The sequence below is a fragment of the Pandoraea sp. genome (genome assembly GCF_004297875.1).
Lineage (GTDB): Bacteria > Pseudomonadota > Gammaproteobacteria > Burkholderiales > Burkholderiaceae > Pandoraea.
Genome location: NZ_SCSK01000031.1, coordinates 1 through 57,671, shown reverse-complemented (window position 1 = coordinate 57,671; position 57,671 = coordinate 1). Strand labels below are relative to the sequence as shown.

Here is a 57,671-nt window from a genome sequence, read left to right as displayed (position 1 = left end):
GCGACTGGGTCTCGCTGACCCCCATCTCGGTCGACAGGTAGGTCGGCATATAGCTGAGCACCAGGTAAAACGCCACGGCATTCAGGCAGGTGACGGCAAAAGCGATGATGAGCTTGCCGCGGTGGTTTTCGAAGAGATGCCGCAGGGGAGTGCGATCGACATGGTGCGCCGCTTCGAGCGCCTTGAAGCGCGGCGTTTCCTCGAGCTTGATCCGGATGTAGCGCCCGATCAGGCCGAACGGCGCAGCCAGCAGGAACGGCAGCCGCCAGCCATAGGCATGCAGGCTCTCGGTGCTCATGAAAGCATGCATGAGCGCCACCAGTACCGAGCCGAACAGCAGGCCGGCCGCGGTGCTCGCTGGCACGATGCTGGTCAGGTAGCCGCGTTTGCCGGGCGGCGCGTATTCGGCGAGGAATGCCGAGGCGCCGGCGTATTCGCCGGACGCCGAGAAGCCTTGCACCAGGCGAATGACCAGCAGCAGGATCGGCGCGAGCACGCCGACTTGTTGATAGGTCGGCAGCAGGGCGATCAGAAAGGTCGAGGCCGACATGATCAAAATGGACAGCGACAGGGCGGCGCGCCGCCCGAACTTATCGCCCACATGGCCCCAGACGATGCCGCCGACCGGCCGAATGATGAACGAGATGGCGAAGATCGCATAGGCCGACAACAGGCCGGTGGTTTTGTCGCTGGCCGGGAAAAAAACGACCGCGATGATGGTGGCCAGGTAGCCATAGGCGGCGTAGTCGAACCATTCGACGAAGTTGCCGATGAAACTGGCGACCGCGGCGCGCCGCAGGATGGCCGGGTCGGCCACGCGGCCGGCCGCGGCCTGCGACCCGCCGCCGAAATTGCCCAATTGCGTGGGCGTGCGCAGAATTTCCTTACTGTTCATTGTCTCCACTCATCCATATCTTGGTAATGCCAGTGTTCGACCCGCACGCGCCGGCGTCCGGGGTTCGGGCCGTGCAACGGCCTCTTGTTCGATCTGCCCCGGCGTATTGGCGCGGGGCAGGGGGCTGCGGCTTATTGCAATGCGCGCTTAGCCGTGAATGATATTTTTCTCCGGCCCGTACGGAAAGCCGGTGATGTCCTCGGCACCGTCTTTGGTGACCACCAGGATGTCGTGCTCGCGATAGCCGCCGGCACCCGGCATGCCCTCGGGCAGCATGATCATCGGTTCGATCGACACGACCATGTTCGGCTCCAGCACCGTTTCGATATCCTCGCGCAGTTCCAGACCGGCTTCGCGGCCATAGTAATGCGACAATACACCGAACGAGTGCCCATAGCCGAAGGTGCGATACTCCAGCAGCCCATGCGCTTCGTAGATCTTGTTGAGCTCGTGCGCGATGTCGCAGCAGCGCACACCCGGCTTGACCATCGCCAGGCCAGCCTCATGGACCTCGACGTTGACCTTCCACAGCTTGAGGTGATCGTCTGAGCAGTGATCGAAGAACAGCGTCCGTTCGAGCGCCGTGTAGTAGCCCGAGATCATCGAAAAGCAATTCAGGCTCAGAATGTCGCCGCGCTGCACTCGGCGCGTGGTCACCGGGTTGTGGGCGCCATCCGTATTGATGCCGGATTGGAACCACGTCCAGGTGTCCATCAGTTCGGAGTCGGGGTAGCGCCTGGCGATTTCGCGCACCATCGCCTGCGTCGAAGCCAGCGCCACTTCATGTTCCGGCACGCCCTCCTTGATCGCCGCGACTAGCGCCGCGCCGCCGACGTCGCACACCTGGGCGCCTTGCTTGATCAGCGCGATCTCCTCGTCGGACTTGAGCATGCGCATGCGCATGGTCGCCACGCCGATGTCGACGAATTCGGCCTCGGGCAGGGCAGCCTTGAGCTTGCTGAGCATTTCGACGGCGAGATGGTCGAATTCCACCCCGATGCGCCGCTTGCCGTGCAGTTCTTCCTTGACTGCGCGATAGTAGTTGTCGCGCTGCCAGTCGGTGTAGACGACGTTGTAATCGCCCACCGTGCGTCGCCACGGCTGGCCGCCGTCGATGTTGGCGGAAATGGATACGACCTTCTCCTGCGTGATGGCCAGACCGTACTTGCGGCCAAACGAGCAATACAGAAAATCCGCGTAGTAGTTGATGTTGTGATAGGACGTGAACAGCACGCCGTCTATCTCGTTATCCGACATATACTTTCGCAGCTTGCGCTGACGGCCGAAGTATTCTTCGCGCGAAAAAGTATTGCGAACCTTCTCGCCATTTTCGATGCGAATCAGGCTGGGTAGTGTCATCTTTTTGCTCCTTTACGAGGTCGTTATCAATGTCCCGGTAAAGGAAATACTAAAAGTTCGACAGAAAAAAACATCTTCGAGGGCGAATATTGCTTATCGAAATACGACATCCCTGGCGAAGCGGGAGCGCGGTCACGCCCGACACACTGGTAAACCCTTATGAAAAAAGGAGGCCGGAGTGCGCCGGACGAGGGAAGCGATGTCGCAAGAAAATAGCTTTCTCCAAAAACGCCAATGGCGCGCCGTCGGGCGCGCCATTGGGTTTATTGTTGCCGGTAGGAGGTAATCGCCGGCCTGCTAGGCCTCCTGGATGCCGCGTAGCCGGACGCTGCGCTGACGCAGTTTTTCAAGGGTGAGCAGCATCAATACCGAGATGGTGATGAGCATCACCGCGACGGCGAGAATGGTGGGACTCAACTGCTCGCGCAATCCGACCCACATCTGTCGCGGGATGGTGCGCTGCTCCACGCCGCCCAGGAACAGCACGATAACCACTTCGTCGAACGACGTCGCAAACGCGAACAATGCGCCCGAGAGAATGCCGGGCCAGATGACCGGCAGGGTCACGCGCCAGAAAGCGCTCAGCGGCGAGGCGCCCAGATTGCGGGCGGCCCGTACCAGCGACTGGTCGAAGCCGACCATGGTGGCGGTCACGGTAATCACCACGAACGGCGTGCCCAGCGCTGCATGGGCCAGCATGATGCCGAGCAGCGTGTTGGCCAGCCCCAGGGTCGAGTAGAAAAAGTACATGCCGACCGCGGCAATGACCACTGGCACGATCATCGGCGAGACCAGCAAGGCCATGATCAGCGCCCGGCCGGGCAGGTTCGGGCGACTCAACCCCACGGCCGCCAGCGTGCCCAGGCTGGTCGAGATCAGCGTCGCGGCGGTACCGACCACGATGCTGTTGCGCAGCGATATTTGCCAAATCTGGTCATGGAAGAATGCCCAGAACCATTTCAGACTGACGGCATGGATCGGATAGGTGAAGAACGGATCCTTGTTGAATGCCAGCGGAATGACGGCCAGGATCGGTGCGATCAGATAGAACAGCACCGCCGCGCAGAATCCGACGAATACGTAATGCCACGCTTTTTGCGCCGCCGTGGTGTAGAGCGGAAATCTGGCGGCTTTACCCGAGTTTGACATTGGCGATCCCCACGAAGCGTTCGTACACGGAATACAGCAACAGCACGCTGGCCAGCAGGATGCCGCCGAGCGCGGCAGCCAGGCCCCAGTTCAGCGAGCGGCTCAGATTGTCGGCGATGAAGTAGCTGATCATCTGGTCGGCGGGACCGCCCACCAGCGCCGGCGTAATGTAATAGCCGATCGACAGAATGAACACCAGCAGCACGCCCGCGCTGATGCCAGGCATGCTTTGCGGGAAATACACTTGCCAGAAGGCTCGCCACGGCCCCGCGCCGAGCGAGCGCGCCGCGCGCGCGTACGACGGCGGTATGGCTTTCATCACGCTGAACAGCGGCAGCACCATGAACGGCAGCAGAATATGCGTCATGGTGACGACCACGCCGATGCGGTTGTAGACCAGGTTGAGCGGATGCTGGATGAGTCCGAGCCAGAGCAGGAATTTATTGATCACGCCGTCGGACTGCAGCAGGACGATCCAGGCCGTGGTGCGCACCAGCAGCGATGTCCAGAACGGCAGCAATACCATGATCATCAACAGATTGCCCTTCTTCGGGCTCAGGTTGGCCAGCAAGTAGGCGAGCGGGTAGCCCAGCAGCAGGCAGGCGCCGGTGACCAGCAGGCCGACCCACGCGGTGCGGCCGAAGACGCCGACGTACAGGCGTGACGACGACGGCTGCCGCTCCAGGCTGCCATTGACCTTGTATTTGAGATCGAGGGCTTGCGCGTAGTAGCCGGCGGTATAGACATGGCCAAGACGCTTGATGATGGCCCATGGCCGCGGTGTTGCCCAAGCCGGATCGAGCGCCATGAAGCGCTGCTTCCAGTCATGCGAGGCAGGCGCGGCCGCCGCCTCCTTCTTGACCATGCGCGCGGTGCGCATGAACAGCGACAGCATCCCGCCGGATTCGAAATTCAGGCGCGAGGCGATTTTCGGAATCGCATCATGATGCGCGGCGGCGACCATATCGGCAGCCAGCGCGTCGAACGCCGCGGCGTCGGGCACGGCCTGGCGGGTTGGATCCCAGCCGCGCAGCTGCGCGACCGTCTCGGGCAGGTGCCGGCTGATCACCGGGTCATACACGCTCTTGTAGAGCATCATGCCGATCGGCACGAGAAAGGTGACGGCGATAAATACAAAGAGCGGTGCGATCATCAGATAGGAACGCAAATGGTTCATTCTCTCGGCGCGCCGGAGTTTATTTTTCAGCTGACTGACTTCCTGCTGCGATGTCTTCACATCGAACTTCCAAATAGCCGCATCCATGGTCGGGTCCATTGAGTCTCCTCCGCGGCGCCATGCCCTCGACCCGCTGGTGCGAGGCATGGCGCCCTTGATTACTTTAAGCGGTCGTGCTCACTGCGCCAGCCACGTGGCGAAGCGCTGGTTGATCTGGTCGGCATGGTCGGCCCACCAGGCGGCGTCCGTCGTCATATGGCGGCCCGGGTGATCGTCGGTCGGCAGCCAGGGCAAGACTTTCTGATCGACGAACTTCATCGAGGATTTTCTCGCCGGTGCGTAGGGAATGTATTGGGTCTGACTCGCCAGCGGGCGCGAGCCCGTCGCGTAGCGAATGAAATCCATCGCTTCCTTGACATGCTTCGAGCCTTTGACCACGACGAAGAAATCAGGCACCTGAACCTGGCCGTCCCATACAATCTGGAAGTTCTTCCCGTCCTTGGTGTCGGCATCGTAGATGCGGCCGTGATACACGGTGGTCATCGCCACTTCCCCGCTGGCCAGTAGCTGCGCCGGCTGAGCGCCAGCCTGCCACCACACGATGTCTTTCTTGATGGTGTCGAGCTTCTTGAACGCGCGATCCAGCCCCGCCGGCGTGCTCAGCACCTTATAGACGTCTTCCGGCTTGACGCCATCGGCCATCAGCGCCATTTCCAGATTGACGTTCGGCTCCTTCTTCAGACCGCGCTTGCCAGGGAATTTCTTCAGATTGAAAAAGTCCTCCAGCGTTTGCGGGCCACCGCTCGGATATTTGGCTTTGTCATAGGCATAAACGTTCGCGTATGACACATTGCCCACCGCACAGTCGGTAACCCGGCCGGGCAGAAAATCCTTGTCGGCCGGCACGCCGTCGCTGCCCGGCGGCAACGACTTGGCATCGATGTGCTCGAACAGGCCGTCGTCGCAGCCGCGCAGCGCCTCGGCATACTCGACGTCGACCACATCCCATTTGACGTTGCCGGTTTGTACCTGAGCGCGAATTTCAGCCAGCCCGCCGTTGTAGTCTTCCTGCAGCACCTGATTGCCGGTGGCTTTTTCGTAAGGCTTGATCATCGCCTCGAGTTGGCTCTTCGAGTATGCGCCGCCCCATGACGTGAGCGTCATCGTCTCCGCGTGAAGCGGAAGCGAGAGACCCAGCAGCAACGACACCACGCCGCATGAAAATAATGCGCTCTTGTTTTGTTTCATGTGATCCTCCTGGTTCCAATGGATTTGCCCTGCGCGATTTATTAATAGTGATTCGGCGGCGTTGCGGTTACTGAACGTAATCGAGCGCCCGGCAATCGGCCGCCTGCCAGCCGACGCGGATCACTTGTTGCTCGCGTAATTGCGGATAGCCGCTGGCCGTGTTCGGCAGTTTGATGATGAAGCTATCGGTGCCGCAGGCCGTCGTTCTGACCCGCAAGTGGTCGCCCAGATAGACCAGCTCTTCTATGCGGGCCTCGACCACGTTGTCGTGGGTGGTTTGGGGCGGGTCGAGCACGACCCGCTCGGGACGCAGCGACAGCGTGGTGCGATTGCCTGAGCGCTGCACGTTGACGGGCAGGGCACGGATGATTTCACCGCCGCATTCGACCACACACTCGTTACTGCCCAGCGACTTCACGTCGCCCACGAGACGATTGTTTTCGCCGATGAAACGCGCGACGAACGCGTTGCCCGGGCGCTCATAAAGATCGACCGGCGTATCGAGCTGGATGATGCGGCCGTCCTGGAAGACCGCGACGCGGTCCGACATCGTCAAGGCTTCCGATTGGTCGTGCGTGACGTACACGACGGTGATGCCAAGTTCGCGGTGCAGTCGCTTGATCTCGAATTTCATCTGCTCGCGCAGTTGCTTGTCGAGTGCCGAGAGTGGTTCGTCCATCAACACCAGCTTGGGCTCGAACACCAGGGCGCGGGCCACCGCCACCCGCTGTTGCTGTCCACCCGACAGCTGGTTGGGGCGTCTCTGGCCAAACCCCTTGAGGCCGACCGTGTCCAGCGCATGTGCGACTTTTTGCTTGATTTCCTCGGCCGGCCTGCGGCGCACTTTCAGCGAGAATGCGATATTTTCCTCGACCGTCATGTGAGGAAAAAGCGCGTAGCTCTGGAACACCATGCCGATATTGCGCTTTTCCGGCGCGAGACGATTGATCGGTTGCCCGTCGAGATAGATTTCGCCGTGCGTGGCGGTCTCGAATCCGGCGAGCATCATCAGGGTCGTCGTCTTGCCCGAGCCGGATGGGCCAAGCAGCGTGAGAAACTCGCCTTGTTCAATATCGAGATTCAGGTCCTTGACGACCAGACTCTCGCCGTCATACGTCTTCTGGACCTGCGCAAAGCGAACAAATGGTTGAGGCATCTTTGTCTCCTGAGTACGGCAATTTCACGTGAGTGTCCTGCGCGTCACCATGGTCCTCGGCATCCCCGATCCTCTTGTGCACGGCGCGGCTGACCAAACCATCGGGTTGCCGCGGCGGTCGCCGGGGTGTTGCTGAAGACGTGTCTCCGGCAGTGTCGGCGTGGGTGACCGGCCTGCCATGTCAATTTTTTTACTATCCGATTTCGCCACACTCGCGCCTGGCCCGGCCGTGACCGGGAAATGCCTCGCGCGACGACTTCCGTTTTGCCTCGCGGGTGCTGCCAAATGCCGTCCTATAAGGGATTTCACCGATATATCCACCGGCGTTCGAGTTTCACCCTGCTGTTTGCATAGTACAAATTCGGTGTAAAAAAGACTTTTCTTTTCCGTCGTTTGATTATCGAAAAACGACATTTGCGTCGCAAAAATATTAAGCGTTTACTGCATTCGAACGTCTCCGTCGTATGTGGTCCGGTTGCGGATCGGTGCGACCGTGTTGCGAGGCGCTCGGGTTGGCCGGTCGCGTCGGATCCCAGCAATGGCGGAGCGGGTTTCCTGCGATGAAGGCAACCACCGCCCGATATCGGGCGCTCATTCGGCATTGACGATTTCCCGCCACGAGCTGGTCGGGCGAAATCCCAGCACCTCGCGAGCGAGGCTGCCGTCGAAAACAGAAGCATACGGATTGGCGGCGTAGCGCTCTGGGTCCCGGATTTCCGGGGAATTCCCCGAGTACATCGAAGCCTCCGGGATCTGCTTGCTCAAGCGGTGGCGGTTAACCGGATACTGCCGATGCGCTGCGCCGATCGGGTGATGCGCGGTGCGACAATCTCCGGGACGCAATCAGCAACACGCTGTTGCAGCGCCCCGCGGCTGTGTCATCATGACGGCATGTTGCTGCCGCCATCCATTCCGCTGTTTCCGTTGAGCAATGCGCTGTTTCCATCCGGCGTATTGCATTTGCGCATTTTCGAAGTGCGCTATCTCGATATGATCCGCCGATGCCTGGCTGAGGGAACGGAATTCGGCGTCGTGATTTTGCTCGAGGGCAGCGAGGTGCGCCAGGCGGGCAAGACGGAGCTGCTCGGGTCGGTCGGCACGATGGCGCGGATCGAGTCCTGCGAGGCGCCGATGCCGACACTCCTGGAGTTGACGTGCGTGGGCACGACGCGCTTCCGGCTGGCATCGTCCGAGCCTGGCAAATATGGCCTATGGCACGGGCAAGGCACTGCGCTGGCCGACGACGCGATAGTGCCGATTCCCCCGACACTGCAGGGCGGCGCCGATGCGCTGGGGCGGCTCATTGCGCGACTGCAGAAGCAGGGGGTGCCAGGTGAGCAGATGCCGATGGCTGCACCGTTTCGGCTCGACGAGTGTGGCTGGGTTGCCAATCGCTGGGCCGAGCTGCTGGCGCTGCCGCCGCACCTCAAACAGGCGCTGCTCGGCCAGGACGACCCGATGCTGCGCCTCGCGCAGGTGCAAGCCTTGCTGGCCGAGCGGGGCTTGCTCGATTGATCAGGGGCCGTGGCGATCGCAGCTGGTGTTCTAACGGCGCACGAGCGCCACGACATAAACGCAGGCGGCAGGACCGGGATTGAAGAAAGCGCAATCCGCCGGCGAGCCCAGTTGCAGGCAGTCGCCGGCCTCCAGGCGGTGGGTCTGCGACCCTTCCTCGAAAACCAGCGTGCCTTGGCGCACCCAGATCTGCTGGTGCTGAAACGCGAACGCCGTAGCGGGATAGGGAATCCTCACCTTTGCCGGCAAGACAACTTCCAGCAGTTCGAGCATGCCGCCGGTGGGCGGCGAGACGGCGCGGCGCGTGTAGCCGGTTTCCGGATCGTGCCAGACCGGCTGCTGCGCATGACGGCTGATTCGTTCGCCGCTTTGCTCGGCCAGCACCAGCAGCATCGACAGCGACAGGCCGAACGCCCCGGAGAGCCGGCCGAGCACCGTGGCCGTGGGGCTGGCCTCGCCGCGCTCGATTTTGCTGATCATCGCTTTGGACACGCCGGAGCGTTCGGCCAGATCGGCCAGCGACCAGCCGCGCGCCTCGCGCTCGATTTTGATGCGCGAGGCAATCGCGTGGGTCGGGTCGGAAGGCGAGCGATTTTGCATAGGCGCATCTTAGCTTAACCGCCGGGGCGGGCGGCACGCCGCCGTCGCGCGGCGTTTGACGACATAAATTATGTCTTTCATAGTGCCTAATTGTCCACTATAGTAAACGGCGTGCGTCAAGTATCCGATCATTTGTATTGTCCGAAACCGTTCGTTCCGAGGATTCGTCATGCCACGTGAAATTCACCTGAATGCTTTCGATATGAACTGCGTCGGCCATATCCAGCAGGGGCTGTGGACGCATCCGCGTGACCGCTCCAGCCGCTTTGGAGACCTGCAATATTGGGTCGACTTCGCACGGCAGCTGGAGGCCGGATTGTTCGACGGCATATTCTTCGCGGACGTGCTGGGCGTCTACGACGTCTATGCTGCAAGCGCCGACGCGGCGCTGCGCAACGCGGTGCAGGTGCCGGTCAACGATCCCACTCTGCTGATCCCGGCGATGGCGGCCGCGACACGCCACCTCGGGTTCGGCGTGACCTGCAATTTGATCTACGAGCAACCCTTTCTGTTTGCGCGACGCATGTCCACGCTGGACCATCTCACGGGCGGACGGGTGGGCTGGAATGTCGTCACCGGCTATCTCGACAGCGCGGCGCGGGCGATCGGCATGACCGGCCAAATGGCCCATGACGATCGATACGACCTGGCCGACGAATACATGTCGCTGGTCTACAAGCTTTGGGAAGGCAGCTGGGAGGACGATGCCGTGTTGCACGATCGGGAGCGCGGCATTTACGCCGACCCGGCCAAGGTGCATGCCGTGCATCACAGCGGTCCGCAATACAAGGTCGACGCGATGCACCTGTGCGCGCCGTCGCCGATCAGGCAGGCGCCTCGACGCGCGGCCGCCAGTTCGCCGCCACCCACGCCGAATGCATATTCGTCAACGGGCAGAGCAAGGCCGGCGTGAAAAGCATTGTCGATGATGTGCGTGCCAGGGCGCTAAGCCTGGGACGCGCGGCAGACGACGTCAAGGTGTTCCTGGGGGCGACGATCGTGACGGGGCGTACCGATCAGCAGGCACAGGAGAAGTACGCCGAATATCGTCGTTACGTCAGCTCCGAAGGCGCGCTGGTACATGCGGCTGCCTCGCTGGGGATCGATTTTTCGCGCTACGACCTCGACGAGCCCATCGAGACGGCACAGAGCCAGGCGATCGTCTCCAACGTCGAAGCCATGAACCGTACGGCCGGCCCGCAATGGACCAAGCGCAAGTTGCTCGAGCAGATGGTGCTGGGCAGCCGCCAGGCACCGCTGGTCGGCTCGGCGCAGCACGTCGCCGATACGCTGGTCGCCTGGAGCGAGGAGGCCGGCGTCGACGGCTTCAATCTCTCGCGCACCGTCACCCCGGAATGTTTCGAGGACTTCATCGGCCTGGTCGTGCCGATCCTGCAGGAGCGCGGCGTCTACAAGACGAGCTATCGCGAAGGCACGTACCGCGAGAAATTATTCGGGCACGCGCATTTGCCGGCGACGCACACCGCCGCGCAGTATCGCGTGCCGAGCGCCACGACGCCGGCGCGCTAGGCGTCGGGTCCGGTCCAGTTGCAGAGGATGCGCATGGTTGACAAGACGGCTTTTCGCGACGCAATGGCGGGCTTGGGCGCCGCCGTCAACATCATCACGACCGACGGGCCGGCGGGGCGTGCCGGCTGTACCGCTTCGGCGGTGTGCGGGGTGACCGACGAGCCGCCCATGCTGCTCGTATGCATTCACCGGGCCAGCCGCAACAACGCAGCGTTTCGCGCCAATGGCCGCCTGTGCGTGAATGTGTTGAGCGCCGAGCAGCGCGACGTGGCGGTGCGCTTTGCCACCAAAGGCATGTCGATCGATGCGCGTTTTGCCGGCCAGTCGTGGGACACGCTGGCCACCGGCGCCCCCGCGCTGCACGGCGCGGTGACGTCGCTCGATTGCGAGGTGGCGTCGGTGACCGAAGTCGGCACGCACACGGTGTTTTTCTGCACGATCCAGGCGGTGCGCACGCAGCGCGAGCGCGACGGACTGATCTATTTCGGGCGCGATTTCCATCGTGTTGGCCCGGCAACGCTGGCCGCGGCGCAATGATCCGATGAGCGACGATACGCTTTCCGAAAGCACGGCGCCGGCCGGGAGCGTTGCCCGCCAGGGGCCAGGCAAGGCGATCTCGCTGGCCATTTTGCTGCTGTGCGAAGTCGCCGCGATGAGCGTGTGGTTTTCCTCGGCGTCGGTGGTCGCGCTGATCCGTCACAGCGTTCCCGCCGCGCCGCGGCAAATTGCCTTGCTGACCAGCGCGGTGCAGGCCGGGTTCGTTGCCGGCACCGTGCTCAGCGCGCTGCTTTCCCTGGCCGATCGTTATGACCCGCGCCGTCTGTTCATGGCCTCGGCGCTGGTCGCCGGCGCGGCAACCGGGCTGTTGGCGTGCCTGCCGCCGGTGGGCATTGTGGTCGTATGCCTGCGTTTGCTGACCGGCATGTGCATGGCGGGAGTCTACCCGGTTGGCATGCGGCTCGCGGCGACCTGGGCCAAGGGCGATTTGGGTTTGCTCATCGGCTTGCTGGTGGGCGCGCTGACCTTGGGCTCGGCCAGCCCGCACTTGCTGGCGGCCGCCCAGGGACTCGATTGGCGGTTGATTTACGGCGTTGCGGCGTTATGTGCCGCAGCCTCGGGCGCACTGATTCTTTGCGCCGGCGTCGGGCCGAACCTGGTGCGGGCGCCGCGTATCGACTACGGCAAGGCGGCGCAGGCATGGCGACAGCCCGCGTTGCGACTCGTCAATCTCGGCTACCTGGGCCACATGTGGGAGCTCTACGCCATGTGGGCCTGGCTGGCGGTGTTTCTGCGGCAGAGCTTCGCGGCAACCGGCCTGCCCAATGCGCGCACCGCCGCCGAGGAGCTGACGTTTTGCGCGATCGCGGCGGGGGCGCTCGGGGCCTGGCTGGGTGGCTGGCTGGCGGACCGCCTCGGCCGCACGACGGTAACCACCGGGGCGATGGCAACCAGTGCCTGCTGCGCGGCCGCCATGGGGTGGCTGTTCGCAGCCCCTGTGCCGGTGCTCGTCGTGGTGGCGCTGCTCTGGGGGATCTCGGTGATCGCCGATTCCGCACAATTCTCGGCGAGCGTGGCCGAGCTGGCCGAGCCCGCATCGATCGGCACGCTGCTGACCGTGCAAACCTGCGCCGGCTTTTTGCTGACCACGGTAAGCATTCAACTCATGCCCGCAGTGGTGGGCAAGCTCGGCTGGCAAGGCGGCTTCGGCATGCTAGCCCTGGGGCCGGCGCTGGGGTGCATCGCGATGCAGCGCCTGCGCCGGCAACCACAGGCCATCAGACTCGCCGGCGGCAAGCGATAGCGTGCTGAAAGCTTGCGTGTCCCGTGGCGCGCTTCAATTGCCTTGCCCGACTCGCGCGGCGAGTCGGCATCGACCGGGTCTTCTGACTGAACCGAACCCCCGGTTGTTGCATCGTGCGTCAGTGCGCCGCCGGTGACGCCACAAACCTCGGCGTATCGGCTTCGCCCTGGCTGGCCGACTCGGTCATCTGCATTTGCGTGCCGCGCCGCTCGGGGCCGAACATGATCAGCACGCTGATGACTACCGCGACGATGCCCGCGACCAACGCCATCGCATAACCGTAGTCGCCGCCGTGATTGGCCGCGATGCCGGCCTGCAGCGTTGCGTTGGCGCACGCGAGGAAGTTGCCGAGCTGGTAAATGAGGCCCGGGAAAGTCGCGCGCACTTCGCCGGGCGAGAGTTCGTTCAGATGAGCCGGAATCACGCCCCAGGCGCCTTGCACCGAAATCTGCATCAGGAATGCGCCGATGCCGAGCGCCAGGCTGCCGGTCGAGAACGCCCACAGAGGCAGCACCGGCAGCGCGAGCAGGGCGGCGATCGCAATTGCCTTGCGCCGGCCGATGCGCTCCGAGAGCGCGCCGAACACGATGCCGCCGATGATCGCACCGATTGCCGAGGTCGCTGCCAGCAGCCCGACCATGTGCGCCGGCAACTTGTGCTGGACCGTCAGGAAAGTCGGGTACATGTCCTGCGTGCCGTGGCTGAAGAAATTGAAGGCGGTCATCAGCACAATGCCATACAGCGCCAGCTTCCATTCGCGTGCGAACACCGCGACGATGCTTGGACGGGGTTTGCCGGCGCCGCGCTGCCAGGTCGGCGACTCGGGCACGTTGCGGCGAATGAACAGCACTACCAGCGCGGGCGCGATGCCGATCATGAACATGCCGCGCCAGCCAATCGTGTCGTGCAGCAGGCCGAACACGCCCGAGGCCAGCAGATAGCCGGCCGGATAGCCGGCTTGCAGGATGCCCGACATGATGCCGCGCGATTTTGCCGGAATCGACTCCATGGTGAGCGCCGATCCCACGCCCCATTCGCCGCCCATGGCCACACCGAACAGGCAGCGCAGCACGAGCAGCATAGTGAGGCTCGTGGCGAAGCCGGAGGCCAGGTCGAGCACGGAAAAAAGCAGAATATTGGCCATCAGCACCGGGCGCCGGCCAAAGCGGTCGGCGAGCCGGCCGAAGATCAGCGCGCCGAGCGGGCGCAGCGCGAGGGTGAGCATGATCGCGATCGTCACGCTCGTGATCTCGACGTTGAACGCCTTGGCAATGTCCTTCAGTACGAAAACCATCAGAAAGAAGTCGAACGCATCGAGCGTCCAACCGAGAAAACTGGCGAGCGCAACGCTCTTTTGCTGCTTGGTCCAGGCCATGACGATTGTCTCCTTTGTAACTTCGGTGGCAGGTTTGAATGTCGCCGTTGAAGTTAGCAAGAGTCGGGCCAGCAGCGCGGCGGCGCGCAAGCCACGTTGGCTGGGCCTATCCACTGATGGGCATGGATCGCTTGTGCGAAAAATCGCACAAGCGCAGCCGCGCATGGCCGGAGAACGTCACAGGCCGCACCCTGCGTCGCCGCAAGCGGCGGCGCGAGCGCGTCGACGAACCGCTTCGCCGCGGGTAGCCCCGCGGCGACTGGTGTTCACACCCGCCCGAACCGGTCCTCGAACCTGACGATGTCGTCCTCGCCGAGATAGGCGCCGGATTGGACTTCGATGATTTCAAGCGGCGTCTTGCCCGGGTTTTCCAGTCGATGCGTGGTACCCAACGGGATGAAGGTCGACTGGTTCTCGGTCAACAGAAACGATTTCTCGCCGCACGTGACCTTGGCCGTGCCGCGCACCACCACCCAGTGTTCGGCGCGGTGGTAGTGCATCTGCAGCGACAGGCTCGCGCCCGGGTTGACGATAATCCGCTTGACCTGAAAGCGCTCGCCGTTATCGACCGAGTCATAGCAGCCCCACGGCCGGTGCACCTTGCGGTGGTCGCTGACCTCCGCGCCATGCTCCGACTTGAGCCGGCCGACCACGGCCTTGACCTGCTGCGCATATTGCTTGTCGGCCACCAGGACCGCATCGGCTGTCTCGATGACCACCACGCCGCGCAGTCCGATACAGGCGATCAAACGGCCCTCCGAGTGGGCCAGGCTATCGGTGCTCTGTTCGAACACGACCCTGCCGCGTGCGACGTTGCCCTCGTCGTCCTTTGGCATGATTTCCCAGATGGCGTCCCACGAGCCGATGTCCGACCAGCCGGCATCGAGCGGCACGACGACACCGGGAAAGCGCGCGTCCTCGTTGAGTCGCTCCATCACCGCATAGTCTATCGAGTCGGCCGGACACCGGTCGAACGCCGTCGCGTCGAGCCGAAAGAACGGCGCATCGCTCGTGCCGCCACGGTATGCGTCGGCACAAGCCTCGAAAATATCGGGCCGCAACGCCTTGATCGCGCCGAGCCACACGGAGGCGCGCATCACGAAAATGCCGCTGTTCCACCAGTACTCCTCGGAGCGCACGTACTGCTCGGCGAGTTCCCGATGCGGCTTTTCGACGAAGCGGTCGAGCACGTAGCCACCCTCGCGGCCGAGCGCCACGCCGACGCGAATGTAGCCGTAGCCGGTTTCCGCGCGATGCGGTATCACACCGAGCGCCACGATGGCGCCGTCCGAGGCATACGCGGCAGCCTTCGACAAGGCAAGCTGGAACGCCTCGTTATCGGTGACCGCATGATCGGCCGGCATGACCGCCAGGATCGGGTCCTGCTCGCCTTCGGTCGCGGCCAGCGCCGCGATGGTGAGCGCCGGAGCGGTATTGCGCGGATCCGGTTCGAGCACGATACGTGCTGCCCGGCCGCCGCGCTGCACCAGCTCCGCGCTCATGAAGCGATGGTTCTCGCCGCACACCAGAATCCATTCGTCGGCGATGGCAAATGCACCCGAAAAGCCGTCCAACCGTTGCACGGTCGATTCGAGGAGCGAATCATTAGTTAGCAATCCGACCATTTGCTTTGGATAGTGCTCGCGGGACAGCGGCCACAGGCGGGTGCCGGAGCCGCCGGCCAGTACCACAGGCTGGATGTGCCTGGCCAAAGCCGGTCGTTTTCCGGGCACGGCGGCCTGCTGTTCGGCGGATGGTGCCCGCGTGGCATGCGCAGTATTCATGACAGAGCTCCCAAAATGACGGCCACCTGCTCGGGCAGCTCACCCGCGCTCGAGACGGCCCGTTGTTGAAGCGACCCGCCGGTGATGGCGCGACGCCGCCGGCCGGTTGGGGTCGGCCGCCAGGTCATGGTCAGGAACGGCATGCCATAGTCGAGAAAGGGGCCGACCGCTTTTTTGAAACCGAACCGCTCGTACAGAGTTGCCTGATCCGCCGGGACATTGAGGTAAATCGGCTGCTCCGGCCACCTGGTGCGAGCGGCCACCAGCGCGTGCGCGACCAGATGGTCGCGCGTATCGTCATCGCGCCGATGCGATGCCGTGAGCAGGCGGTCGATGGTGATTTCCGGGTCTTGCTCGTCGCCCGGCTGCAGGCGTGCGTAGGCCGCTACCTGCGGCATGTCAGGCGTGGACTCGAGCGCGACGACGTGCAGCGCGCTCGCGTCCCTGTGGTCGATATCGAGATGAATGTGTGCGTATTCGACGACGAAAACTGCGTTGCGCACGCTCAGTATCGCGTACAGCTCGGGCGTGCTCAGTTGTGTGAACTCAGCGTATTTCCAATCCATGTTGATTCTCGCATCGTCAAATTTGATGTTCGTCTCCAGCGATCGCGCGCAAAAGAAATTGCCGATGCGTGCGCGCGGAAACGGGCGTCGAGGCGCTTCGAAGTTACGCCCTTAGCTGCAAAAGCTGTGTGCGCTAGCGCACGGTTGGCGTTTTGGACGCGACATACGATGCAAAAACCGAGTGGTTCGGCGGCGCTGGCGAAACCCGCTACCAGCTACCGCCGATGCGGCCGATGGATGCAGCGCGGGGCCGCGATCCTTCTATCTTCTGCGAGTGCGCCATGTGGAAAAAAGCCAATATCAATCAGACGATACGAAGCATTTTGTCAGAGCGCGTGCATCTGGAAATGCCTGTCGATCGCATGCGTGACGACGATGATCTCTACGCTGCCGGCCTGTCGTCGCTGGTGACCGTTCATATCCTGTTGGCCGTCGAGGACGAGTTCGGTATTGAGATCCCCGACGAGATGCTCACGCGGCAACTGTTCCAGAGCATCGGCAATCTGAGCCGAACCATCGCCGAGTTGGTACCGGCCGAAGCGATGGAGGGCGCCTCGGGTGTTGCGTGAGCGAAAGGAAAATTGTGTCGAGATGTTACATGCTCGATTTTCGAATCATATTAATGAAAGAGAACCGCGCATATCTACTATGTTGACGAGCGATCGCGCCGTGCCTTGTTTCAATCTGAAACAATTCTCCGTGCGTCGATACAACGGGTAGCGATTTCCCGATTGGCCGGATCAAAAGCCGGTCATAGAATCGCAGGTAACCTCCAGAGTGACGCGTCCTCGATGAAACATTGACGCGGTTCCCGGCCGATATGAGGCTTGCGCGATCGCTGAGGCTTGTCCTCAGCCGAGCACTTTCCTTTTGTGTCGCTTCAGGCCGGTTTGGAGCGTGTAGCAATAAAGATGGGACGGAAATAATTTTTATAAATAATCCGTTGTCCGGGGGATTCTTATCTCAATGAACCCAAGAGGTAGATCATGCCGGATGCAAGAGGTGATCCGCAGTCGATTCATCAAAACGGCCTGCTAAGCGCGCTGCCATTGGACGAGTGGCTCGCACTGGAGCCCAACCTGCGATTGGTGCGGCTCAAGGTGGGCCGCCTGCTCTCCGACGTCGGCGAGACATTCGATTCAGTGTATTTCCCTACCACGGCAATCGTTTCAATTCTTTATTTGCAGGAAGACGGCTTGACCATGGAAGTCGCCTCGGTCGGATCCGAAGGCATGGTGGGCGTGTCGGTGGTCGCCGGCGAGGGCGCAACGCTCGATCGGGCGGAAGTACGTCACGCAGGTTATAGCTATGTGCTCAACGCACGCCTGTTCAAGCGCGAATTCGAGCGTGGCGGCTATCTCCAGCATCTCATGTTGCTTTATCTCCAGGCTCGCATGGCGCAGGTCGCGCAAAGTGCGTTATGCAACAGACGGCACTCGATAAAAGAGCGACTCTGCAGCTGGCTTTTGCTGACGCAGGATCGTCTGGCGTCGCCGGAAATCGATACGACGCAGGACATGATCGCCAACATGCTTGGCGTGCGTCGCGAGGGCGTGACCGCGGCTGTGAAAGTGCTGCAGGATGCCGGCCTGATCCAGGGGCGGCGCGGGCACATATCGATACTCGATCGGCCGGGGCTGGAGCGACAGGCCTGCGAGTGCTACGGCATCATCAAGAGGGAGTTCGCGCGATTGTTGCCCGACAGCCCGCCCCCTCAGGTGATGCAATCCGGTCAACTGCTGCAGCTGGTGCCGTCGCGTTAAGCGCGCCTGTTGGGCGGGCCGAACGCCGAAGCCCGGCTCCAGGCAGGATCTCAGGAGATACACGATGTCGATTTGGGGCATGACCGCACGTCTGACAGACATTTGTCTGGTCGTGCTGGGTGCGACGCTCGCGCACATGTTGCGCTTTCACGGCGCGTTCGATCTGGGCGATTTCGAGAAATCGATAACGGCCGTGCAGTGCGCGCTGCTGCTGGTGGTGTTCGCCAATGCCGGGGTGTATCGGTCATGGCGTGGCCAGCGGCTTGCGCGACTGGCCTGGCGCGTGCTCAGCGCCTGGCTCCTGGTGACGTTGGTGGGTGTCGTGTTTCTGTTCACGCTGCATCGCGCCGAGAGCATTTCACGCCTGTGGCTGGGCCTGGCAACGCTGATCTCGGCGTGCCTGCTGGTAGCGTCCCGGATTCTCGCGCACCTCGCGCTGCAGCGGCTCAGGCGTGTCGGTATCAATCACAAGGCCGTGGCAATCGTCGGACCGGAGAGTCACAGCCGCAGCATCATCGAGCACATGGGCACGGCCGGCGAGGCAGGCTTCACGCCGCTGTGCGTGTTCGACGAAAATGCCGTCCATGGCGCCAGCGTGGCCGGCGTTGCGGTGATGACGCGCTTCGACGATCTGGCCAGGCTGGTGCGTCAAAGAAGGATCGCGGAAATCTGGCTGGCGCTGCCGTTGTCGGAGGAGCACACCATCCAGCGGTTCATTCGGGAATTCCGGCACGACTTCGTCGATCTGCGCTTCCTGCCCGACGTACGCAGCGTTTCTCTTTTCAATCATGCCCTGACCGATCTCCTGGGCATGCCCGCCATCAACGTCGCCGCCAGTCCGATTCCGGAATTCCGGCTATGGCCGAAGCTCGTGTTCGATCGCTTGTTCGCGGCGCTCGTGCTGGTGCCCATGCTGCCGCTGTTTTGCGTGATCGCGATCCTGGTCAAGCTCTCGTCACCGGGGCCCGTGCTCTTCCGGCAAAAGCGCAAGGGTGTCGACGGTCAGCTTTTCGACATCCTGAAGTTCCGCACCATGAAAATCCACGGCGACTCCCCCGGGCGCGTCACGCAGGCAAGCCGCAACGATCCGCGCGTCACGCCCCTGGGCGCGTTTTTGCGTCGCACGAGCCTGGACGAGTTGCCGCAATTCATCAACGTGCTGATGGGACAGATGTCGGTGGTCGGGCCGCGCCCGCATGCCGTCGAGCATGACGACCTGTACAAGGACCTGGTCGACGGCTACATGTATCGCTACCGGATCAAGCCCGGCATTACCGGGTGGGCGCAAGTCAATGGCTATCGTGGCGAAACCAGGACCGTCGGAAAAATGGAAGCACGGGTGAAGTTCGACCTGTTCTATTTGCAGAACTGGTCGTTCTGGTTCGATATCAAGATCATCGTACTGACGATGATGAAGGGCTTTGTCGGGAAAAACGCCTTTTGATGCGACGCCCGCCCACTGGTTCGATTTCGATGAGCGCCTCGCGCCGCCGTCAACGGAGACGATGATGACGATCAAAACAACGCTGTTTTCACTAGGCCTGGTCGCCGCGCTGTCAGGGTGCTCGCTGGCGCCCGGCCCGCACCTGGATGCCTCGCGCATGCAGGACAATCTGAACGAGCCTACGGGCCACACCAGATACAAGGTGCACCTGATTACGCCGGCGGTCATCCTGGCCCAGGCCAAGGCCGCGGCGGCGGACACGCAAGCTGCCCCGAAAGCGGCCGGCGAGTCGCACCCCGGGTTGCAGGAGTACCGCATCGGCCCGATGGATATCGTCGGCGTGACGATCTGGGGCCATCCGGAACTCAGCGCAAGCGATGGCGCCTTGCCGCCCCAGCAGGCCACGACCAATGCCGCCACGGGCGATCAGACCAACGGTTCCGTATCCGGCCTGTCGGGCTCCGGCGGCAATGGCAACGGCGCCGGTATGGTGCGCGAGCGGGTCGCCGCCGACGGCACGATATTCTTTCCCACGCTCGGCCGGGTAGCCGTTGGCGGCAAGACGCCGGCCGACGCGGCGCGACTGCTGGCAAGCATGCTGAGCGATCACCTGAAGAATCCGCAGGTCGACGTCTCGATACTGCAGTATCGGAGCCAGCGCGTCGAAATCACCGGCGACATCAAGCGTCCCGGCACGTTGCCCATCACCGACAGCCCGCTGAGCCTGGTCGACGCGATCGCCCGCACCGGCGGCGCGCTGCCCGATGCCGACCTGCAGCGCGTGCGCGTCACGCGCGGCAACAAGGTATTCGTGCTCGACGTCAATGCCGTCATGCGCCACGGCGACGCATCGCAAAACATGATGTTGCGCAGCGGCGATATCGTCGATGTCCCCAATCACAACGACAGCCGCGTATTCGTGATCGGCGAAATCAACAAGCCGTCGGTGCTGTTCATGAACAATGGGCACATGGCGCTGGCCGATGCACTGGCCAGCGCCGGCAGTATCAATCCGACATCCGCGCAACCCCGGCAGGTCCTGGTGATTCGGCGTACCCCGAAAGACCCGACTCAACCGGAAATCTTCCGGCTCGACATGACGCAGGTCGACGCACTGCTGCTGTCCACCGAGTTCTCGCTCAAGCCGCTGGATGTCGTCTACGTCGGCACGGCCCCGCTGGTCTCGCTCAACCGTTTGCTCAATCAGGTACTGCCGTCGGTCGAGTCGCTGTACTTGATCAGCACCGTGCGCCCCTGACAGGATGAAAGGAATACCAATATGAGTGTGCGAAATATCGAATGGGGCGCGGTCCCGCTGCGCCGCGGCAGCGGTGCGGTCACGCCGCGCGAAGCGCTGCGGCTCGTCATGGACAAGGCGCGGGTGGTACTGCTGATTACCGCCATCCTGGTTGCCTTCAGCGCGCTCTACGCGTTTCTGGCGCAACCGATCTACTCGGCCAACGCGCTATTGCGGGTCAGCCCGCCAAACACCAACGAGTTGGGCATCGGCAATCGGCAAAAGCAAATGACGCTGCCGGAAAATCCCGATACCGCGACGGAAATCCAGCTTGTCACGAGCCGCGAGATACTGCTGCCGGCGATCAAGCAATTTCATCTGGATATCCATGTTGCGGCACAGCGCCTGCCGGTGATCGGCAGGATCGCCGAGAAATTCGCCAAGCCCGGCCAACCGGCTGCCCCGTGGTTCGGCCTGGACAATTACGCCTGGGGTGGCGAAGCGGTGAGCATCGGACAACTCCACGTGCCGCCCGAGCTGCAAAACAAGCCGTTGCAAATGCGCGTGCTGCCCGGGCAGCGGTTCAGCCTCTATGATCCGGCCGGCACCCTGCTGGTCACGGGGGAGGCAGGCGCGCCGGCCCAGGGAGCTGGCGTGAGCGTGCTGGTGAATCGTCTGACTGCGCGCGCCGGCACGCAATTCACCGTGACACGCTATGACGACATCACGGCGGTCAATCTCATGCTGCGCCACCTGCAGGTCGTCGAGCAGGGAAAAAACACCGGCGTAGTCAAGGTGTCATATGAGAACAGCGATCCCACGCTGGCCATGCAAGTGACCAACGCGGTGGTGCGCGGCTTCCTCGCCGCGAATGCCGCGAGCCATCAGGAAGAAGCCAACAAGATGCTCACCTTCGTGCAGGGCGAGCTGCCTCGCCTGCGCACCGAGCTCGACGACGCCGAGCGCAAGCTCAGCCAGTATCGAACGCACGCGGGGACCATGGAGCCGGATCGGGAAAGCCAATCCTATTTGCGCGGCGGTATCGATTTCGATCGGCAAATCGCCGCGCTCAAGCTGCAGCGCACACAGTTGCTTTCGCGTTTCACCACCAACAGTCCCGAGGTGCGCAACATCGACCAGCAGCTGGCCGAGCTCGAGGGTTACAAGCATTCTTTCACCGCGCGCTTCGATAATCTGCCGGCCTCGCAGCGGCGACTTGCCGAATTGACCCGCAACGAAAAGGTCGCCTCCGAAATCTACGTGGCGATGGTCAACCGGGCGCAGGAACTGTCGGTCACGCGCGCGAGCAATTTCGGCAACGTGCGTATTGTCGACACGGCCTTGGTGCCGCAAAAGCCGGTTCGGCCGCGGCGCGCCTTGATCGTGGCGGTCGCGACCCTGCTCGGCCTGCTGTTGGGCGCGCTGTATGTATTGCTGCGGCGGCAGCTTTCGTCACGCGTCGATGACCCGCTGCTGGTCGAGCAACGTCTGCGCTTGCCGGTGTTCGGCACGATCGCTTTCAGCCATCAGCAGAATCGGCTCGCCGGCGCCGCGCAGGGGCAACTGCTCGCCGCGCACGACGAGCGGCCGGGCGACCTCGAGCCGCGTTTGCGTCCCGCACTCGCGTTCACGCCTGCCGCGCAGGCATCGGCGCGCTCTCGCGCGCTCGAGCCCGCCGACCTCGGCGGCGGCGAGGAAATCCGCGCCCCGCGCGGCGTCATGGCGGTCAATCGTCCTCACGACGTGACGGTCGAGGCGCTGCGCGGCGTGCGTACCGCCCTGCAGTCGGGAGCCGCCAGCGCAACCAATAACATCCTGGTGGTGAGCGCGCCGACGCCCGAAACCGGCAAGAGTTTTGTCGCGGCCAATCTGGCAGTGCTGGAAGCCGAGACCGGCAAGCGGGTATTGCTGATCGACGGCGACATGCGCCGCGGGCGGCTGGCCACGCATTTCGGACACCCCGATGCGCCGGGGCTGTCCGAGTTGCTGATGGGGCGCGCGGAAACCGGCCAGGTGATTCAGTCCGCCGGGGTCGGCGGCATGTCGTTCCTGGCCGCCGGGCGCACGCCCGGGCACCCGGCCGAGTTGCTGTCGACGCGTCATATGGAGGCGCTGCTGAAGATGTTCAGCGAGCGCTTCGATCTGGTCGTGATCGATACGCCGCCGGTACTGGCGGTGGCCGACGCCTCGATTCTGGCACGGCATGCCGGCACGACGGTGCTCGTGCTGCGGCCCAACGCGCAGACCGAACGCGAGATCGAGGACAGCGTGATTTGGCTGGGGCGGGCGGGCGCGCGTGTGGCCGGAACGATCTTCAATGCGATGCCGCCACGGCGTGGCGAGAAGCGCAGCTACGTCTATGCTTACGCGAGCGCGCCGGATTCGGCGGGGTACTGAGCCGCGCGAGATCAGCGACCGCGATCCAGCGTTCTGTTCGCCGCGCCCATTGGGTTTGCGGCCCGGCGCGCCAGGGCCGCCAGATAGATCTGGTGGTATTCGCTGTAGACGTGCTCGACTCCGAGCGCGTCCAGGTTCTCTCGCGCACGCGTTTGCCAGTGCCGGCGCCAGGCTGCGTCGCGCAATAGCGGGACGATCGCCTCGGCCAGCGCGGTCGGATCGGAGGGCGGCACCATCAGGCCCGCCGCGCCATGCGCGAGGGTCTCCGGAATGCCGCCCACCGCGGTGGCGACGATCGCGCAACCGGCCACACGGGCTTCCATGATCGCCAGCGACGAAGACTCGCTGTGCGAGGGCAGCACGAAGACGTCGGCCTGCCGAAAGTAGGGGGCCGGATCCTTGACGTAACCGACGAAATGCGCCGCCTCCGCCAGCCCCAGCCGGCGCGCGAGCGCTTCGAGCCCCGGGCGGTCCGGCCCCTCGCCGACCAGATACAGGTGGGCGAGGGGTTGGTGCTCGCGCACGATCTGGAACGCATGCAGCAGATCGTGAATGCCTTTGCGCTTGTACAGGCCCGACACCGTCACCACGCTCGGGCGCTCGATGCCGGGCTCCGGCTGCGCGGCGACGGCGCCGTCGCCGTGCCCGTCCGGCTTGTCGTGCAGGAACCGCGGCGCGCCAATAATGCCATTGCGTACCACGCTCATGCGCTCGGCCGGAATGCCGCGCCGAATCATCGCCTGCGCAACCGCCTCGCTGACCGCGACCACTTGATCGCCGACCCGCATCAGGTCGGAGGCCCGCTGGAATTCGTTGTGCACGGTCGTGATCAGTGTGAAGGGCGCGCGAGCGCGCGCCATCCAGGCCAGCAGCGCGCCCGTCATCATGTGAGCGTGAACGATATCGGGCTGGAACTGGCCGGCAATGCCGCGAAATTGCCGCAGCATGGCCGGCACTCGCCAGGGGTGCTTGGTCTGCACCAGTCTCAGGTGTCGCACGCCGTAGCGGGCCAGCAATGGCTCGAAACTGCCTCCGGAGGAGGCCACCGCGACCTCATGGCCCGCTTGCGCCTGCAGGCAGGCGAGGTCGACCATGACATTGACGATGCCATTGCCGATTTTTTGCGCGTGATTGGCAAGATGCAATATCTTCATAGATCAATGAATTTATCGATGTGGCGCAACAGGCGCCCGCTCAGGGATTCTTGCGCAGGTTGAGCCGGCCAAAGAGGGTCTGCGCCATGATGCGCAGACTGGCCAGCCGGTAGAACGACAGCCCCACGTTGGCCGCCAGCATCACCAGGCCGACGGCGCCCAGCAGCGCGGGACTGTCCAGCGAGTCGGCAAGCAATACACTGGCGACCAGGAACGCGAAGTGCGTCAACATCGAGGGCACCAGGCGGCGCGCGCCCATGTGCGAGAGCCGCAGCAGGATGCCGTAATCGATCAGCCCGCGGATGACGACCACGATGCTCGCGCCGGTGATGCCGAAATTCGACGTGGCGAACCACAGGAGCGCACCGAAGAACGGCAGCTCGATCAGCCCCAGATGCGCCAGCGTGGCCGGATTCTTTTGCGCCTGGATGAGCACGCGCAACACATTCGATTGGCCTGATACCCAGATCGCGACGATCAGGATGCGCCCGACCGGCGAGGAAACGATCGACAGATCATGGCCGATCCACAGGCTCAGGAACGGGCCGATCGCAAAAATGCAGACGATCGCCAGCGGTGTGAACAGGGTAGTCAGAAATGTCATCGACGTGCGCACGATCTGGTCGGCATGCTCGCGTTCGCAGGCAACCAGGCGCGGAAACAGGGTTCGCGTGAGCGACAGCGCTACAAGGTTCAGGCGCGTCACCAGCTTTTGCGGCACGGTGTAATAGGTCACGAAGCGGGCGCCGAGCGTCATCCCCAGCATGACCGTGTCGAGTGTGTCGCCGATCATCGCGATGCCCGTGGTCAGCATGATCCAGCCGCCGTAGCCGAACAAGGCGCGGATGGTCCTGAATACCGGTGGCAGCACTTGCCGAATCTGCAGGATGCGCACTGCCGCGATTCCCAACGCCATCACCGTGCCGAGCCGCACCAGCGCAATGGAGGCGATCACCACCGGCAGATGGGCGCCCAGCAGGCAGATTGCCCCGAGCGGCAACAACTGTTCGATGAACGTGCCGATCGTCTGATTCATATTGAGCACGGTAAAGCGCTGCGCGCCCGAGATCGCGCCGGCGAATACCGCGCCGACATTGGCCACCGGGATCGAGCCAGCGAGCCAGGGCAGCGACTCCACCAGCTCGCGCCGCAATGGCGGCGGCGCGGTTGAAAAATGAGCGACGTAGAGCAGGCCGGCGAAGTACATGATCACGGCGCCGGCGATGCCGGTCACCAGATTGGCCCAGCACGCGCTCCAGAATACGCCGTCGATCGGCGCGTCGCTCGTGCCCAGTTGAATTCTGCAAACGCGGTTCTCCGTCGCGATACCCATGCCGAGATCGAGCATGCCGAAATAGGCGACGAACACCCCGGTCAGGGCCACGAAGCCATAGCGGTCGACGCCGAGCAGCCTGATATACAGCGGGACGGTGATCAGAGAGACGAATGTCGGCAGGATCTGACCCGTGAAGTTGATCGCGAAATTCCTGAAAATAGCCTTGTCCATCGTGTCTTCGGTCTCCGCAGAGGGGGGCGCGCGTTATTGCGCGCGGCAAGGCAAACCCGCGTTTGGCGCGAACGGCCCCAAATTGCATTGCTCATGTTAGTAGCTCCGAATCGCGGCCTGTGTGCGCTCGCGCACACAGGGACAAACAAAACGGCGGTACTGTGTTTTTCACAGAGGCGCCCGGCACACGGGCCGGGCCGGTCATGTTTCGTCCAACGCAGCGGATACTCGAATGAAACGCACCGTCGATCGTTACTTTTTCGTGTGGGCCCTGCTGGCGCCGGTGACCTCGGTATTGATCTTGCCGACCGTCCAGGGCACGGTGCCGGCATTCATGATGTGTTTCCTCTCGCTTTTCGTGGTGATTGTCGCGGGCGGGGAGGAGCGGCCGAGATATTTCGGCCTGCTCTTCACATGCGTGCTGATCTGGCTGCTGTTTTTCGCTTTGAGCCAATTTGCCGACCTGCTGGTGAATTACGTCGTGTCGTTCCATGACGTGGTTCTCAATCGCGTCACCGATCATTCATTCGTGATGCGCTCGAGCCTTTTCACGCAATCGCTGTATCTGGTTGCCGTCATGCTGTTCGGCGTGTTCGTGTACGTCTATTACGACGAGCGCTGGGACCGGGTGCTGATTGCCGGCGGGGTGCTGATGGCGCTGTTCGGTCTCTATGAATTCGCGTTCTTCAGCATCGTCGGGCACACGGGCGACTTCCTGACCAACCGTGGCTTTGGCACCGCGCTGGGAAAGGAAGCGGTGGCGCGGCTCGACAGCCAGCGCATCGTGCTTGCCGGCCATACGTTCGAGCGTCTGAGGAGCCTGACGGGCGAGCCCTCGATGTACGCTTTTTCGATCTTCCCCTATTGGATTTACGCGCGCGCGGCAAGCCGCTCGCGCTGGCCCTCGCTGCTCATTGGCGTCTCGCTGATTCTCACCGCTTCGACCACCGCCGCGGTCGGCCTGGTGTGCGCCTTGGCCGTGCGCGCGCTGCGCATGCGGGTCGATGTCGTGAAATGCCTGCTTGCCGTGTTGGCCCTGCTGGTGTTCGCCTACCTGTTCCGGCATACGCTGCTGGCGTTCTACCAGCACGGCATCCTCGACAAGATCGAGGGAAAGAACGCGTCGGGCCACGAGCGCTTCGGGTATTTTCTCGGCAGCGTGAAATTCTGGCTGTCGCTGCCGCTGCTCAATCAGTTCGTCGGTATCGGCTTTGGCTATGTCAGATCGACCGACATGGCTTCGACGCTGCTGGTCAATAACGGCATCCTCGGCGTTTTGCTGTTCACCTTCATCTTCCTTTATCCGGTGTTCCGGCTCGACTGGTCGGAGAAATCCATGGCGTTGCGCCAATGCCTGGTTTCGGTCTACGTGATGATGATGGTCTCGGTGCCCGAATTCTCTTATCTTGCCCCGTGGGCTTTCGTGGCGCTGGCCTACCATCGTCTGAGCCAGAGTGCTCGCGCGGCCAGCCCCTATGCCGCGGACCCGGCCGGTGCCAGCGCCGCGCTGCCGCTCACGCGCGGCTATGGGTCGTGAAATGCGGGCTCACCGTTCGAGGTGGCGCGCGGCGCTTGCCTGTCTCGGCGTCACCATGACGTTAGGCTGGTCCGGGGGTGCCGCGCTCGGCGTCGAGTCCGGCGTGAGCCTGAGCGTGCGCGATCCGGCGGCGTCGCTGCTCGCGCCCGGCGCGGGCGAGCGCACGCTGCATTTTGCCGCGGCCCCGGCGCCGGGTGCCGGCACGCGATTGTCGGTGCGCCTGCACGACTATCTGGCCAACGGCGAACCCAACCCCGCGACGCTCGCCTCGACGCAGGCGCCGCTGGCCGGCGCTGGCGCGACGAGCGGAGTGGGCGAGGCGACCGTGCGTTTGCAATTGCCCGGCATCGGCTTCTATTTGCTCGATGCGCGGCTGCTCGCCCCGGACGGCACCGTCATCGCGCGGCGTCGCATCAATCTGGCGGCGATTCCGCCGCGCAGCGTGCTGGGCCCGCCCGATTTCGGCGTCGGTGCGACTTTCGATCACGGGCCCTACGCGCCGAACGTGCTGCTGTCGATTATCCGGAACGCGGGCTTTTCCTGGATTCGTGGCGAAGTACCCTGGACCGAGGTCGAGAAGCGTCCTGGTGTTTTCCGCTTTCCGGCGCAATTCGGCAATGCACTCGATCTGGCCTCGCGCATGGGCATCAAGAGCCTGGTCCTGCTCGATTATGGTAATGCGCATGCGTATCCGTCCCTGTTCAAGGGCGATAACGCGTTCCCGATGACGGCTGCGGCCCGCGAGAAATTCGTGCAGTATGCCGCCGCCGTGGTCAAGCGCTACGGCGCACAGGTCGACGATTGGGAGATCTGGAACGAGCCTCATTTCAAAGAGATCGGCTACCACGCCTACGTGGCTTTGCTCAAGGACGTCTATCCGGTCATCAAGCGCCTCGCGCCGAGCTCCGGTGTCGTCTCTTGCGGCGGTGACTGGGGCGGCAACCCGGTCGATGCGTGTATCGACGCCATCATCAAACAGGGCGCGCTTAACGATCAGGACGGCTTCAGCATTCACCCCTACATGTTTCCGGCCGCGCCGGAGGTCGGTTATGCCGGCGTCGGTGTTCCTGTCGCGCCCGTCAATATCACCACGGTGTGGCCGTATCTCGGTCGCCTGATAGCGCGCAACCCGAGGTCGAACGGGCAGCCGCTGCAACTCTGGGTATCCGAAATCGGCTGGCCCAGCGCGCCGCGCTCGCCCGGGCAGAACACCGTGACGCAGGCGGCGTATCTGCTCAGAACCTATCTGCTGTCGCGGCGTTACGGGGTGGCCCGGGGCGTGTTCTGGTACGACCTGGTCGACAACGGCACGAACCCCGACGACAAGGAAAGCAACTTCGGCCTGCTGCGCGCCGACCTGTCGCCCAAGCCCGCATTCGCGGCCGCCGCGGTGCTGGCCTCGACGCTGGAGCGCCGCGCCTGGCGCGCGGCGCTGGTCGATACGCCGCAAACCAAGGTTTTCGAATACGGTACGAGCGAACCGGTGATCGCCGGATGGACCGTGGCCGGCGAGCGCGTGGTGCATCTGAGGCTGCCCGCCGGCGCCTATGTGGAGCGGGACTGGGATGGCCGGCAGCAGCCTGTGGCCGAGACCAACGGGCAAATCGACTGGAAGCTGGGCCCGCTTCCGCGCTACCTGTTGCCGGCGCCGACGCATTGACCACGGTGCGCGTCGCGAACGAGGCCGCTGGCCGCGCCAGGTTTTGTTGCCGATCGGCACGCAATGTGCGATATGCAACAGACAGCGCGGCGAGATCGGCAAAAACTGACGCAACGATCCTGCACTCAAGGAGTGATGTCGAAATGAATCGTCCGCTGCGGCGCTCAACTTCGCCCTCTACCCGCGCCGACGAGAGCGGCCCGGGCCGCTCGGCGCAACCTCTGGACGCGACGCCGCCGGGCTCGGGCGCGGGCGATCTCGTGATCAACGGGAAATTTACGTCGCAGCGCATCACCGGAGTGCAGCGCGTGGCGCGCGAGCTGACCGCGGCGCTGCAGCAATTGCTGGGCACCGACGAGCGGCTGCCGGTGATCGTGCCGCGCGACGCCTTGCCCGAGCGCGCGCGCCTGCGTGACGAGTCCGCTTCGCCATCGAGGCTTACCGGATCGCTCTGGGAACAGTTGGCGCTGCCGCTCGAGACGCACGACCGCATGCTGCTCAGCCTGTGCAACATGGGTCCGCTGCTCAAGCGACGCCAAATCGTGATGATCCACGATGCCGCGGTGTACGACGTCGCGCAAAACTACTCATGGAAGTTTCGCTGGTGGTATCGCCTGGCCTTTCGCGTGATGAAGCACCGCGCGGCCCATTTCGTGACGGTATCGGATTTTTCGAAGCGGCGCATCGTCGCGCATCTGGGCATCGACGAGGCGCGCGTTTCGGTCGTGCACAATGCCGCCGATCACTTTGACCGAATCGTCGCCGACCCGGATGTTCTCGCGCGCCTGGCGTTGCGCAAGGACAGCTACGGGCTGGTTGTCGGCAGCCTGTCGGCCGCCAAGAATCTCACGCGAGTGCTGGCCGCGCTCGGGCGCCTGGAGAGGCGCTCGGACGCCCGCTTCGTGATCGTCGGTGGCGGCAACCCACGCATCTTCGGCGCGGCGATCGTCGGCGACGGCAAGTTGCCCGGTAACGTGCTGATGGCCGGCGCTGTCACGGACGGCGAACTCAAGGCCCTGTACCAAAACGCCGCGTGCTTCATATTTCCTTCGCTATACGAAGGGTTTGGCTTGCCGCCGCTCGAAGCCATGCGTTGCGGCTGTCCGGTGATCGCTTCGCGCGAGGCGTCGTTGCCGGAAGTCTGCGCGGACGCCGCGCTGTATTGCGACGCTTATTCGATCGAGGACATCGCCGAGAAGATTGCTCTGATGATGAGCGAGCCCGCGTTGCGCGAGCGTTTTCGCGCGCGCGGGCTCGAACGCGCCAAAGAGTTCGACTGGGCCGTGGCGGCGCGCGAGTTGCTGGCCGTCGCGCAGCGTGTGGCGGGTCGCGGCAGGGACGGGGGTGGAAGAGACTATTTCGAGGTGATGCAATGACCGAGGCCTATCAAGGAGTTATGACTGAACGGAAAAACCCAAAAGGAGCGCGCTTGCCCGCGGCGCGGGCGGCGGACGCGTCGGCCGCCGGACAGAGCTATCTGCAGAGCCTGTTCGAGCAAGGCCTGCTGATCGACACCGGCCTCGAGGGTGTCTATGGCCGCAGCGAGACGTTCGAGGATGTGGTCGATAGCGTCAGCGCGCTGATCGGTGCGTGGGGGCTGTCGCATCAGGCCGAATTGCTGCGCTTTCCGCCCGCCATGGGCCGCGCGACGCTGGAGCAAAGCGGGTACCTGGCCAGTTTTCCGCAACTGGCCGGCGCGGTCTACAGCTTTTGCGGCGGCGAGGCCGAGCACCAGCGCGTGCTGCGCTGCCTGGACGGCGGCACCGATGCCGACGGCGATGCGTGGAGCGGCTCGCAGAGTCCGACCCGGCTCGCGATGACGCCGGTGGCATGCTACCCCGTGTATCCGGTGATGGCCAAGCGCGGGCCGCTGCCGCCCGAAGGACGCACCATCGATATCTTTTCCTACTGCTTCCGCCATGAGCCGTCACTGGCGCCGGAGCGGATGCAGCTGTTCCGCCAGCGCGAGTTCGTCCGCATGGACAAGCCCGCCGGGGTCGTGGCATTTCGCCAGGCATGGATGGCCCACGCCCTCGACATGTTCGCCGCGCTGGGACTGCCGGCTGAAATCGCGGTCGCTCACGACCCGTTTTTCGGGCGCGCAGGGCGGGTCATGGCCGACAGCCAGCGCAGCCAGCAACTCAAGTTCGAATTGCTGGTGCCGGGCGTCAATCCCGAGCGGCCTATCGCTTGCGGCAGCTTCAACTACCACATGGACCGCTTCAGCAGCATCTGGGGAATTCTCGACGCGGATGGGCAGATCGCTCATACCGGTTGTTGCGGCTTCGGCCTGGAGCGGGTCGCGCTGTCGCTGTTCAAGTGGCACGGGTTCGAGATCCGGCGCTGGCCGGCGTCGGTACGCAGGACGCTCAGAAATGCGCGGCGCCGGCGTGGCGCGTCGGCCCTGAATGAGCGCGCAGGCGCATGAACGGCGCGCACGGCACGAGGAGCGGCAGGCCATGACGATGATGACCCCCACGGTATTCGACGGACGCTTCGGCTGGCTTCATCCGGCGCCCGGCGCTTGCGGCGTGGTGATCTGCAATCCCTTCGGCCACGAGGCAATGTGGCTGCATCGCAGTCTGCGCCAACTGGCGCAACGGCTTGCCGAGCAGGGAATGCCGACACTGCGGTTCGACTATGCGGGCTGTGGCGACTCCGCCCCGGGCGAGGCAGATGCCATTTCAGGCGGCACGGCGGACATCGCCGCGGCCGCGCAACACCTGCGCGCGCTGGCCGGGGTCACGCGGGTCGTGCTGCTCGGCGTGCGCATGGGGGCCACGCTCGCGGCGCTGGCTGCGGCGCAAGTCGGTGCCGACGCGCTCGTCATGCTCGAGCCGGTGGTCTCCGGCAAGGCGTATTGGCGCGAGCAGGCCGTCATGCGGCAGGCCGCCGCCGGGCCGGCGCGCCAGGGCGACGCAACGGGTGCCGGCGCAGGCCATTGCCAGGTGCTCGGCTACGACGTCGATGCCGCGACCATCGAACAACTGCGCCTGCTCGACTTGCGAGCGGGCTCGCCGCATCCGGCGCCGCACGTATTGATTCTGGCCGCGGCCGGCAATGCCGCTGTCGACGTGCTTGCGCAAAGCTATCGTGCTGGCGGCGCCAGCGTCGAGACGCAGGCGTTTGCCGAGTTCGACGCGATGCTGCAACCGGCATGGCTGTCGCGCGCGCCGCGCGAGGCCTTCGAGAGCGTGCTGCGCTGGCTGGTTCGGCAGCCGGCGCATGTGATCCTCCCGAGTGTGGCGGGCCACGCCGGAGCGTGCTCGACGCCGGTGATCGCGCTCGATGGCGCGCGCGAACGTCCGGTCATGTTCGATGCGCGGGGCCTGTTCGGGATGCTGTGCGAGCCGCTCGGCAATCAGGTGGCGGGCCTGGCGATTCTGCTGCCCAATACGGGCTGCACCCCGCATGCGGGTGAGTCACGCTTCGCGGTGCGGTTTGCGCGCCGCATGGCCAGCGCCGGCATTGCGACCTTGCGTATCGATGTGAGCGGGCTGGGCGACAGCGAGGCCGCGGGCCGGTGGGACGACGCTCCGCTGCCGTTGGCCGGCGCCTGCACCGATACGGCGCGCGCCGCCGCCTGGCTGGCCGAGGGCGGCTACCGGCGCGTGATCGTCCTGGGCATCTGCACCGGAGCCTACCTTGCGTTGCGCGCGGCCAGCGGCGAACCATCCATAGCCGGCCTGATACTGGTCAATCTGCCGCGCTTCGCATTTCCGGCTGACTGCACGATCCAGGATGTGGGCTTCGCCAGGAAAGGCTCCACGCGCCGCCATTTCAAGTCGATGTTCGAACTCGGCAAATGGCGCGAGGTCGCGCGCGGACAGGTGAGCCTCGCGCCGGTGATCGCCACGATGCTGGGGTACGCCGCGCGCCGGTGCGCCGGCCTGCTCGGCGCGCCCATGCTCGCCAGGCGGCAGGGCGGCGCGGCCGGCTTGCTGCGCGATCTCGACGCGCGCGGGGTGCAGACGCGCCTGCTGTACAGCCCGGACGATGTCGGACTGGACGATTTCAGATTGAATTTCGGCGCCGGCGGCCGTCGCCTGAAGCGCCTGCCGAATGCCCGCGCGGCCGTCATCGACGAGCTCGATCACGAGCTGGCCAATCGCGCGGCGCAGGCACTCGTGACCGAACACTGCGTCGGCCTGCTGCGCGAGTGCTTCGGTGTCGGCGAAGCCCGCCTGGCCGACGAGGCAAAACAGCCGACGGTGCCGGAGCACGCCGGCGGCCTCCTGGCGGGCGCCGAGTGCGGCACCGCGCGGTACGGATAGGCGGGAATGCAATCCTTGACCGAGCAACCACAACATACACAAAAACGGCGGCCCTCATGCACGTGCTTATCGCAAACACGCTTTACTATCCCGATGTCGTCGGCGGCTCGGAGGTCTCCACGCAGATACTCGCCGAAGGATTGGTCGCCGCCGGCGTCAACGTCAGCGTCGTCTGTGTCACGGAGACCGGCGAAGACCGCATGTGCCGAATCAATGGCGTCAATGTGCATTACCTGCGCCTGGCCAATCTGTATTGGCCGTACACGACGCGCCGGCGCATGCTGTTCATGAAGGCCATCTGGCATGCCTTCGACGTGCAGAACGTTTTCATGGCGCGGCGCCTGCAGAAAATCGTCGAACGGGAAAAGCCGGATATCGTCAGCACCAGCAACCTGTCGTGCCTGTCGCTGGGTATCTGGGGCATCGCCCGGCGCGCGGGGCTGCCTATCGTGCACACCATTCGGGATTATTACCTGATGTGTCCGGCAGCGCTGATGTTCTCCAAGGGCAAGTCGTGCCGCAAGCAGTGCAGCACGTGCGCGCTATATGCCGCGCCGAGAAAGCTCAAATCGAGCCAGGTCGATGTGGTGATCGGCGTGAGCGATTTCATTCTGCGCCAGCATATGACGCGCGGATTCTTCCCGCGGGCCTCGGCCGCGCATGTCATCAACGATTGCTATTTGCCGCCGCATCCGGCCGAGATGCGGCTGCCGTCGCCACGCCTGCCGGGCTTCGGCGCGCACGACGCCAAGGTGGCCAGAATTGGCGTGCTCGGGCGCGTCTCGCCCGAGAAGGGCATCGAGATCGTCGCGCAGCAACTGTTGGCGCAGCGCACGCTGCCGCAATGGCGCCTCTATGTCGGCGGAACCGGAGCACCGGCATACGTTGATAAATTGCGCCGCAAATATGCCGACCCGCGCATCGAGTTCATGGGGCGCGTGGATCCCCGGGCGTTCTTCGCCGGCATCGATGTGCTGGTGGTCCCATCGATTTGGCGCGAACCCTTCGGGCGCGTCACGGTCGAGGCCTACGCGCAGGGCGTCCCGGTGGTCGGCGCCAACAGCGGTGCCATTCCGAGCGTGATCGAGCCGGAATCGGCGCTGGTGTTCGACATCGAGCAGCCATCCACACTGATCGCCAAGCTCGAAGCCGCGCTTGCGCTGCGCGCCAGCCCCGGCTTTCGCGAGAGACTGATGGCTCACGCGCAGGGGTTTCGCCCGGATCGGATGGTCGATGCCTACCTCGACATCTATCAGAAGGTATTGGCCGCCGCGCCGCTGGCCGCGCCGCTAGAGGGTTTGGGACAACAAATGTGAGAGCGCGGGGGCCGACTCGACGATCCATGTCTGGATCGGCGCGACGTGCCCGTAGCACACCAGGGCGAGCACCAGCGAGATCGAGACGAACAGCGCCGGGGCAGCCGGCGGCTCCTCGGCGTAGCGCGCCAGCGCGGCGAGCACCGCGCCGCTCACGAGCGAACCCAGCAGCCAGCCGGCGACGACTTCCGGCATCGAGTGCACGCCGATCATTACCCGCGAGACACCGATCGCCAGCGCCAGCAAAAAGCCGCCGGCGGCCCCCGTGGCGGCGCCCCATCGGCCCAGCGCGCGCAATGTCATGCATCCGAGTACCGGATACACCGCGGTGGAGAGCATGGTGTGGCCGCTGACCACCGTGAAATGCCATTGCCGAATCTGGATGTGCCAGCCGGCATAGGCGAACTTCGTCACGCCGACCAGCAGCGAGGCGAGCGCGAGAAAGATCGCCCACACCAGGACGATGCGCCGGCGATGCGAGGCGCCCAGCCACAGCAGCACCAGGCACGCCAGCGGCAAGGTCATGAACGGATCGCCCAGATTGGTCAGTCGGTCCCAGAATCTCATGGCGCGAGGTCGTAAGGTTGATCGGACGCCGCGGCGACTTGCACGATGGGCTCGCGCTTGGCGCTGTGGGGCGTGGCGAGCATGTCGGACTCGCCGAGGAAGCGGCGCCATTGCAGATCGACGAACGAGCCGAATTCGGCGGCGAAGCGCGCCGAGGAAAAGCGTTCGGCATTGGCGCGGCAGTGCTCTGGCGTATACAACTCGGCCGTGCCCTGGAAGCGGTCGATGGCATCGAGCAGCGACGCCACCGTTTGTTCGCCGAAGAACAGCCCGGTCGGACAGGGGTGGCGTCGATCGAGCACGGTTTCGAGGGCACCGCCCTTGCCGTAGGCGATGACCGGCGTGCCACAGGCCTGCGCCTCGAGCACCGAGATGCCGAAGTCCTCTTCCGCGGCAAACACGAATGCGCGGGCTCTTTGCAAATAGCGATGCAGGACGTCGAACGGCTGGTGGCCGAGCAACGCCACGTTGCGCCCGGCGCGCGCCGCGATCTTGCGCATCTCGGGGCCGTCGCCGATGACCACGAGCCGCCGCTGCGGGGTGCGCGTGAACGCCTCGACGATCAGATCGATCCGCTTGTACGGCACCATGCGCGACGCGGTGACGTAATAGTCTTCCTTGCGCTGCCGCAGCTGCAGTGCTTCGATGTCCACGGGCGGCGCGATGACCGTCGAGCTGCGCCGGTACACCTTGCGGATGCGGCGTGCGACGAAGCGTGAATTGGCAATCAGATGATCGACCCCGTTGGCCGAGCGGGCGTCCCAGTTGCGGATGTAGTGCAGCAGCGCGCGCGCGCCGGCCGATTTGAGCCCGGCGCTCAGGCCAGCCTCGCGCAGATACTGGTGCTGCAGATCCCAGGCGTAGCGGATCGGTGAATGCACGTAGGCGATATGCAACTGATCGGGCCCGGTCAGCACGCCCTTGGCGACCGCGTGCGAGCTCGAGATGACCAGATCGTAGCCCGACAGGTCGAACTGTTCGATGGCCAGCGGCATCAACGGCAGATAGGCGCGATAGCGGGTGCGCGCGGCCGGCAGTTTCTGGATGAACGAGGTGTGTACGGATTTGTCGCGCACGCACGTCCGGTCTTCGAGAAAGTCCACCAGGCTGAAGACATCGGCCTGGGGAAAGCAGGCGAGGATCTGTTCCAGCACGCGCTCTGCGCCGCCATGGACGACCAGCCAGTCATGGATCACCGCGACCTTCAGCCGATGCAGCGGTGTGATCCGCTCCTGGGCGCCCGGCGCGGCCATGCTGCTCAAGGTGTCCATAGCGCGTCCCGAACCGGTTGTGGCCATGCGTCGATGTCCAGGCCATGGTGCCAGAAGAGTGCCAGCGCGATGCGCTCCATGCCGAAGCCCACGCATGCGGAATGCGCGAGTGCATGGTCGCTCGAGCGCAGTTCCCAGCGCTGACTGAAGAAGTCCCGGTGCAGATTGAAGCTCAGGCAGGCCACGGCGTTGGCCGTGTCGGCCAGCGGGATGCGCAGCTCGAATTTCAGTGCTTCGGCGTATTGGTTCTGGGCAGCGATTTTCCCGGCGCGGCCGAAGAATGGGTCGCTGGCCAGCGCGATCTCGCACGGCAGACCCAGTCGGTCGACCATGCGCTTGCCGCGCTCGACCCATAGCTGGCGAAATTCGACGGCCTGCGCCGGGGTGCCGATGCGCACGTATTCGCGGATGCGGAACAACTGCATGCGGGTGGGCTCGGGCGACGGCTCATGACGAAAGCAGTACGAATAAACGTCGAAGGTCCTGCCGCCCGGCGGCAGCGGTCCGCGGCGCGCACTCAGCGGATAAACCGGATAGCACGCGGCGGGTGCCATGGCCAGGCCCGCCGGCTGCTGCAGATGCGACCAGTCCTGGCCATCGGCGATGCATTGCAGGGCGCGCCGATGCTCTTTTTCGCCGCCGCAGAAGCAGTGGATCGTGCCGCTCAGGTCCGGGCAACTGTTGAAGTATTCGCTGGTCTCGAAGTCGGCCTGCGAGAGCACCGGCGGAAAGCGCAGCACTTCCGCGTCGAGGTCTTGGCCGGCGGCGGTGATCATCGCGTCCAGGCCGTCGACCACCGCCTCGAAGCGCTGGCTGCGGCCATATAGGCCATCGATGCCGGTTTCAGTGAGTAACCCGGCCTCCAGCAGCCGCTGCCGATAGCCGGTATCCGAGCCGACGACTTCGTGGTGCATGGCGTCTGCGTCGGCGGGGGCTGCCACGTTGCATTGTGCATCCAGCAATATGTCCACGGCGTTTGCCTCATTGGTGTTCACCCGTCGAGGTGGGAAGCATCAGCGTGGCTCAGGACGCTGCGCCAGTCCGTGCGGTGTCGCACATTGGCGTTGCATTGGCGCAGCGCGTCTGGCGCCGGCATGCGTGCGGCGCGGCACGCGCCAGCATGGCCTGGGCCGGCTATGTCAGGTAATCCCAGCGCTGCGACCAGTCGGCGTCTTCCGCGACGATCTGTCGAAGAATGCGCAGGGCCGCATCGACGGCGGTGCCTGCCGCGGTGGGCAGGTAGACGAGGTAGATCGGATACGAGAATTCCGGCGCGTCCTTGACGCGTTCCATCACGCCACGATCCAGATAGAGGCTCACCACGCGCGTTCGAAAATATCCGGAGCCGCCGAACTGGAGAATGTATTGCAGTGCCAATGGCCCGAGGTTGAAATACAGCGGGCCGCGGGCGTGCTCGGGCAGCGCGGCGTCGTGCTGGCGGCGGAACTCAGGGCCCCAGTCGACATAGACGTAGGGCGAGGGACTGTGTACCGCGCAGATCTGAATCAGCTTTTCTTCGAGCACCTGCTCGACCTGGATGCCCGGTGCGTATTCGGGTTCGTACACCAGGGCCGCATCCAGTGCGCCGCTTCGCACTTTTTGCTGAAGCGCCGAGCCATCGCCCAATTCCGCGCGAATGCCGTAATTCGTCATGTCGCGCCGCATGCGCGCGGCCCAGTGCAGTACCAGCGGCGTCGCGAGACTGGCCTCCGCGCCGAAGGTGAACACATCGTCATGGCCGCTTGGCAGCGGAAGATTGCGGCGCGCCGCCTCCCAGGTTTGCACCAGCTGGCCGGCGTAACCCAGAAATTTTTCACCGTCGGCGGTCAACTTCGCGCCGGCCTTGTTGCGCTCGAAAAGACGGCATCCGAGCTGCGACTCGAGATTCTTGATACGGGCGGTGACGGCGGTCTGGGTTACGTGCAGACGCGCGGCGGCTGCCACCAGGCTGCCGGTTTTGACCACCTGCAAGAACGTGCGCGCGAGTTCAACGTCCATCGGTGCCCCAGGCAAAAGCCGCCGCAGGCGAAGTGATCGCCTGGCGCCTGTCGGTTAAATGCAATTATTTTGATATCAAATAGCAATAAGTTTAACTTGTTGCTTGCCAAGTGCAATGCTTAAATGAATTAGCGAAGCGTGGGGTGCATGGCCTCATGCCGCGACGCCGCCGCGCCATAGCGCGCGTTGTCGGACCGGCCCGGCAATTCGATGATGCTGGGTCGTTACCCCGAAATCGGCGCAAACCCTTGGATGCAACGAGTTTCAAATGAGCATTGCACAATTGATTGAGAACGCCCTGACGCTGCTGGCGGCTGGTGCGGCCGCCACGTTCCTGCTGGGAATCAGCCTTTCGGAAGATACGGTTCGGCGTGGCAGCGAGCATGGCCGATTCGGCGGCATGTCGCTCAGTGAGCGTAACAGCACACGTCGCTCGCGCTCCAATCGCGCATCGCGCAAGCCTACCCTTTAGGCGGCTGGCCGACTTCGATCCACTGGCGCACGCGGTGCGCCACTCCCGGTAGGTTCATTGCTCCGAGGGCATCGAGGGCGTTCGTTGCCGCCGGCCCTTGCCGGAGACTTCGCTTGCTCCATGGCGTACCCGCTGCCGTCGCGCGACGCTGTGCAAGCGCGCGCTCGCACGCGAGGCCTTATCGCCGATGGTGCGGCCGCCGGCACGGCTTTGCTGCACACGGCGCAGCAGGTACGCCCGCCGCGCCGGCCGCATCGGTCTCGCCATCTGCCCAGACGAACACCGGGCTCGCGCTGCCATGCTGCGCGACGGTCACGTTCCGTGTCTGTTCCGCACCCTTGTAACGGGCTCGGACCCGGTACGTCCCGGGCGGTACATTGACATACAGGAACGGCCCGGTCGTGGTGGTCGACAGAACCACGGTGCCGTCGGCCCGTTCGATCCTGACGCGGACGTCGGCCAGGTAGGCGCCGTCCGCCTGCGCGAAGGTCATACGCAGCGGGTATTGCGGCGCTGCGGCGCGCATGGCCTGGACTTCGTCCTCGCCGACGCCGCCGCTCAGATAAGTCGCGGCTCCCGCCCGGTGAGGTGACGGCTCGCCCGGCAGGGGTGCTTGCGCGGCGGCAGCGCCGGCCAGGACAAGCGACATGGCCAGTGCGGTCAACATGTTGTTTCTATAGGACATCGCAACTCCCGTAAAAGGCTGCCGGAAAATCATTTCGGCGCCCCGGCATCCTGTTGCCGCGCGGCATGTGCCGATATCAGGCATTGTGAACGTTCGTTTGCGCGGATCCTTGATGTGCGTCAAGGGGCAATCGGTCCGGCCGTCCACAATAAATATCAATTGACCCGGATGCCGAGGGAGGCATTATGGACCACCTGAGCGAACAAGCGATCGCGGCGCTGGCGAGGCATCTCGACGAGGCCGAGGCGCGCATTGGCAAGGAGTTGGAGACCGCCCAGCGCGCCTCGAGCGATCTGCCTGTCGGGGAGGTCGAAGACGAGGCCGACGTGGCGTTCGATACCGAAACCAAGGCGATGGGCGAGGCGATGCTGCAACGCCATCTGGCGCAACTGCGCGATATTGCCGCGGCGCGCGAGCGGATCAAAGCCGGCGTGTATGGCGTGTGTGCCGACTGCGGCAGCGAGATCGATTACGCGAGGCTCGAGGCCTATCCGACGGCCAAGCGCTGCACGGCGTGCCAGCGCCATCACGAACGTCTGTTCGCGCCCGAGGCGGCTGCCTAGGTTTGCCAGGGAGGCGATCGTGAGACGAGGCGAGTTTTTCATCCTTTTGGCGATCATTGCCGTGTTCGTGTCGCTCGGCGGGGTTGCAGTGGCGATCTATGGCCTGCTGCGCCAGGAGCGGCCGATCGTCAACGGCGGGATCACGACCATCGTGATCGGCGCATCTGCCGTGGTGCTGCTGCTCAATACGCCGTTCAGGAAGCGCCGCTGAACGGCCCCGCCCTGATACCGGCGATAAGGAGCCGGCATACTCAGGGCAAGACAAATCCGCTAGAATTTTCGCCACTGTGTTACGCTCCGGACGACGCCGGCGCGGGCATGACGTTCGACGGGTAAAATGCCGATCCGAGCTCCCGAGCCAGCAGGCGTGAGTCTCTGGTGTACGCGAGCGGCCTGCCGCCAGACGTCCACGATGGCGCAGACGCCCTTGCAGTCGTCCCCCACTCATTTGCAGGAGACCCGGCCGGTGGTCATGGCATTTTTCAGGAAATCGACGCGCCTGCTGTTGCTGTGCGCATTGCTTCTGGCAGGCTGCGGCAGCAAGCCTCAACAGTGGTCGCTGACCGACGTTACCGGGCATTTGCCGGATCTTCAGTTTTCCCTGACGTCCGATCAGGGGCGTGCGGTCAGCGCCAAGGACTATCGCGGCGACGTGGTGCTGCTGTATTTCGGCTACACGCACTGCCCCGACGTTTGCCCGACCACCATGGCGCACCTGGCCGCGGTCATGCAGAAACTGGGGCCGGCGGCCGACCACGTGCGCATTCTCTTCGTCAGCGTCGATCCGGCTCGCGACACCCCGGCGCTGCTGCATGAATATGTCACCGCCTTCACGCCGCGCGCGGTCGGCCTGACGGGTAGCGACAGCGAACTCGCCACGGTCGCCCGCCGCTATCGCGTGGCCTATGAGGCCGAAAAGCCAGGGGCCAACGGTAATTACGAGGTCACGCACAGTTCGGCCGTATATGTCTTCGATGCGGCCGGACGAGCCCGCCTGCTGGCCACGCCGAGCGACTCCATCGACGCGATGACGCACGATATCCGGCAGCTTCTGAGTTCCAACTCCTGATGCGAAACAGCATGAAAAAATTGAAATGTGTGTTGGCGGTCGTGGGGCTGACGATCGCTTTTGGCGCTTGCGCCGCCGGCAGCGCGTCGCTCGAAGTACGGCAAGGCTGGGTTCGCTGGCTGCCGGGCGGGTTGCCGGCCGCCGGCTATCTGACCATCGTCAACCACGGCGACAAGCCGGTGGCGCTCGTCAAGGCCAGCAGCCCCGATTATGGCGACGTGATGCTGCACCGAACTCTGTCCTCGGGCGGCACGACGCGCATGGAGGCAATCGACCGCATGACGGTGCCGGCTCACGGCCAGGCGGCGCTCTCGCCCGGGAACTACCATCTGATGCTGATGCAGGCGACGCGCCCGGTGGCGCCCGGTGACCAGGTGCCCGTGACTCTGCAATTCTCCGACGGCGCGCTGCTGCATACCCAATTGAAGGTTCGGCCTGCGAACCAAGTGAATTGATCGTGTCGCTGCTCGCATGGCTCGTGCCGTGGGAGCCGTCGCCGACGGTGGTGCTGTGCATCGCGACGAGCGCGGTTCTCTATCTGCGGGGCTGCCGCGTGCGGCGCACCTCCGTGCCGCGCCAGATCGCCTTCTGGAGCGGACTGGCGCTGCTGTATATCGCGCTGCACACGCGGCTCGATTACTATGCCGAGCACGCCTTCTTCGTGCATCGCATCCAGCACCTGATGCTGCACCACCTGGGGCCTTTCCTGATCGTTTTGAGCTACCCCGGCACGACCCTGTACGCCGGCGTGCCGCTTGCCTGGCGCCGGCGCTGGCTGCGGCCCGCGCTCGATTGGGCGCCGGTGCGCAAGACGCTCGACGTGCTGCTGCATCCGGCGGTCGCCGCTTTTCTGTTCGTCGGGCTGATTTATTTCTGGCTGATTCCGGCCGTGCATTTCGACGCAATGCTCGACGTGCGGCTGTACCGCATCATGAACTGGGGCATGGCGCTCGACGGCCTGATGTTCTGGTGGCTGGTGCTCGACCATCGGCCCGCGCCGCCGGCGCGCCTGGCGCCGGGCGTGCGCATTCTCCTGACGGTCGGCGTGATTCCGCCGCAGATCGTACTGGGCGCGGTGATCGGCCTGTCGTCGCACGATTTCTATACCGTCTACTCGGTCTGCGGGCGAGCCTTCACCAATATCAGCCCGATCATGGATCAGCACCTGGGCGGCCTGATTCTCTGGATTCCGGGCTCGATGATGAGCGTGATCGGCGCGCTGGTGGCGTTGCGCCACTGGATGCGCAATGACAGCCGGCCCGGCAGGCGAGCGCCGCGCGCGCCGCGCCGCGTGGCCCACGGCAAGTAGCCCGGCCCAGGCGCATTCAAATGTATAATGCCGCGGCCGCCGATCCGATGCGGCGTTCTCCAACATTGGGCGGGCGATCACGATGGCGCAGACGCTGAATCCATCGAACCATACTTTCGACTTTCACTGCCGTGGCGTCGGCGTGCCGCAGGCCGCGCGCAACAGCATGCTGGCCCACCTCGATGCGCTCGGCCTGCGCGACGATGTGCGTGTGACGGATGCCTCGGGCGCGCAGCTGGTCGTCGCGCTCAGCGAAGAGCGTGCTGCTGCCTGGGCGCCATTTGGCGACACCACGTCGCTGGCGCGCAAGCTCGGCCTGGATCCCATCGGCAAGCCCGAGGACCTGGAGCGCGAGACCCTGCTGGCGATGCTGGCCGCGCCGCGCGTGTGCGGTTTCAACTACCCCAGTTTCGAGGAATTTCTCGCCGCCGTGCGGGTGCGTTGCCATATCGCCAGCGCGGCGCGTCGCACGCAACTGGCGTTCGACACAGTGGAAGCCGAGCGTCCGGCCGATTGCTGGGCCTACGACGAGGAACGCGGTTTCACCATCCTGCCCGGCAAATCGCTGATCACGTCGTTGCAAAAAGCGACGCAACCGGATGTTTCGGGCAAGCTGTATTCGTTCTCCTGCTATCGCGCCACCGAGTATGTGATCCTGCTCGGCATCGCCCAGACGCTGGCCGAGATCAATCCGCCGTTGCTCGACCGGCTGCAGCGCCAGTGGCAGGCCAAGGCCGTCATGTCGGGCCCATTCCACGATGTTTTCCTGGTCGAATTCGGTGCCATGAACGATCCGCTGCCGCCGGGTTACTACGTGCCGGGCGACCGCCTGTGGTTCCGCAATCCCGACGAGCCGTCGTCCAACGTGCCCGGGTACGAGGGGTCGTGGGTGTTCTATCTGGGCGGCGGGGAGTTCTCGAATTTCTGGAAGCGCGACCAGCATTACACGCTGACCACCAAATGCGTCGAGATCTATCATTGGCGGCACGGCGCCTACCGCGACGCGGCCGGGCAATGGCAAATGGACGAGAGCGTCGTCGAGGCGCGCATGCGCGAGACGCTCGCCGATCCTGACGAAGTCGAGCGGGTGCTGCAGCAGGTGTTCCGCCTGCGCGACCCGCAGGGCGTGTATGCCGAGGGCGGCTGCATCGACTCCTCGCGCGAGTGCCCGCGCCGGCTGTGTCCGGCAACCTCCGATATCGTGTTGCCCGACGTCGCGTGATGTGAATCGAGGTGGATCGACGCGTAGCGATGCGGCTACGGCGCGCATGCCGTGCGCCGCATGTCTAGCGAATCAGCGTCGATTTGCCGAACAGGCTCTCGATCAAATCCACCACCAGCACGGCGGTTTCGTTGCGGATGTCGCATGCCGGGTTCAATTCCATGATGTCGAGCGAGGCCAGGCGCCCCGTATCGGCAATCATCTCCATGCAGAGTTGGGTTTCCCGGTAGGTCGGGCCGCCGCGTACCGCGGTGCCGACCCCGGGCGCGATGGCCGGGTCGAGAAAATCGATGTCGAAACTCACGTGCAGATGCGTATGCCCGTCGATGCCGGCGAGTGCCTGCTCCATGGTTTGGCGCATGCCGTTCTCGTCGATGTGGCGCATGTCGAACACGGTCAGGCGCAGGTCCTGCAGGTGGAGCTTTTCGCCCGCGTCGACGCTGCGAATGCCGATTTGCCGGATCGCCGCCGGATCGAGCGCAGGGCTCGCGCCGCTCAACCCGGTGAGCGCCGCCGGGCCGCGCCCGCACAGGCAGGCCACCGGCATGCCGTGGAGATTGCCGCTCGGTGTGATCTGACGGGTATTGGCGTCGGCGTGCGCGTCCAGCCACAGCACCACGAGCCGCTTGCCCTGGGCGCGGCAATGCTGCGCTACCGCGCTGATCGAGCCGATCGCCAGGCAGTGATCGCCGCCGAGCAGCACCGGCAACTGTTCGGCGCGCAGGCACTCAAGCGTGGCCCGGTGAACGGCGCGGCACCATTCGGTGACTTCGGCCAGGTGCCGGAAGCCGTCGACCGGCGGCAGCCACGGATTGGCCGGCCCGCTCAGATTACCGGCGTCCAGCACGTCCAGCCCGTGCCGCTGCAGGATACCGGGCAGATCGGCCACACGCAGTGCCTCCGGGCCCATCGAGGCGCCGCGCAGGCTGGCGCCGATATCGGTCGGCGCGCCGATCAGGCGAATCGTCTTGGTCATCGTGCGACAAACCTCCTCGCCGTCAGGCATTGGCGCGTGCCGCGCGCGGCACGGAAGCGATCGTCGACCTGCCCAGCGCGATGCGGTACAGATCCTTGGCATCGGCCGGCGCCGGAATCAAGTCGATCGATTGATGAAAGCCGTGTCCCAAATGCGCATCAAGATAGCGCAACGCGGAGAAATCTTCCAGCGCGAACCCGACCGAATCGAACAGGGTGATCTCCTGCGCCGAGGTGCGCCCGGGCGCGGCGCCGGTGAGCACCGACCACAGTTCGGTGACGGGAAAATCGGCCGGCATTTGCTGTACTTCGCCCTCGATGCGCGATTGCGCTTCGAACTCCACCACCACGCGGGCCGCGTCCAGCACGGCCGGGGCCAGTTCGGTTTTGCCGGGACAGTCGCCGCCGACCGCGTTCAGGTGCATACCCGGCTCGACCATGGCGGCGTCCAGCACCACCGAGCGGCGCTTGTCGGCCGTCACGGTGGTGACGATGTCGGCCCCGCGCACCGCCTCGCCCACGCTGCCCGCCCTGATCACGCGCAGCCCCGGATAGGCGGCGAGATTGCGGCACAGCTTCGCGCTGGCGCGCGGGTCGACGTCGAAAACCCGCAATTCGTCGATGCCCAGCAGCGCATGAAAGGCAATCGCCTGGAACTCGCTTTGCGCGCCATTGCCGATCAGCGCCATCGCGCGGCTGTCGGGGCGCGCAAGATAGCGTGCGGCCAGCACCGAAGTTGCCGCGGTGCGCAGCGCCGTGCTCAGCGTCAGCTCGCTGAGCAGGCGCGGGTAGCCGGTGTCGACGTCGGCCAGTACGCCGAACGCGGTGACCGTGAGCAGCCCCTGGCCGGTGTTGCGCGGATGTCCGTTGACATACTTGAACGCATACAGCGTGCCGTCGGAAATCGGCATCAGCTCGATCACGCCGAGCGTCGAATGGGCGGCCAGCCGCGCGGTTTTCTCGAACTGGGGCCAGCGCCGGTAGTCGGCCTCGATGTAGGCGGATAGCTCGCCGATGACCTGCTCGAGCGGATGCCGCGCCAGATATTGCTGTAGTTCCTGAGTGCCGATGTATTTGAGCATGATGCACGACCGGGGATTGAGAGAATTTCGTGAACTTTCTTAATGTTCGTCCTATAGGAAATTGTAGATTTTTGACGTCGAAATTTGCTTTCCTTTTGTTATTCGATATGGCATTTTGGTGAAATTAAATTTCATATTAATGGGAGCGATCCATGGACACGTTCGACGTCAAGATTCTCGATTGCCTGCAGCACAGCGGCCGCATGAGCAATGTCGAGGTGGCCGAGAGCATTCACCTGTCACCGCCGCAATGCCTGCGGCGAGTGCGGGCCCTGGAAGAAAAAGGCGTGATTCGCCGCTATGCCGCGCTGGTGTCGCCGCCGCAGGTGGGGCTCAATGTCATGGCGTTCGTTGCGCTGTCGCTCGATCGCGATCAGTTCCGCCGGGTGCGCGAAGTGGAGAAAGTCATCATGTCGTTTCCCGAAATCATCGAGTGCTTCACGATTTCGGGCGACTTCGACTATCTCTTGAAAGTCGTCGGCCGCGACCTGAAGAGCCTGTCGCAGTTTCTCACCGACCGCCTGATGCAAGTGCCGGGCGTGGCCGGTGTGCGCTCGATGATCTGCCTGGAGGAAGTCAAGCCGCTGGCGCCGCTGCCGGTCGATCTGGACAATCTCTAGCACGGGCGTGCATGTGGGCCGGGCACTCCCGCCCTTGGGCGTCGAGCGCTAATCGATTGCCACGTGAAGCGTCTCGTCGCCGCTGGCCTGTGGCGACTTTTTGGTGCTGATGAACAACAGCAGCGGCATCACCAGCAATGTCATGATCATCATGAACTTGAAGTCGTCGTTGTAGGCGATCATGGCAGCCTGCCGCGTGACTTCCTGGTTCAGCAGCGCCAGCCCGGTGGGGTTGTGCGGGTCGAGCAAAGTTTGCGCGGCGCTGCCCAGCGAAGTGAACGGCGTGATGTATTCGGCCAGCGAGGCGTGCGCGATCTGGGTATTCTGCGTGAGCAGCGTTTGCACGATGGAGATGCCGATACTGCTGCCGATGTTGCGCGACAGGCTATAGATCGCCGTGCCGTCGGCGCGCAATGAGGGCGCCAGCGTCGCGAAGGTGATGGTGGTCAGCGGCACGAACACGAAGCCGAGGCCGAAGCCCTGAATGACACCGGGCCAGACGATGTCGCTGGGGCTGAGCACGGTTGTGTAACCGCTCATCTGATACAGCGAGTAAGCCGTCAGGGCGAAGCCGAAACCCAGCAGCAGCCGCACGTCGACCCGTCCGACCATGCGGCCCACGAACAGCATCGCCAGCATCGTGCCGGCGCCGCTGGGCGCGGTGACCAGCCCGGTGAGCAAGGCCGGGTAGCCCAGCACGGTTTGCAGCAGCGGCGGCAGCAGCGCGCGGGTCGCATACAGGATCAGGCCAACCACGAAAATATAGATGACGCCGGTGTTGAAATTGCGGTCCTTGATCAGCGATCGATTGAAGAACGAGTGCTCGTCGGCAGTCCAGGTGTGCACCAGGAAATACGCGAAACTGATGATCGCGCCAAGCGCCTCGAGCCAGATTTCAGTGGAACTGAACCAGTCCTTTTGTTCGCCCCGGTCGAGCAGCATCTGCAGCAGGCCGATGGCCAGGCTCAGCGTGGCAAAACCGAAGAAGTCGAACTTCTGCGCCGTTTGCAGCGCGGTCTCCCGCATATAGGTAGCGATGCCGAAAAAGGCGATCAGGCCGATCGGCAGATTGATGTAGAACACCCAGCGCCAGTTGTAGCTGTCGGTCAGCCAGCCGCCCAGCGTCGGGCCCAGGATCGGCCCGACCATCACCCCCATGCCGAACATCGCCATCGCGCTGCCGTGCTTGTGCGGCGGGTTGATGTCGAGCAGCACCGCTTGCGAGAGCGGCACCAGTGCCGCGCCGCACACGCCCTGGAACAGCCGCGCCAGCACGATTTCGGACAGCGATCCGGCAATACCGCACAGGGCCGAGGCCAGCGTGAAGCCGGCCACCGACAGCAGAAAGATGCGCTTGCGTCCGAAGCGCGCGCTGAACCAGCCGGTCAGCGGCGTGGCGATGGCCGCCGCGACGATGTACGAGGTCAGCACCCAGGTGATTTGATCCTGCGTGGCCGACAGGCCGCCGGCCATGTGCGGCAGGGCGACGTTGGCGATCGTGCTGTCGAGCGTCTGCAATACGGTGGCCAGCATCACCGAGATCGAAATCAACCCGCGATGCTTCGGCTCGCCGTCCAGGGCAGGGGAATGGGCAGAGGTCATGAAAGGGTCCGCGGGCCGCGCCGGCGTGGTTCAGTGCGCATTGCCATCGGCGCGCTGGGCCGCGGCGGTTTCGCTGGCGGTCAGATTGTTCAGCACCTTGCGCAGCAGGCGCTCGAGCTCGGCTTTTTCGGTGGCGCTGATCTGCTGCAACGCCTCGGTTTCGATGACATTGCTGAAAGCCACGATCGCGTCGATCTTGTCTTCGCCTTGTTGATTCAGATGCAATTGGAATGCTCGCTTGTCGCAGGGGTCGGGCACGCGGCGCAGCAGGTGTTTCTCTTCGAGTCGGTCGACCAGTCGCACCAGGGCCATCGGCGTGAGTTCCATGCGCTCGGCCAGCGCTTTCTGGCTCATCACGCCGTAGCGGTCGAGCATCACCAGCACCCGGCATTGCGCGCGCGTCAGATCGAAATGGTCGCGCGCCTGGCGATCGAACGAGCGCGAGTACACGCGGGCCACATCGTGAACCAGAACGCCGAAGCGGGAAGACCAGTCGATTCTGCGCATGATACGGGAAATAATAAACGTGTTTATTATTTTCTCAGAAAACCCATATCATTTGCAAGCGTGTGTCGCGCCCGCCACATCGAATGCCAGTTGGCGGGGCGTGGGCGGATTTGTGCCGGAAACCGGGCATGGTTACGGCCGGGAGCGCGGCACCTACGTAATCCCGTGGTTGGCGGGCCATGACATATTGCTGTCATCGCCGTTGCAGATGCTGTGCGCGATCTTCACAAAAACGTGTGGAACGCCATGACATTTCCTATCGACGGCGGCTTGCTGGCCGATCGGCCTGCCGAGCCGTTTGCCGGGTCGGCGATGATGCCGGCCCTGGCTGCCGGGACACCGGCGAAGCCGGTCGTCAAGCCTGCGTCAACACCGCGGCAGACGCCAAAGCCGGGGCCGATCCCAACGCCTGGACAGCTTGCCGCGGGCACCTGCCTGTCGGCGGGGCAGAGCGTGCTGTCGGCCAACGGGCGCTTCGAGCTGAGGATGCAGAGCGACGGCAATCTGGTCGAAATCGACCGCACCACCAATGTAGTCGTCTGGACCAGTCATACCGCAGGCTCCGGTGCGACGCTCGCGCTGATGCAGCCGGACGGCAATCTGGCCTTGTATCGCGGCGCGGGAGGCGGCGCCGCGGTTTGGGCCAGCGGCACGGCCTCGCATGCCGGCGCCTGGCTGGCGGTGCAGGACGACGGTAACCTGGTGATCTATCCGTCGGGCCGCGCGCAGCCGGGGCACGACCTGTGGGCCAGCGGCGTGCCGCTGGCCGAGGTGCCTGGCACGCTACCGCCGCTGCCGACCCAGTCGAGCACGCCGGACAGTCAGCTCATGCCTTCAAACAGTGTCGGGCTGTTCGCGCCGGGCGCGCCGGAGCTGGGTATCGAGCAAACACCGCTCGCGCCGGGCATGTCGCCTTACCAGGTGCTGCAGCAGCAAAACATTTTCGCCCAGCCCAGGCTCGTCGACGATACCGCGCTGCTCAACGCCAATCTGGCCGCGACGCCGACGCTGGATCGCTCGGCGTTCGGCACGCGGCCGGCCAATCCGCTCGGTACCGTGTATTCGCTGCCGATCGGTACTTCGGTGACGGTGCTCGACCCGACCCGCCTGGCGTTGCTCGAGCAGCAGCGCACCGAGTTGCATGCAGCGGAAGCCGCACCCGCATCGCAATACAAATCGAGCGTGGCGACACTGTCCGCGACGATTTACCAGGAACTCGAGTACGCCGGCACACGTCAGTCGGTGCCCGATGCCAAGGCGCTGGCGGCCACCATCCGCGCGCGCGCACCGGGCGACGCGACCTTCCAGAAAGCCGTCGACGATGCGCTCAAGATGTATCAAGGCACGCTCGATGCGCAGGGCCGCAACAGCGGGCAACTCGGCAAGATCGATGCGGCCGCGGCTGCCGGCGACTGGGCCCAGGTGCGCACGCTCGCCGCCCAGCAGATCGCCGCCACGACCGGCACCGATCAGGGCGCCGCCGCGCTGGGCGATATCACCGCGCGGGGCAGCGTCTACCTGACCTATGCCGGCGGCGATCCTCGCTTCGCCCAGGCGATCAAGGCTGGCATCGCCGACGCGCGCCAGGCGGTGCTGATCGATAAGCCGGTCAACGGCGTGCTGGCGGCGTATCACAGCGGCGGTGCGGTTGCGGCGATGAAGGCGCTGGCGGCCGCCACCGATCCGCAGACCGCGACGCCCGCGCAAGTCGCGCAAATTCTGGCCGACCCTCGTATCCAGCAACTCGTCAAACAGGTGGTGCACGGCTTGACGAGCTACGACGGCATGAGCGACCCGCCCATCACGATCATTGGCTACCTTGCGGCGGCCTGCCAGCATGGCACGGAGAGCGACCAGGGGAAGGCAGGGCTGGGCAAGCAGGCGGTTGACCGCATCGCCGTGGATTTCGTCGCCGAGGCCGACGGCATGCCGCCCGACAAGGGGCTCGATGTCTTTCAAAACCCGCGTTTGATGAGCCAGATATTCGCCGACGCGACCGGGCAGGGCAATGCCTCGCTCGGGCTCGCGGTTGCCGCTCAGGCGCAGCGCTATCTGAATCCGATCTTTGCCAGCGCCGCGCTCGACGGGGTGCGGGTCGGGCTCGACACGCTCAAGGGCTCGGTCGACGCGCTCGACAAACAGACCACGGACGACGCGGCGTTTCTCACCGTGCCGCTCAAGGACTGGGGCGCCGACAGCACGCCCGCGCAACAGCAGCAATTGATCAAGACGCTGCTCGCCGATAATCCCGCCGATGCCAAAAAGCTCAATGACGATGGCGCCCAGATCGCGCAGATGCAAGAGACGACCGACAGCGTGCGCATGGCTGTGGCGGCATATAGCGGCGAGCTGCACGGCGTCACCGGCTTCGACGTCGACGCACCGATGAATTTTCGCAGCGGGCAGTACAACTGGTCGGTGGCAAACACGCCCAGCGTCACCAAGGCGCTCGCTGCGCTGCCCACGCTGGTGGGCGCCGGCAAGCCGGGCAGCGCCGCACCGGTCGAACCGTCGACCAACACGGTATGGCTGCAGCGCTCGCTGCGCAAAGTGGTCGAGCAAATGGGCACGAAGCTGATTGCCAATCTGGCCAGCGCGGGGCCCGGCCAGGTTCTGACTCCGGGCGGCGCCAAGCTGGCGCAAACCGCATGGAAGCGCGCGAACAAGACGCTGGGCGCGGTGCTGTACTTCCAGAATGGCGCGTATTCGCTCAGCGAAGCGGCCGACGGCGGACTCTCGGTGCTGCTGACCGATGGCGCCTCTGGCATCCGGCAGGATCTGGCGGGCGTATCGTACGCAATGTCCGCGACAATTCCGAGCGACGTGCTTGGTTCGATTCGTCCAGGCTCGGGCGTGACGCCGCTCGCACGCGGCTATGAAAAAATCGCCGCCCAGCTCGATGAGCTTGGGCTGCCCAAGCTGGCCAGCTCGGGGCTCAAGATATCGATTCACCTGGCCATGCAGGACACCTCGGATCTCGCATCGTCGATTCTCGGCGCGGTCGAGGCGGCACAGGAGTTTGCGGACGGAGAGAACTGGAAAGGCGTGGGCAACGTGCTGAACGCCACCGGCTATGCGGCGTTACTCACCGGCCCGGGCATCGATGCGTCAGAGCTGCCGGCAGGAGCCACCGTGCTGGGGCTGGACGCGGCCGGCTGGACCGGCATCGGCGCGCTGCTGGTGCTTGCCGGCGCGGCCATCTACACCGCCGCCGATGGGTACTCACGCTCGCATGCCTACGACGGCAACGACAAGCAGTTGCTCGTGGCGATGGGCGTACAGCCTGATATTGCCGCGCAGCTCGCCAAGCACGCGACGGCGTTCTCCGGTTCGCCGCCTAGCGCCGGACCGTTCCTCGGCGCGTACTTCAAGCACGGTTACCAATCCGAACAGCAGATGGTCGCCTGGCTCAATAGCCTGACACCGCATCAGGCCGACGTGATTGCCAGTGCGATCAAATCGTTTCCCGACAATTGGCAGAGCGTGCCGATGACGCAGCTCGCGCAGGCATTCGACGATGCGCTGCTGAAGTATGGCGTGATGCCGCCGATTCAGCTCATCTGAGCGGCGAGACCGGCCTGGGCGGCTTGGCGCGGGCATCGCCGCTGTCAACAACTCAGGAAAGAGGCCGATCAGCGGTGCAGCAGGAAGTACGGCAGTCCGATATTTGCCGCTGGCGGCACCAGCCTGGGTGGGGCCCGTACCTCGAACACTGCGTTCCTGTCGATCGCAACGAGCATCGGAATGAGGCGGAAACGGCGGCCGACGGCGATGACGGCAGCGCTCGGCAAGGGCCGTAACTTGACGGCCTCCCGCATGTTTGCCTGCTACCCGATACCACGGTAACGGGCCGTGTGGCCCGCGCGGAATCACACCAGACCGAGCCGCCCGGCGGCATAGGCCAATTCGGTGCGATTGGACGCCGCATACCGCTTGCGCAAAAAGCGCAGGTGATAGTCGACGTTATGCGTGGTGGTGTGCAGCCGCTGAGCAATTTCCTTGTCGCTCATGCCGCTGGCCAAACACGCGAGGATGCGCTGCTGCATCGACGACAGCGATGCATCGTCTTCGCGCAGCGCAAGACGTACGCTGGTGCAGATGCTTTGGTGCAGCGCACAGGCGAGCATCAGCGCCTGGCCGAAGACCGCATCGGTCATCCATTCCCGATCGCGATGAGGCGCCGCAAAACTGATCAGCACCTGCAGCGGCGCATTGGCGATCGGCACGCGCAGCATGAACCCGCTGTGGGCCACGGCGCCATGCAGGCTCGACAGAAAATCGCGCACCCGCTGGGTGGGCAACAGGCCGCGCAAGTTCGCGCAGAGATGGTCGATATCCCACACCACCGGCATGCCGCTGTCGGCCATGGTCTGCAGACGCGGGTCGATCAGGTAGTGCCCCTGCGAGAAATAGGCGTCGTCCAGATGAGCGGGAGCCGCGCTGTCGAGAAACGTGGCGCGCGAGATCCGCTCGCCGCTGGCATGCAGCGTCACGTAGCTCAAGTGGGTGAACCCGATGATGCGCAACATGCCATGAATCAGCCGCATGCGCTCGCCAAGATCGCGCGCCGCGACCAGTTCGCCCGCGATCGACGAACAGCCGCGGGCGGGCACGGTCAACCATTCGCTCGGCGCAGGTTGAAACGGCAATTGATGAACCTGGAGGTGATCGATTTCCGGCATTTGCATGGGGGCCATGGACTGCTGAGTGCGCGGCGTTAGCAAAGTCAGGCCCGGCCAGGGCGGCATGCGGGTGCTTGCACGAGGGGTGAGATGGGCAGATGTCACGGTGCTGTCTCCTAAAACGCCGCCCGGCGAGCCGCTGGTGCGAGCGTCGCGGGAGAGCGGTGTTGGGGCGGTTGCTGTGTTCGCGTCGACGGGTTGAACGGCGATCCGCAAATGCTCTTTCGTAGTAATTGGGTAAATTGTTGATAAATTGTAGATGATATGTCAATATAAATTTAAAGTTTTCATGAACGGGACGTCGCCAATAGCCAAAGCCGGACAGTCCCGCCGGGTATGACAAGGAGATGACATGTTCTCGATCTGCGCGTGTGCTGCCGTTGCCGGCACCATATCCACCGATTCCGATTGCCTGCACGATTCATAACGACCACCCAATCGCCGCGCGACATCTGTCGAATGCGGATTTTTGCCGGGACCTATCCATGACAACGCTCAACTCATCTCGCCTTGCGCCTGCCTCCGCCAAGCCTGCCGATCGCTGGCAATTCTGGATTGACCGGGGCGGCACGTTCACCGATATCGTGGCGCGCCGCCCGGACGGCTCGCTGGTCACGCATAAATTGCTCTCGGAAAACCCGGAGCGCTACGCCGACTCGGCGGTGCAGGGCATTCGCGAATTGCTCGGGGTGCGCCCCGGTGGCGAGATTCCGGTCGATCAGATCGAGGTGGTGCGCATCGGCACCACGGTGGCCACCAATGCGCTGCTCGAGCGCAATGGCGAGCCGACCGTGCTGGCCATCACGCGCGGCTTTGGCGACGCGCTGCGCATCGCATATCAACACCGTCCGAAATTGTTCGTGCGGCGCATCGAGCTGCCCTCGCTGCTCTATGAGCATGTGGTCGAGATCGACGAGCGCATCGATGCCCACGGCGACGTGACCCGTCCGCTGGATCTGCAGGCGGCCGAGCGCGACCTGCGCGTGGCCTACGAGCGCGGCATCCGTGCCTGCGCCGTGGTGCTGATGCACGGCTATCGCTTCACGCGCCATGAGGAGGCGGTGGCGGCGCTGGCCCGGCGCATCGGCTTCACACAAGTATCGGTGAGCCACGAAGTGAGTCCGCTGATGAAGCTGGTCTCGCGCGGCGATACCACGGTGGTCGATGCTTACCTCTCGCCGATCCTGCGCCGCTATGTCGCGCAGGTGCAGGGCCAGCTCGGCGGCGTGCGCCTGCAGTTCATGCAAAGCAGCGGCGGGCTGACCGACGCCCACAAATTCCACGGCAAGGATGCGATTCTCTCCGGCCCGGCCGGCGGCATCGTCGGCGCGGTGCAGGTCTCGAAATTGGCCGGATTCGACAAGATCATCGGCTTCGACATGGGCGGCACCTCGACCGACGTCACGCATTACGCCGGCCAGTACGAGCGCGAGTTCGTCACCGAAGTCGCCGGCGTGCGCCTGCGCGCGCCGATGATGAAAATTCATACGGTCGCCGCCGGCGGCGGCTCCATCTGCACGTTCGACGGCAGCCGCTTCCGGGTCGGACCGGAAAGCGCCGGCGCCAATCCCGGGCCGGCCTGCTACCGGCGCGGCGGCCCGCTGACGGTGACCGATTGCAACGTGATGGTCGGCAAGCTCGACGCCGCGTTCTTTCCGAAAGTATTCGGCCCGCACGGCGACATGCCGCTCGATACCGAAGTCGTGCGCCGCAAGTTCGAAGCCGTGGCGGAGGAAGTCGAGCGCGCCACCGGCGTGAAGCAGACGCCCGAACAGGTGGCCGAGGGCTTCCTCAAGATCGCGATCGAGAACATGGCCAACGCGATCAAGCAGATTTCCGTGCAGCGCGGCTACGACGTCACCCGCTATACGCTGTGCAGCTTCGGCGGCGCGGGTGGGCAGCATGCCTGCCTGGTGGCCGATGCGCTCGGCATGGAAAAAGTCTTCATTCATCCGCTCGCGGGGGTGATGTCGGCCTACGGCATGGGCCTGGCCGACGTGCGCGCGCTGCGCCAGCAGGCGGTCGAGGCGCGCCTGAGCGACGCCGAACTGGGTCGGTGCGAGCCGAGCTATCAGGCGCTCGAAGACGTTGCCATGGGCGAGGTGGCCGAACAGGGTATCGAGGCCGGCCAGATCAGCGCCCAGCGCACGCTCTACGTCAAATACGAAGGCACCGACACCACCCTCGAAATACCGTTCGCGCGCGATGGCTCATCGGTGACGGCCGTATTCGAGCGTATCTATCGGGAGCGCTATGGCTTCCTGATGCCGGGCAAGCCGCTGGTGATCGAAGCGATCGCTGTCGAGGCCATCGGCCGCGGGCAGGACGTCGAAACCGAAATGCTGGTCGACGAAGACAAAACGGCGAGCGCCGACCCGGTGGCGCGGGCGCGCGTCTATGCCGGCGGCGAATACCTCGAAGCACCGGTCTACAAGCGCGAGCATTTGCGCCCCGGCGTGCGGCTCCAGGGGCCGGCAATCGTCATCGAGAAAAACGCCACTACCGTGATCGAGGCCGGCTGGAGCGCGCGCCTGACCGGCCGCGATCATCTGGTGCTCGAGCGGACCACCGCACTGGCGCGCACCTACGCGGCCGGCACGCATGCCGATCCGGTGCTGCTCGAAGTGTTCAATAATCTGTTCATGTCGATCGCCGAGCAGATGGGCGTGACGCTGGCCAATACCTCGTCGTCGGTCAATATCAAGGAGCGCCTGGATTTCTCATGCGCGATTTTCGACGGCGACGGCAACCTGATCGCCAACGCGCCGCATATGCCGGTGCATCTGGGCTCGATGGGCGAGAGCGTGCAAACCGTTCTCACGCGCCGCGCCGGCTCCATGAAGCCGGGCGACGTGTTCGTGCTCAATGCCCCCTACGCCGGCGGCACCCATTTGCCCGACGTCACGGTGGTCACGCCGATGTTCATCGCCGGGCACGCACAGCCGCTGTTCTATCTCGCCGCGCGCGGGCACCATGCCGACATCGGCGGCATTACGCCGGGCTCGATGCCTGCCAATTCGTGCCATGTCGACCAGGAAGGGGTGCTGCTTGACAACGTGCAACTGGTCGCCGAAGGCACGTTCCTGGAGAGCCGCATGCGCGAATTGCTCTGCTCGGGACCGCATCCGGTACGCAATGTCGAGCAGAATCTGGCCGATCTGCGCGCCCAGGTCGCCGCGTGCGCCAAGGGCGTCGAAGAACTCGACAAGATGGTCGGTCAGTTCGGCCTCGAGGTCGTGCGCGCCTATATGCAGCACGTGCAGGACAACGCCGAGGAGATGGTGCGCCGCGTCCTGACGGTGCTCAAGGACGGGCAGTTCGAATACGAGATGGATCATGGCGCGAAAATCGCCGTGCGCATTACGATCGACAAGGCCGAGCGTAGCGCCGTGATCGACTTCAGCGGCACCAGCGCGCAGCGCCAGGACAACTACAACGCACCGGCCGCCGTCTGCAAGGCAGCGGTGCTGTATGTGTTCCGCACTTTGGTCGACGACGACATTCCGATGAATGCGGGTTGCCTCAAGCCGCTGCGCATCGTCATCCCGGAAGGATCGATGCTCAATCCGCGCTACCCGGCTGCAGTGGTCGCGGGCAACGTCGAAACCTCGCAATGCATCACCGATACGCTATACGGAGCGCTCGGTGTGATGGCCGCCGCGCAGGGAACGATGAACAACTTCACGTTCGGCAACGAGCGCTTCCAATACTACGAAACGATCTGCGGCGGCGCCGGCGCCGGTCCCGACTTCGACGGCTGCGACGCGGTCCAGACCCACATGACCAACTCGCGCCTGACCGATCCGGAGGTGCTCGAGTGGCGTTTCCCGGTTCGCCTGGAAGACTTCCGCATCCGGCAGGGCAGCGGCGGCGCTGGCCTGCGGCGCGGTGGCAACGGTACCGAGCGGCGCATTCGCTTTCTCGAGCCGATGACGGCGGTGATTCTCGCCAATCACCGTCGCGTGGCGCCGTTCGGCCTGCAAGGCGGCGGCAGCGGCGCGCCCGGGCGCAACTGGGTCGAACGCGCCACGCGGGTCAACGGTCATTCGGCACGCGAAGAATTTGGCGCCACGCACGAGGTGCAGATGGCCGCCGGCGACCTGTTCGTGATCCAGACGCCTGGCGGCGGCGGTTTCGGGCCGACCCAAGTCTGAGCCCGCTGCGGGACAGCGGTAACAGCCAACGACGCGCCTCGTTCCGAGGCGCGTTTTTTTATCGCTACGAATTTTCTGGAAAATGCCTCGCAAACCACCTCGCAAACTACGAATAGGTCGAATTGAGTACGGCGGGGACGTCGACCAAAATGCTGCCATCAACCGATAGAAAGATCCCGAAACTCTCCTCTGTCAGTGTCTTTGTGCCGGCTTGGCTGAATTGTTTTCAGTTTTCTCAACGCCGACTTAATTAATATATTCAGTACTACGACGATAGTAGCGATTGGCTCGATCTCGTTCGGCAGATCGCGAAAGGCGAAGCGGAGTGTGTGAGCGATGTTGATCATGCCGGCGGATGGAGGCGGACCAGTCGAGTTACCGGCGCACCCGGCGAGCACGAGCACGAGCGGGAGCGGGAGCGCGCCCAAGCCTGGGGCGACGGGCGGCAG

The 57,671-nt window shown here is 64.3% G+C and carries 48 protein-coding genes and 1 pseudogene (1 of these 49 running past the window's edge); 25 read left to right on the top strand and 24 right to left on the bottom strand.

Going from position 1 to position 57,671, the window contains the following annotated elements; translation table 11 throughout:
* The 7 genes from EPN80_RS08890 to EPN80_RS08860 form a co-directional block, all read right to left on the bottom strand.
* Positions 1–895, bottom strand: the 5' portion of a protein-coding gene (locus EPN80_RS08890) for an MFS transporter (RefSeq protein ID WP_293025905.1). It extends 455 nt beyond the left edge of the window; only the first 895 of its 1,350 coding nucleotides appear in the window; it begins with the start codon at positions 893–895; the stop codon falls past the left edge of the window.
* 147 nt (positions 896–1,042) lie between these two features.
* A complete protein-coding gene (locus EPN80_RS08885) occupies positions 1,043–2,254 on the bottom strand; it encodes a M24 family metallopeptidase (RefSeq protein WP_293025903.1) in 1,212 nt (403 codons plus the stop codon).
* Positions 2,255–2,551: 297 nt separating this feature from the next.
* Positions 2,552–3,403, bottom strand: a complete 852-nt coding sequence (locus tag EPN80_RS08880) for an ABC transporter permease (RefSeq protein WP_293025901.1) — start codon at positions 3,401–3,403, stop codon at positions 2,552–2,554.
* Entirely contained in the window at positions 3,387–4,679 is a 1,293-nt protein-coding gene (locus EPN80_RS08875; RefSeq protein ID WP_293025899.1) for an ABC transporter permease, read from the bottom strand. The genes EPN80_RS08880 and EPN80_RS08875 overlap by 17 nt, the downstream gene beginning before the upstream one ends.
* 78 nt (positions 4,680–4,757) lie before the next feature.
* The gene (locus EPN80_RS08870; protein ID WP_293025897.1) at positions 4,758–5,828 is read right to left on the bottom strand and encodes an ABC transporter substrate-binding protein; all 1,071 of its coding nucleotides are present in this window, start codon (positions 5,826–5,828) and stop codon (positions 4,758–4,760) included.
* A 67-nt stretch (positions 5,829–5,895) separates the two neighbouring features.
* Positions 5,896–6,984: an ABC transporter ATP-binding protein gene (locus EPN80_RS08865; protein ID WP_293025895.1), complete on the bottom strand. Its 1,089-nt coding sequence runs from the start codon at positions 6,982–6,984 to the stop codon at positions 5,896–5,898.
* Positions 6,985–7,575: 591 nt separating this feature from the next.
* Positions 7,576–7,749 carry a hypothetical protein gene (locus EPN80_RS08860; RefSeq protein ID WP_293025893.1) on the bottom strand — a complete coding sequence of 58 codons (174 nt, stop codon included), beginning with the start codon at positions 7,747–7,749 and terminating at the stop codon, positions 7,576–7,578.
* 126 nt (positions 7,750–7,875) lie between these two features.
* Here EPN80_RS08860 and EPN80_RS08855 point away from each other — a divergent pair, with 126 nt between their 5' ends.
* Positions 7,876–8,499: an LON peptidase substrate-binding domain-containing protein gene (locus EPN80_RS08855; RefSeq protein WP_293025891.1), complete on the top strand. Its 624-nt coding sequence runs from the start codon at positions 7,876–7,878 to the stop codon at positions 8,497–8,499.
* Positions 8,500–8,529: 30 nt separating this feature from the next.
* Here the strand turns inward: EPN80_RS08855 and EPN80_RS08850 are convergent, their stop codons facing one another.
* Positions 8,530–9,099: an XRE family transcriptional regulator gene (locus EPN80_RS08850; protein ID WP_293025889.1), complete on the bottom strand. Its 570-nt coding sequence runs from the start codon at positions 9,097–9,099 to the stop codon at positions 8,530–8,532.
* A 169-nt stretch (positions 9,100–9,268) separates the two neighbouring features.
* On the opposite strand from EPN80_RS08850, the pseudogene EPN80_RS08845 reads away from it, so the two are divergent.
* The 3 genes and pseudogenes from EPN80_RS08845 (at position 9,269) to EPN80_RS08835 (ending at position 12,430) form a co-directional block, all read left to right on the top strand.
* Positions 9,269–10,629 (top strand): annotated as a pseudogene (locus tag EPN80_RS08845) (LLM class flavin-dependent oxidoreductase).
* A gap of 33 nt (positions 10,630–10,662) precedes the next feature.
* Positions 10,663–11,166, top strand: coding sequence for a flavin reductase (locus EPN80_RS08840; protein ID WP_293025887.1), 504 nt, complete (start codon positions 10,663–10,665; stop codon positions 11,164–11,166).
* A gap of 4 nt (positions 11,167–11,170) precedes the next feature.
* Entirely contained in the window at positions 11,171–12,430 is a 1,260-nt protein-coding gene (locus EPN80_RS08835) for a nitrate/nitrite transporter (RefSeq protein ID WP_293025885.1), read from the top strand.
* Between the two features lie 118 nt (positions 12,431–12,548).
* Here EPN80_RS08835 and EPN80_RS08830 read toward each other — a convergent pair whose 3' ends face one another.
* The 3 genes from EPN80_RS08830 to EPN80_RS08820 all read right to left on the bottom strand — a co-directional run bounded on the left by EPN80_RS08830 (position 12,549) and on the right by EPN80_RS08820 (position 16,155).
* Positions 12,549–13,811, bottom strand: coding sequence for an MFS transporter (locus EPN80_RS08830; RefSeq protein WP_293025994.1), 1,263 nt, complete (start codon positions 13,809–13,811; stop codon positions 12,549–12,551).
* 260 nt (positions 13,812–14,071) lie between these two features.
* The gene (locus EPN80_RS08825; RefSeq protein ID WP_293025883.1) at positions 14,072–15,589 is read right to left on the bottom strand and encodes a mannose-1-phosphate guanylyltransferase/mannose-6-phosphate isomerase; all 1,518 of its coding nucleotides are present in this window, start codon (positions 15,587–15,589) and stop codon (positions 14,072–14,074) included.
* Positions 15,586–16,155 carry a drug:proton antiporter gene (locus tag EPN80_RS08820; protein WP_293025881.1) on the bottom strand — a complete coding sequence of 190 codons (570 nt, stop codon included), beginning with the start codon at positions 16,153–16,155 and terminating at the stop codon, positions 15,586–15,588. The genes EPN80_RS08825 and EPN80_RS08820 overlap by 4 nt, the downstream gene beginning before the upstream one ends.
* 299 nt (positions 16,156–16,454) lie before the next feature.
* Here EPN80_RS08820 and EPN80_RS08815 point away from each other — a divergent pair, with 299 nt between their 5' ends.
* The 5 genes from EPN80_RS08815 (at position 16,455) to EPN80_RS08795 (ending at position 22,996) form a co-directional block, all read left to right on the top strand.
* Entirely contained in the window at positions 16,455–16,724 is a 270-nt protein-coding gene (locus tag EPN80_RS08815) for an acyl carrier protein (RefSeq protein ID WP_293025992.1), read from the top strand.
* A 417-nt stretch (positions 16,725–17,141) separates the two neighbouring features.
* Entirely contained in the window at positions 17,142–17,918 is a 777-nt protein-coding gene (locus EPN80_RS08810; protein WP_293025879.1) for a Crp/Fnr family transcriptional regulator, read from the top strand.
* A gap of 64 nt (positions 17,919–17,982) precedes the next feature.
* Positions 17,983–19,362: an undecaprenyl-phosphate glucose phosphotransferase gene (locus tag EPN80_RS08805; RefSeq protein WP_293025877.1), complete on the top strand. Its 1,380-nt coding sequence runs from the start codon at positions 17,983–17,985 to the stop codon at positions 19,360–19,362.
* 64 nt (positions 19,363–19,426) lie between these two features.
* Positions 19,427–20,620: a polysaccharide biosynthesis/export family protein gene (locus EPN80_RS08800; protein ID WP_293025875.1), complete on the top strand. Its 1,194-nt coding sequence runs from the start codon at positions 19,427–19,429 to the stop codon at positions 20,618–20,620.
* Positions 20,621–20,641: 21 nt separating this feature from the next.
* Positions 20,642–22,996 carry a polysaccharide biosynthesis tyrosine autokinase gene (locus tag EPN80_RS08795; protein WP_293025873.1) on the top strand — a complete coding sequence of 785 codons (2,355 nt, stop codon included), beginning with the start codon at positions 20,642–20,644 and terminating at the stop codon, positions 22,994–22,996.
* Positions 22,997–23,007: 11 nt separating this feature from the next.
* On the opposite strand, the gene EPN80_RS08790 is transcribed toward EPN80_RS08795, so the two are convergent.
* Together EPN80_RS08790 and EPN80_RS08785 are read right to left on the bottom strand one after the other, a co-directional pair.
* Positions 23,008–24,150 (bottom strand): glycosyltransferase family 4 protein, encoded by a 1,143-nt coding sequence (locus EPN80_RS08790; protein ID WP_293025871.1) that lies wholly within the window; start codon positions 24,148–24,150, stop codon positions 23,008–23,010.
* A 40-nt stretch (positions 24,151–24,190) separates the two neighbouring features.
* On the bottom strand, positions 24,191–25,657 hold the full coding sequence (locus EPN80_RS08785) for an oligosaccharide flippase family protein (protein ID WP_293025869.1): 1,467 nt from the start codon (positions 25,655–25,657) through the stop codon (positions 24,191–24,193).
* 232 nt (positions 25,658–25,889) lie between these two features.
* Between EPN80_RS08785 and EPN80_RS08780 the strand changes: the two genes are divergently transcribed.
* The 6 genes from EPN80_RS08780 to EPN80_RS08755 all read left to right on the top strand — a co-directional run bounded on the left by EPN80_RS08780 (position 25,890) and on the right by EPN80_RS08755 (position 34,444).
* Positions 25,890–27,194 (top strand): hypothetical protein, encoded by a 1,305-nt coding sequence (locus EPN80_RS08780; RefSeq protein WP_293025867.1) that lies wholly within the window; start codon positions 25,890–25,892, stop codon positions 27,192–27,194.
* 55 nt (positions 27,195–27,249) lie between these two features.
* Positions 27,250–28,854, top strand: a complete 1,605-nt coding sequence (locus tag EPN80_RS08775; protein ID WP_293025865.1) for a cellulase family glycosylhydrolase — start codon at positions 27,250–27,252, stop codon at positions 28,852–28,854.
* A 143-nt stretch (positions 28,855–28,997) separates the two neighbouring features.
* Complete coding sequence (locus EPN80_RS08770) at positions 28,998–30,230, top strand: glycosyltransferase family 1 protein (protein WP_293025863.1); 1,233 nt, start codon at positions 28,998–29,000, stop codon at positions 30,228–30,230.
* 20 nt (positions 30,231–30,250) lie between these two features.
* Positions 30,251–31,282: an amino acid--[acyl-carrier-protein] ligase gene (locus tag EPN80_RS08765; protein WP_293025861.1), complete on the top strand. Its 1,032-nt coding sequence runs from the start codon at positions 30,251–30,253 to the stop codon at positions 31,280–31,282.
* A 31-nt stretch (positions 31,283–31,313) separates the two neighbouring features.
* Complete coding sequence (locus EPN80_RS08760) at positions 31,314–33,128, top strand: alpha/beta hydrolase (protein WP_293025859.1); 1,815 nt, start codon at positions 31,314–31,316, stop codon at positions 33,126–33,128.
* Positions 33,129–33,184: 56 nt separating this feature from the next.
* On the top strand, positions 33,185–34,444 hold the full coding sequence (locus EPN80_RS08755; RefSeq protein ID WP_293025857.1) for a glycosyltransferase family 4 protein: 1,260 nt from the start codon (positions 33,185–33,187) through the stop codon (positions 34,442–34,444).
* On the opposite strand, the gene EPN80_RS08750 is transcribed toward EPN80_RS08755, so the two are convergent.
* From EPN80_RS08750 to EPN80_RS08735, 4 genes are all read right to left on the bottom strand, one after another.
* On the bottom strand, positions 34,418–35,011 hold the full coding sequence (locus EPN80_RS08750; RefSeq protein WP_293025855.1) for a phosphatase PAP2 family protein: 594 nt from the start codon (positions 35,009–35,011) through the stop codon (positions 34,418–34,420). The two genes, EPN80_RS08755 and EPN80_RS08750, sit on opposite strands and share 27 nt — an antisense overlap.
* A complete protein-coding gene (locus EPN80_RS08745) occupies positions 35,008–36,219 on the bottom strand; it encodes a glycosyltransferase family 4 protein (RefSeq protein WP_366468395.1) in 1,212 nt (403 codons plus the stop codon). Before EPN80_RS08745 ends, EPN80_RS08750 begins: the two co-directional genes overlap by 4 nt.
* 50 nt (positions 36,220–36,269) lie before the next feature.
* Positions 36,270–37,196 carry an amino acid--[acyl-carrier-protein] ligase gene (locus tag EPN80_RS08740; protein ID WP_293025853.1) on the bottom strand — a complete coding sequence of 309 codons (927 nt, stop codon included), beginning with the start codon at positions 37,194–37,196 and terminating at the stop codon, positions 36,270–36,272.
* A 220-nt stretch (positions 37,197–37,416) separates the two neighbouring features.
* Positions 37,417–38,280, bottom strand: a complete 864-nt coding sequence (locus EPN80_RS08735) for a LysR family transcriptional regulator (RefSeq protein WP_293025851.1) — start codon at positions 38,278–38,280, stop codon at positions 37,417–37,419.
* A 268-nt stretch (positions 38,281–38,548) separates the two neighbouring features.
* Here EPN80_RS08735 and EPN80_RS08730 point away from each other — a divergent pair, with 268 nt between their 5' ends.
* Entirely contained in the window at positions 38,549–38,752 is a 204-nt protein-coding gene (locus tag EPN80_RS08730; protein ID WP_293025849.1) for a hypothetical protein, read from the top strand.
* Between the two features lie 178 nt (positions 38,753–38,930).
* On the opposite strand, the gene EPN80_RS08725 is transcribed toward EPN80_RS08730, so the two are convergent.
* Positions 38,931–39,437 carry a carboxypeptidase-like regulatory domain-containing protein gene (locus EPN80_RS08725; RefSeq protein ID WP_293025848.1) on the bottom strand — a complete coding sequence of 169 codons (507 nt, stop codon included), beginning with the start codon at positions 39,435–39,437 and terminating at the stop codon, positions 38,931–38,933.
* A gap of 185 nt (positions 39,438–39,622) precedes the next feature.
* On the opposite strand from EPN80_RS08725, the gene EPN80_RS08720 reads away from it, so the two are divergent.
* The 6 genes from EPN80_RS08720 (at position 39,623) to EPN80_RS08695 (ending at position 43,600) form a co-directional block, all read left to right on the top strand.
* A complete protein-coding gene (locus EPN80_RS08720) occupies positions 39,623–40,000 on the top strand; it encodes a TraR/DksA family transcriptional regulator (RefSeq protein WP_293025846.1) in 378 nt (125 codons plus the stop codon).
* A gap of 19 nt (positions 40,001–40,019) precedes the next feature.
* Positions 40,020–40,211 (top strand): DUF2964 family protein, encoded by a 192-nt coding sequence (locus EPN80_RS08715; RefSeq protein WP_293025844.1) that lies wholly within the window; start codon positions 40,020–40,022, stop codon positions 40,209–40,211.
* A gap of 261 nt (positions 40,212–40,472) precedes the next feature.
* Entirely contained in the window at positions 40,473–41,069 is a 597-nt protein-coding gene (locus tag EPN80_RS08710; RefSeq protein ID WP_293025990.1) for an SCO family protein, read from the top strand.
* Between the two features lie 11 nt (positions 41,070–41,080).
* The gene (locus EPN80_RS08705; protein WP_293025842.1) at positions 41,081–41,524 is read left to right on the top strand and encodes a copper chaperone PCu(A)C; all 444 of its coding nucleotides are present in this window, start codon (positions 41,081–41,083) and stop codon (positions 41,522–41,524) included.
* A 2-nt stretch (positions 41,525–41,526) separates the two neighbouring features.
* Positions 41,527–42,378: a cytochrome c oxidase assembly protein gene (locus EPN80_RS08700; RefSeq protein ID WP_293025840.1), complete on the top strand. Its 852-nt coding sequence runs from the start codon at positions 41,527–41,529 to the stop codon at positions 42,376–42,378.
* A gap of 82 nt (positions 42,379–42,460) precedes the next feature.
* Complete coding sequence (locus tag EPN80_RS08695; RefSeq protein WP_293025838.1) at positions 42,461–43,600, top strand: hypothetical protein; 1,140 nt, start codon at positions 42,461–42,463, stop codon at positions 43,598–43,600.
* A 64-nt stretch (positions 43,601–43,664) separates the two neighbouring features.
* Here EPN80_RS08695 and rocF read toward each other — a convergent pair whose 3' ends face one another.
* Positions 43,665–44,576: an arginase gene (gene rocF / locus EPN80_RS08690; RefSeq protein WP_293025836.1), complete on the bottom strand. Its 912-nt coding sequence runs from the start codon at positions 44,574–44,576 to the stop codon at positions 43,665–43,667.
* Positions 44,577–44,598: 22 nt separating this feature from the next.
* Entirely contained in the window at positions 44,599–45,657 is a 1,059-nt protein-coding gene (locus EPN80_RS08685; protein WP_293025834.1) for an ornithine cyclodeaminase, read from the bottom strand.
* Between the two features lie 152 nt (positions 45,658–45,809).
* Here EPN80_RS08685 and EPN80_RS08680 point away from each other — a divergent pair, with 152 nt between their 5' ends.
* Positions 45,810–46,277, top strand: a complete 468-nt coding sequence (locus EPN80_RS08680; RefSeq protein ID WP_293025832.1) for an Lrp/AsnC family transcriptional regulator — start codon at positions 45,810–45,812, stop codon at positions 46,275–46,277.
* A gap of 48 nt (positions 46,278–46,325) precedes the next feature.
* Here EPN80_RS08680 and EPN80_RS08675 read toward each other — a convergent pair whose 3' ends face one another.
* Both EPN80_RS08675 and EPN80_RS08670 read right to left on the bottom strand, forming a co-directional pair.
* The gene (locus tag EPN80_RS08675) at positions 46,326–47,879 is read right to left on the bottom strand and encodes a DHA2 family efflux MFS transporter permease subunit (protein WP_293025831.1); all 1,554 of its coding nucleotides are present in this window, start codon (positions 47,877–47,879) and stop codon (positions 46,326–46,328) included.
* 30 nt (positions 47,880–47,909) lie between these two features.
* Positions 47,910–48,386, bottom strand: a complete 477-nt coding sequence (locus tag EPN80_RS08670) for a MarR family transcriptional regulator (RefSeq protein ID WP_293025829.1) — start codon at positions 48,384–48,386, stop codon at positions 47,910–47,912.
* A gap of 246 nt (positions 48,387–48,632) precedes the next feature.
* Between EPN80_RS08670 and EPN80_RS08665 the strand changes: the two genes are divergently transcribed.
* The gene (locus EPN80_RS08665; RefSeq protein WP_293025827.1) at positions 48,633–51,950 is read left to right on the top strand and encodes a hypothetical protein; all 3,318 of its coding nucleotides are present in this window, start codon (positions 48,633–48,635) and stop codon (positions 51,948–51,950) included.
* A 305-nt stretch (positions 51,951–52,255) separates the two neighbouring features.
* Here EPN80_RS08665 and EPN80_RS08660 read toward each other — a convergent pair whose 3' ends face one another.
* Positions 52,256–53,083, bottom strand: a complete 828-nt coding sequence (locus EPN80_RS08660) for a LuxR family transcriptional regulator (RefSeq protein WP_293025825.1) — start codon at positions 53,081–53,083, stop codon at positions 52,256–52,258.
* 470 nt (positions 53,084–53,553) lie between these two features.
* On the opposite strand from EPN80_RS08660, the gene EPN80_RS08655 reads away from it, so the two are divergent.
* Positions 53,554–57,222, top strand: coding sequence for a hydantoinase B/oxoprolinase family protein (locus EPN80_RS08655; protein ID WP_293025823.1), 3,669 nt, complete (start codon positions 53,554–53,556; stop codon positions 57,220–57,222).
* A 158-nt stretch (positions 57,223–57,380) separates the two neighbouring features.
* Here EPN80_RS08655 and EPN80_RS08650 read toward each other — a convergent pair.
* Positions 57,381–57,671, bottom strand: a 291-nt coding sequence (locus tag EPN80_RS08650; RefSeq protein WP_293025821.1) for a hypothetical protein, incomplete at its 5' end; no start/stop codon positions are given.

What these genes read in the sequence shown, in the direction of transcription:
- EPN80_RS08730 (WP_293025849.1), top strand. Translation starts at nt 38,549, where the DNA reads ATGAGCATTGCACAATTGATTGAGAACGCCCTGACGCTGCTGGCGGCT.
- EPN80_RS08790 (WP_293025871.1), bottom strand. Translation starts at nt 24,150, where the DNA reads ATGAAGATATTGCATCTTGCCAATCACGCGCAAAAAATCGGCAATGGC.
- EPN80_RS08805 (WP_293025877.1), top strand. Translation starts at nt 17,983, where the DNA reads ATGTCGATTTGGGGCATGACCGCACGTCTGACAGACATTTGTCTGGTC.
- EPN80_RS08840 (WP_293025887.1), top strand. Translation starts at nt 10,663, where the DNA reads ATGGTTGACAAGACGGCTTTTCGCGACGCAATGGCGGGCTTGGGCGCC.
- EPN80_RS08880 (WP_293025901.1), bottom strand. Translation starts at nt 3,403, where the DNA reads ATGTCAAACTCGGGTAAAGCCGCCAGATTTCCGCTCTACACCACGGCG.
- EPN80_RS08770 (WP_293025863.1), top strand. Translation starts at nt 28,998, where the DNA reads ATGAATCGTCCGCTGCGGCGCTCAACTTCGCCCTCTACCCGCGCCGAC.
- EPN80_RS08850 (WP_293025889.1), bottom strand. Translation starts at nt 9,099, where the DNA reads ATGCAAAATCGCTCGCCTTCCGACCCGACCCACGCGATTGCCTCGCGC.
- EPN80_RS08775 (WP_293025865.1), top strand. Translation starts at nt 27,250, where the DNA reads ATGACGTTAGGCTGGTCCGGGGGTGCCGCGCTCGGCGTCGAGTCCGGC.
- EPN80_RS08725 (WP_293025848.1), bottom strand. Translation starts at nt 39,437, where the DNA reads ATGTCCTATAGAAACAACATGTTGACCGCACTGGCCATGTCGCTTGTC.
- EPN80_RS08735 (WP_293025851.1), bottom strand. Translation starts at nt 38,280, where the DNA reads ATGGACGTTGAACTCGCGCGCACGTTCTTGCAGGTGGTCAAAACCGGC.
- rocF (WP_293025836.1), bottom strand. Translation starts at nt 44,576, where the DNA reads ATGACCAAGACGATTCGCCTGATCGGCGCGCCGACCGATATCGGCGCC.
- EPN80_RS08875 (WP_293025899.1), bottom strand. Translation starts at nt 4,679, where the DNA reads ATGGACCCGACCATGGATGCGGCTATTTGGAAGTTCGATGTGAAGACA.
- EPN80_RS08800 (WP_293025875.1), top strand. Translation starts at nt 19,427, where the DNA reads ATGACGATCAAAACAACGCTGTTTTCACTAGGCCTGGTCGCCGCGCTG.
- EPN80_RS08675 (WP_293025831.1), bottom strand. Translation starts at nt 47,879, where the DNA reads ATGACCTCTGCCCATTCCCCTGCCCTGGACGGCGAGCCGAAGCATCGC.
- EPN80_RS08695 (WP_293025838.1), top strand. Translation starts at nt 42,461, where the DNA reads ATGGCGCAGACGCTGAATCCATCGAACCATACTTTCGACTTTCACTGC.
- EPN80_RS08680 (WP_293025832.1), top strand. Translation starts at nt 45,810, where the DNA reads ATGGACACGTTCGACGTCAAGATTCTCGATTGCCTGCAGCACAGCGGC.
- EPN80_RS08795 (WP_293025873.1), top strand. Translation starts at nt 20,642, where the DNA reads ATGAGTGTGCGAAATATCGAATGGGGCGCGGTCCCGCTGCGCCGCGGC.
- EPN80_RS08755 (WP_293025857.1), top strand. Translation starts at nt 33,185, where the DNA reads ATGCACGTGCTTATCGCAAACACGCTTTACTATCCCGATGTCGTCGGC.
- EPN80_RS08820 (WP_293025881.1), bottom strand. Translation starts at nt 16,155, where the DNA reads ATGGATTGGAAATACGCTGAGTTCACACAACTGAGCACGCCCGAGCTG.
- EPN80_RS08750 (WP_293025855.1), bottom strand. Translation starts at nt 35,011, where the DNA reads ATGAGATTCTGGGACCGACTGACCAATCTGGGCGATCCGTTCATGACC.
- EPN80_RS08765 (WP_293025861.1), top strand. Translation starts at nt 30,251, where the DNA reads ATGACTGAACGGAAAAACCCAAAAGGAGCGCGCTTGCCCGCGGCGCGG.
- EPN80_RS08785 (WP_293025869.1), bottom strand. Translation starts at nt 25,657, where the DNA reads ATGGACAAGGCTATTTTCAGGAATTTCGCGATCAACTTCACGGGTCAG.
- EPN80_RS08885 (WP_293025903.1), bottom strand. Translation starts at nt 2,254, where the DNA reads ATGACACTACCCAGCCTGATTCGCATCGAAAATGGCGAGAAGGTTCGC.
- EPN80_RS08760 (WP_293025859.1), top strand. Translation starts at nt 31,314, where the DNA reads ATGACGATGATGACCCCCACGGTATTCGACGGACGCTTCGGCTGGCTT.
- EPN80_RS08710 (WP_293025990.1), top strand. Translation starts at nt 40,473, where the DNA reads ATGGCATTTTTCAGGAAATCGACGCGCCTGCTGTTGCTGTGCGCATTG.
- EPN80_RS08685 (WP_293025834.1), bottom strand. Translation starts at nt 45,657, where the DNA reads ATGCTCAAATACATCGGCACTCAGGAACTACAGCAATATCTGGCGCGG.
- EPN80_RS08825 (WP_293025883.1), bottom strand. Translation starts at nt 15,589, where the DNA reads ATGAATACTGCGCATGCCACGCGGGCACCATCCGCCGAACAGCAGGCC.
- EPN80_RS08870 (WP_293025897.1), bottom strand. Translation starts at nt 5,828, where the DNA reads ATGAAACAAAACAAGAGCGCATTATTTTCATGCGGCGTGGTGTCGTTG.
- EPN80_RS08670 (WP_293025829.1), bottom strand. Translation starts at nt 48,386, where the DNA reads ATGCGCAGAATCGACTGGTCTTCCCGCTTCGGCGTTCTGGTTCACGAT.
- EPN80_RS08705 (WP_293025842.1), top strand. Translation starts at nt 41,081, where the DNA reads ATGAAAAAATTGAAATGTGTGTTGGCGGTCGTGGGGCTGACGATCGCT.
- EPN80_RS08865 (WP_293025895.1), bottom strand. Translation starts at nt 6,984, where the DNA reads ATGCCTCAACCATTTGTTCGCTTTGCGCAGGTCCAGAAGACGTATGAC.
- EPN80_RS08780 (WP_293025867.1), top strand. Translation starts at nt 25,890, where the DNA reads ATGAAACGCACCGTCGATCGTTACTTTTTCGTGTGGGCCCTGCTGGCG.
- EPN80_RS08665 (WP_293025827.1), top strand. Translation starts at nt 48,633, where the DNA reads ATGACATTTCCTATCGACGGCGGCTTGCTGGCCGATCGGCCTGCCGAG.
- EPN80_RS08855 (WP_293025891.1), top strand. Translation starts at nt 7,876, where the DNA reads ATGTTGCTGCCGCCATCCATTCCGCTGTTTCCGTTGAGCAATGCGCTG.
- EPN80_RS08810 (WP_293025879.1), top strand. Translation starts at nt 17,142, where the DNA reads ATGCCGGATGCAAGAGGTGATCCGCAGTCGATTCATCAAAACGGCCTG.
- EPN80_RS08720 (WP_293025846.1), top strand. Translation starts at nt 39,623, where the DNA reads ATGGACCACCTGAGCGAACAAGCGATCGCGGCGCTGGCGAGGCATCTC.
- EPN80_RS08655 (WP_293025823.1), top strand. Translation starts at nt 53,554, where the DNA reads ATGACAACGCTCAACTCATCTCGCCTTGCGCCTGCCTCCGCCAAGCCT.
- EPN80_RS08740 (WP_293025853.1), bottom strand. Translation starts at nt 37,196, where the DNA reads ATGCACCACGAAGTCGTCGGCTCGGATACCGGCTATCGGCAGCGGCTG.
- EPN80_RS08660 (WP_293025825.1), bottom strand. Translation starts at nt 53,083, where the DNA reads ATGGCCCCCATGCAAATGCCGGAAATCGATCACCTCCAGGTTCATCAA.
- EPN80_RS08835 (WP_293025885.1), top strand. Translation starts at nt 11,171, where the DNA reads ATGAGCGACGATACGCTTTCCGAAAGCACGGCGCCGGCCGGGAGCGTT.